Origin of the sequence: Chungangia koreensis (genome assembly GCF_042651785.1) — a bacterium.
In the GTDB taxonomy this organism is placed as follows: Bacteria; Bacillota; Bacilli; order Bacillales_A; family Planococcaceae; genus Chungangia; species Chungangia koreensis.
This window is the reverse complement of sequence record NZ_JBHSEC010000022.1, coordinates 115343-173013: the sequence shown is the minus strand read 5'-3', so window position 1 is coordinate 173013 and position 57671 is coordinate 115343. Positions and strand designations below refer to the sequence as shown.

62 protein-coding genes, 1 pseudogene, 1 riboswitch and 1 other annotated feature (2 of these 65 running past the window's edge) are annotated in these 57671 nt (G+C 43.0%); of the genes and pseudogenes, 10 read left to right on the top strand and 53 right to left on the bottom strand.

Annotated elements, in window-relative coordinates:
• The 15 genes from ACFOZY_RS15565 to ACFOZY_RS15495 form a co-directional block, all read right to left on the bottom strand.
• Window positions 1-535, bottom strand: partial view of an amidohydrolase family protein gene (locus ACFOZY_RS15565; protein ID WP_378157163.1) — the 5' end (the start) only. The gene continues 590 nt to the left of window position 1, outside the view; only the first 535 of its 1125 coding nucleotides appear in the window; its start codon is at window positions 533-535; its stop codon lies off the left edge, out of view.
• Window positions 536-646: 111 nt separating this feature from the next.
• The gene (locus ACFOZY_RS15560) at window positions 647-3727 is read right to left on the bottom strand and encodes an MMPL family transporter (protein ID WP_378157161.1); all 3081 of its coding nucleotides are present in this window, start codon (window positions 3725-3727) and stop codon (window positions 647-649) included.
• 66 nt (window positions 3728-3793) lie between these two features.
• Complete coding sequence (locus ACFOZY_RS15555) at window positions 3794-4363, bottom strand: TetR/AcrR family transcriptional regulator (RefSeq protein ID WP_378157159.1); 570 nt, start codon at window positions 4361-4363, stop codon at window positions 3794-3796.
• A 116-nt stretch (window positions 4364-4479) separates the two neighbouring features.
• Window positions 4480-5910 carry a proline--tRNA ligase gene (proS, locus tag ACFOZY_RS15550; RefSeq protein WP_378157157.1) on the bottom strand — a complete coding sequence of 477 codons (1431 nt, stop codon included), beginning with the start codon at window positions 5908-5910 and terminating at the stop codon, window positions 4480-4482.
• Between the two features lie 239 nt (window positions 5911-6149).
• Window positions 6150-6350: a binding site (T-box leader), on the bottom strand.
• An 89-nt stretch (window positions 6351-6439) separates the two neighbouring features.
• Window positions 6440-8131, bottom strand: coding sequence for a formate--tetrahydrofolate ligase (locus ACFOZY_RS15545; RefSeq protein ID WP_378157154.1), 1692 nt, complete (start codon window positions 8129-8131; stop codon window positions 6440-6442).
• Window positions 8132-8220: 89 nt separating this feature from the next.
• The gene (locus ACFOZY_RS15540) at window positions 8221-8985 is read right to left on the bottom strand and encodes a class I SAM-dependent methyltransferase (protein WP_378157152.1); all 765 of its coding nucleotides are present in this window, start codon (window positions 8983-8985) and stop codon (window positions 8221-8223) included.
• Window positions 8986-9218: 233 nt separating this feature from the next.
• Complete coding sequence (locus ACFOZY_RS15535) at window positions 9219-9728, bottom strand: P-loop NTPase family protein (protein WP_378157150.1); 510 nt, start codon at window positions 9726-9728, stop codon at window positions 9219-9221.
• A complete protein-coding gene (locus ACFOZY_RS15530) occupies window positions 9725-10156 on the bottom strand; it encodes a GNAT family N-acetyltransferase (protein WP_378157148.1) in 432 nt (143 codons plus the stop codon). Before ACFOZY_RS15530 ends, ACFOZY_RS15535 begins: the two co-directional genes overlap by 4 nt.
• A gap of 259 nt (window positions 10157-10415) precedes the next feature.
• Window positions 10416-10913, bottom strand: a complete 498-nt coding sequence (locus tag ACFOZY_RS15525) for a flavin reductase family protein (RefSeq protein WP_378157146.1) — start codon at window positions 10911-10913, stop codon at window positions 10416-10418.
• Between the two features lie 79 nt (window positions 10914-10992).
• The gene (locus tag ACFOZY_RS15520) at window positions 10993-11991 is read right to left on the bottom strand and encodes an NAD(P)/FAD-dependent oxidoreductase (protein ID WP_378157144.1); all 999 of its coding nucleotides are present in this window, start codon (window positions 11989-11991) and stop codon (window positions 10993-10995) included.
• 133 nt (window positions 11992-12124) lie between these two features.
• Entirely contained in the window at window positions 12125-12598 is a 474-nt protein-coding gene (locus tag ACFOZY_RS15515) for a DUF1189 family protein (RefSeq protein ID WP_378157142.1), read from the bottom strand.
• A gap of 98 nt (window positions 12599-12696) precedes the next feature.
• On the bottom strand, window positions 12697-13236 hold the full coding sequence (locus tag ACFOZY_RS15510; RefSeq protein WP_378157140.1) for an NADPH-dependent FMN reductase: 540 nt from the start codon (window positions 13234-13236) through the stop codon (window positions 12697-12699).
• A 1-nt stretch (window position 13237) separates the two neighbouring features.
• On the bottom strand, window positions 13238-13447 hold the full coding sequence (locus tag ACFOZY_RS15505) for a hypothetical protein (RefSeq protein ID WP_378157138.1): 210 nt from the start codon (window positions 13445-13447) through the stop codon (window positions 13238-13240).
• Window positions 13448-13546: 99 nt separating this feature from the next.
• The gene (locus ACFOZY_RS15500; RefSeq protein ID WP_378157136.1) at window positions 13547-14833 is read right to left on the bottom strand and encodes an ABC transporter permease; all 1287 of its coding nucleotides are present in this window, start codon (window positions 14831-14833) and stop codon (window positions 13547-13549) included.
• On the bottom strand, window positions 14823-15521 hold the full coding sequence (locus tag ACFOZY_RS15495; RefSeq protein WP_378157134.1) for an ABC transporter ATP-binding protein: 699 nt from the start codon (window positions 15519-15521) through the stop codon (window positions 14823-14825). The genes ACFOZY_RS15500 and ACFOZY_RS15495 overlap by 11 nt, the downstream gene beginning before the upstream one ends.
• Window positions 15522-15684: 163 nt before the next feature.
• Between ACFOZY_RS15495 and ACFOZY_RS15490 the strand changes: the two genes are divergently transcribed.
• From ACFOZY_RS15490 to ACFOZY_RS15480, 3 genes are all read left to right on the top strand, one after another.
• Window positions 15685-16737, top strand: a complete 1053-nt coding sequence (locus ACFOZY_RS15490) for an LLM class flavin-dependent oxidoreductase (protein WP_378157132.1) — start codon at window positions 15685-15687, stop codon at window positions 16735-16737.
• 82 nt (window positions 16738-16819) lie between these two features.
• The gene (locus ACFOZY_RS15485; protein WP_378157130.1) at window positions 16820-17191 is read left to right on the top strand and encodes a DoxX family protein; all 372 of its coding nucleotides are present in this window, start codon (window positions 16820-16822) and stop codon (window positions 17189-17191) included.
• Between the two features lie 113 nt (window positions 17192-17304).
• Entirely contained in the window at window positions 17305-17673 is a 369-nt protein-coding gene (locus ACFOZY_RS15480; RefSeq protein ID WP_378157128.1) for a hypothetical protein, read from the top strand.
• Window positions 17674-17713: 40 nt separating this feature from the next.
• Here the strand turns inward: ACFOZY_RS15480 and ACFOZY_RS15475 are convergent, their stop codons facing one another.
• Entirely contained in the window at window positions 17714-19153 is a 1440-nt protein-coding gene (locus ACFOZY_RS15475) for a DEAD/DEAH box helicase (protein ID WP_378157126.1), read from the bottom strand.
• A gap of 168 nt (window positions 19154-19321) precedes the next feature.
• Here ACFOZY_RS15475 and ACFOZY_RS15470 point away from each other — a divergent pair, with 168 nt between their 5' ends.
• Window positions 19322-20191 (top strand): YitT family protein, encoded by an 870-nt coding sequence (locus ACFOZY_RS15470; RefSeq protein WP_378157124.1) that lies wholly within the window; start codon window positions 19322-19324, stop codon window positions 20189-20191.
• A 42-nt stretch (window positions 20192-20233) separates the two neighbouring features.
• Here the strand turns inward: ACFOZY_RS15470 and ACFOZY_RS15465 are convergent, their stop codons facing one another.
• The 5 genes from ACFOZY_RS15465 to ACFOZY_RS15445 all read right to left on the bottom strand — a co-directional run bounded on the left by ACFOZY_RS15465 (window position 20234) and on the right by ACFOZY_RS15445 (window position 25351).
• A complete protein-coding gene (locus ACFOZY_RS15465; RefSeq protein ID WP_378157122.1) occupies window positions 20234-20356 on the bottom strand; it encodes a PIG-L deacetylase family protein in 123 nt (40 codons plus the stop codon).
• 156 nt (window positions 20357-20512) lie between these two features.
• Window positions 20513-20719 carry a hypothetical protein gene (locus ACFOZY_RS15460; protein ID WP_378157119.1) on the bottom strand — a complete coding sequence of 69 codons (207 nt, stop codon included), beginning with the start codon at window positions 20717-20719 and terminating at the stop codon, window positions 20513-20515.
• Between the two features lie 592 nt (window positions 20720-21311).
• A complete protein-coding gene (locus ACFOZY_RS15455; RefSeq protein WP_378157117.1) occupies window positions 21312-22649 on the bottom strand; it encodes a TldD/PmbA family protein in 1338 nt (445 codons plus the stop codon).
• Window positions 22650-22652: 3 nt separating this feature from the next.
• Window positions 22653-24041: a TldD/PmbA family protein gene (locus tag ACFOZY_RS15450; RefSeq protein WP_378157115.1), complete on the bottom strand. Its 1389-nt coding sequence runs from the start codon at window positions 24039-24041 to the stop codon at window positions 22653-22655.
• Window positions 24042-24136: 95 nt separating this feature from the next.
• A complete protein-coding gene (locus ACFOZY_RS15445) occupies window positions 24137-25351 on the bottom strand; it encodes a DUF819 family protein (RefSeq protein ID WP_378157113.1) in 1215 nt (404 codons plus the stop codon).
• Window positions 25352-25436: 85 nt separating this feature from the next.
• Here ACFOZY_RS15445 and ACFOZY_RS15440 point away from each other — a divergent pair, with 85 nt between their 5' ends.
• Window positions 25437-25967, top strand: coding sequence for a GNAT family N-acetyltransferase (locus tag ACFOZY_RS15440; protein WP_378157111.1), 531 nt, complete (start codon window positions 25437-25439; stop codon window positions 25965-25967).
• Window positions 25968-26002: 35 nt separating this feature from the next.
• Here the strand turns inward: ACFOZY_RS15440 and tatC are convergent, their stop codons facing one another.
• The 12 genes from tatC to ACFOZY_RS15380 form a co-directional block, all read right to left on the bottom strand.
• On the bottom strand, window positions 26003-26857 hold the full coding sequence (gene tatC / locus ACFOZY_RS15435; protein WP_378157109.1) for a twin-arginine translocase subunit TatC: 855 nt from the start codon (window positions 26855-26857) through the stop codon (window positions 26003-26005).
• 12 nt (window positions 26858-26869) lie between these two features.
• Entirely contained in the window at window positions 26870-27082 is a 213-nt protein-coding gene (gene tatA / locus ACFOZY_RS15430) for a twin-arginine translocase TatA/TatE family subunit (RefSeq protein ID WP_378157107.1), read from the bottom strand.
• A gap of 19 nt (window positions 27083-27101) precedes the next feature.
• Complete coding sequence (locus ACFOZY_RS15425) at window positions 27102-28814, bottom strand: GMC family oxidoreductase (protein WP_378157105.1); 1713 nt, start codon at window positions 28812-28814, stop codon at window positions 27102-27104.
• Between the two features lie 18 nt (window positions 28815-28832).
• On the bottom strand, window positions 28833-29588 hold the full coding sequence (locus tag ACFOZY_RS15420) for a gluconate 2-dehydrogenase subunit 3 family protein (RefSeq protein ID WP_378157103.1): 756 nt from the start codon (window positions 29586-29588) through the stop codon (window positions 28833-28835).
• 130 nt (window positions 29589-29718) lie between these two features.
• The gene (locus ACFOZY_RS15415; protein WP_378157101.1) at window positions 29719-30192 is read right to left on the bottom strand and encodes a nucleoside deaminase; all 474 of its coding nucleotides are present in this window, start codon (window positions 30190-30192) and stop codon (window positions 29719-29721) included.
• A 47-nt stretch (window positions 30193-30239) separates the two neighbouring features.
• A complete protein-coding gene (locus tag ACFOZY_RS15410; protein ID WP_378157099.1) occupies window positions 30240-30656 on the bottom strand; it encodes a pyridoxamine 5'-phosphate oxidase family protein in 417 nt (138 codons plus the stop codon).
• 40 nt (window positions 30657-30696) lie between these two features.
• On the bottom strand, window positions 30697-31146 hold the full coding sequence (locus ACFOZY_RS15405; RefSeq protein ID WP_378157097.1) for a GNAT family N-acetyltransferase: 450 nt from the start codon (window positions 31144-31146) through the stop codon (window positions 30697-30699).
• Between the two features lie 61 nt (window positions 31147-31207).
• A complete protein-coding gene (gene glsA, locus ACFOZY_RS15400; protein ID WP_378157095.1) occupies window positions 31208-32149 on the bottom strand; it encodes a glutaminase A in 942 nt (313 codons plus the stop codon).
• Between the two features lie 257 nt (window positions 32150-32406).
• A complete protein-coding gene (gene ribH, locus ACFOZY_RS15395; RefSeq protein WP_378157093.1) occupies window positions 32407-32871 on the bottom strand; it encodes a 6,7-dimethyl-8-ribityllumazine synthase in 465 nt (154 codons plus the stop codon).
• A gap of 2 nt (window positions 32872-32873) precedes the next feature.
• Window positions 32874-33959 carry a 3,4-dihydroxy-2-butanone-4-phosphate synthase gene (gene ribB / locus ACFOZY_RS15390; protein WP_378157091.1) on the bottom strand — a complete coding sequence of 362 codons (1086 nt, stop codon included), beginning with the start codon at window positions 33957-33959 and terminating at the stop codon, window positions 32874-32876.
• 17 nt (window positions 33960-33976) lie between these two features.
• Window positions 33977-34624 (bottom strand): riboflavin synthase, encoded by a 648-nt coding sequence (gene ribE, locus ACFOZY_RS15385; RefSeq protein WP_378157089.1) that lies wholly within the window; start codon window positions 34622-34624, stop codon window positions 33977-33979.
• A gap of 154 nt (window positions 34625-34778) precedes the next feature.
• Window positions 34779-34914, bottom strand: a riboswitch (FMN riboswitch).
• Window positions 34915-35073: 159 nt separating this feature from the next.
• Complete coding sequence (locus ACFOZY_RS15380; RefSeq protein ID WP_378157087.1) at window positions 35074-36114, bottom strand: LCP family protein; 1041 nt, start codon at window positions 36112-36114, stop codon at window positions 35074-35076.
• A gap of 118 nt (window positions 36115-36232) precedes the next feature.
• Between ACFOZY_RS15380 and ACFOZY_RS15375 the strand changes: the two genes are divergently transcribed.
• A complete protein-coding gene (locus tag ACFOZY_RS15375; RefSeq protein ID WP_378157085.1) occupies window positions 36233-36574 on the top strand; it encodes an MGMT family protein in 342 nt (113 codons plus the stop codon).
• Between the two features lie 170 nt (window positions 36575-36744).
• On the opposite strand, the gene ACFOZY_RS15370 is transcribed toward ACFOZY_RS15375, so the two are convergent.
• From ACFOZY_RS15370 to ACFOZY_RS15340, 7 genes are all read right to left on the bottom strand, one after another.
• Window positions 36745-37326, bottom strand: coding sequence for a M15 family metallopeptidase (locus ACFOZY_RS15370; RefSeq protein WP_378157083.1), 582 nt, complete (start codon window positions 37324-37326; stop codon window positions 36745-36747).
• Window positions 37327-37348: 22 nt separating this feature from the next.
• Complete coding sequence (locus ACFOZY_RS15365) at window positions 37349-38278, bottom strand: ABC transporter permease subunit (RefSeq protein ID WP_378157081.1); 930 nt, start codon at window positions 38276-38278, stop codon at window positions 37349-37351.
• Window positions 38256-39179: an ABC transporter ATP-binding protein gene (locus tag ACFOZY_RS15360; protein WP_378157079.1), complete on the bottom strand. Its 924-nt coding sequence runs from the start codon at window positions 39177-39179 to the stop codon at window positions 38256-38258. The genes ACFOZY_RS15365 and ACFOZY_RS15360 overlap by 23 nt, the downstream gene beginning before the upstream one ends.
• Window positions 39169-39876 (bottom strand): ABC transporter ATP-binding protein, encoded by a 708-nt coding sequence (locus tag ACFOZY_RS15355; protein ID WP_378157077.1) that lies wholly within the window; start codon window positions 39874-39876, stop codon window positions 39169-39171. Before ACFOZY_RS15355 ends, ACFOZY_RS15360 begins: the two co-directional genes overlap by 11 nt.
• Window positions 39873-40244, bottom strand: a complete 372-nt coding sequence (locus ACFOZY_RS15350) for a GntR family transcriptional regulator (RefSeq protein WP_378157074.1) — start codon at window positions 40242-40244, stop codon at window positions 39873-39875. Before ACFOZY_RS15350 ends, ACFOZY_RS15355 begins: the two co-directional genes overlap by 4 nt.
• 1 nt (window position 40245) lies before the next feature.
• Window positions 40246-41028 (bottom strand): hypothetical protein, encoded by a 783-nt coding sequence (locus ACFOZY_RS15345; protein ID WP_378157072.1) that lies wholly within the window; start codon window positions 41026-41028, stop codon window positions 40246-40248.
• A gap of 123 nt (window positions 41029-41151) precedes the next feature.
• Entirely contained in the window at window positions 41152-41886 is a 735-nt protein-coding gene (locus ACFOZY_RS15340) for a sulfite exporter TauE/SafE family protein (protein WP_378157070.1), read from the bottom strand.
• A gap of 108 nt (window positions 41887-41994) precedes the next feature.
• On the opposite strand from ACFOZY_RS15340, the gene ACFOZY_RS15335 reads away from it, so the two are divergent.
• The 3 genes from ACFOZY_RS15335 (at window position 41995) to ACFOZY_RS15325 (ending at window position 43551) form a co-directional block, all read left to right on the top strand.
• Window positions 41995-42525 carry a GNAT family N-acetyltransferase gene (locus ACFOZY_RS15335; RefSeq protein WP_378157068.1) on the top strand — a complete coding sequence of 177 codons (531 nt, stop codon included), beginning with the start codon at window positions 41995-41997 and terminating at the stop codon, window positions 42523-42525.
• Complete coding sequence (locus ACFOZY_RS15330) at window positions 42522-42908, top strand: VOC family protein (protein ID WP_378157066.1); 387 nt, start codon at window positions 42522-42524, stop codon at window positions 42906-42908. The genes ACFOZY_RS15335 and ACFOZY_RS15330 overlap by 4 nt, the downstream gene beginning before the upstream one ends.
• A 163-nt stretch (window positions 42909-43071) precedes the next feature.
• Window positions 43072-43551: a DinB family protein gene (locus ACFOZY_RS15325; RefSeq protein WP_378157064.1), complete on the top strand. Its 480-nt coding sequence runs from the start codon at window positions 43072-43074 to the stop codon at window positions 43549-43551.
• Window positions 43552-43713: 162 nt separating this feature from the next.
• Here the strand turns inward: ACFOZY_RS15325 and ACFOZY_RS15320 are convergent, their stop codons facing one another.
• Both ACFOZY_RS15320 and ACFOZY_RS15315 read right to left on the bottom strand, forming a co-directional pair.
• Entirely contained in the window at window positions 43714-44664 is a 951-nt protein-coding gene (locus ACFOZY_RS15320; RefSeq protein WP_378157062.1) for a hypothetical protein, read from the bottom strand.
• Between the two features lie 47 nt (window positions 44665-44711).
• Window positions 44712-45185, bottom strand: coding sequence for an acyl-CoA thioesterase (locus tag ACFOZY_RS15315; protein ID WP_378157060.1), 474 nt, complete (start codon window positions 45183-45185; stop codon window positions 44712-44714).
• 124 nt (window positions 45186-45309) lie between these two features.
• On the opposite strand from ACFOZY_RS15315, the gene ACFOZY_RS15310 reads away from it, so the two are divergent.
• A complete protein-coding gene (locus ACFOZY_RS15310) occupies window positions 45310-46131 on the top strand; it encodes an AAC(3) family N-acetyltransferase (protein ID WP_378157058.1) in 822 nt (273 codons plus the stop codon).
• Window positions 46132-46159: 28 nt separating this feature from the next.
• Here ACFOZY_RS15310 and ACFOZY_RS15305 read toward each other — a convergent pair whose 3' ends face one another.
• The 11 genes and pseudogenes from ACFOZY_RS15305 to ACFOZY_RS15255 all read right to left on the bottom strand — a co-directional run.
• The gene (locus tag ACFOZY_RS15305) at window positions 46160-46366 is read right to left on the bottom strand and encodes a hypothetical protein (protein WP_378157056.1); all 207 of its coding nucleotides are present in this window, start codon (window positions 46364-46366) and stop codon (window positions 46160-46162) included.
• Window positions 46367-46454: 88 nt separating this feature from the next.
• Window positions 46455-47423 carry an ABC transporter ATP-binding protein gene (locus tag ACFOZY_RS15300; protein WP_378157054.1) on the bottom strand — a complete coding sequence of 323 codons (969 nt, stop codon included), beginning with the start codon at window positions 47421-47423 and terminating at the stop codon, window positions 46455-46457.
• On the bottom strand, window positions 47420-48364 hold the full coding sequence (locus tag ACFOZY_RS15295) for a C40 family peptidase (RefSeq protein ID WP_378157052.1): 945 nt from the start codon (window positions 48362-48364) through the stop codon (window positions 47420-47422). Before ACFOZY_RS15295 ends, ACFOZY_RS15300 begins: the two co-directional genes overlap by 4 nt.
• Before the next feature lie 17 nt (window positions 48365-48381).
• Window positions 48382-49473 (bottom strand): mandelate racemase/muconate lactonizing enzyme family protein, encoded by a 1092-nt coding sequence (locus ACFOZY_RS15290; RefSeq protein ID WP_378157050.1) that lies wholly within the window; start codon window positions 49471-49473, stop codon window positions 48382-48384.
• A 16-nt stretch (window positions 49474-49489) separates the two neighbouring features.
• Window positions 49490-50412, bottom strand: a pseudogene (locus tag ACFOZY_RS15285) (S66 peptidase family protein).
• A gap of 130 nt (window positions 50413-50542) precedes the next feature.
• Window positions 50543-52189 carry a peptide ABC transporter substrate-binding protein gene (locus ACFOZY_RS15280; protein ID WP_378157049.1) on the bottom strand — a complete coding sequence of 549 codons (1647 nt, stop codon included), beginning with the start codon at window positions 52187-52189 and terminating at the stop codon, window positions 50543-50545.
• Between the two features lie 66 nt (window positions 52190-52255).
• Entirely contained in the window at window positions 52256-53377 is a 1122-nt protein-coding gene (locus ACFOZY_RS15275) for an ABC transporter ATP-binding protein (RefSeq protein ID WP_378157046.1), read from the bottom strand.
• A gap of 6 nt (window positions 53378-53383) precedes the next feature.
• Complete coding sequence (locus ACFOZY_RS15270) at window positions 53384-54337, bottom strand: ABC transporter permease (protein ID WP_378157044.1); 954 nt, start codon at window positions 54335-54337, stop codon at window positions 53384-53386.
• Window positions 54337-55272, bottom strand: a complete 936-nt coding sequence (locus tag ACFOZY_RS15265; RefSeq protein WP_378157042.1) for an ABC transporter permease — start codon at window positions 55270-55272, stop codon at window positions 54337-54339. The genes ACFOZY_RS15270 and ACFOZY_RS15265 overlap by 1 nt, the downstream gene beginning before the upstream one ends.
• Window positions 55273-55284: 12 nt before the next feature.
• Complete coding sequence (locus ACFOZY_RS15260; RefSeq protein WP_378157040.1) at window positions 55285-56109, bottom strand: M55 family metallopeptidase; 825 nt, start codon at window positions 56107-56109, stop codon at window positions 55285-55287.
• 316 nt (window positions 56110-56425) lie between these two features.
• Window positions 56426-57671, bottom strand: the 3' portion of a protein-coding gene (locus ACFOZY_RS15255) for an aldehyde dehydrogenase family protein (protein ID WP_378157038.1). It continues 182 nt past the right edge of the window; 1246 of the gene's 1428 nt are visible here — the last part of the coding sequence; its start codon lies beyond the right edge, outside the window; the stop codon is at window positions 56426-56428.

The following is a 57671-nucleotide window of genomic DNA, read 5'->3' as shown; positions in this document are numbered from 1 at the left end:
TCCATTTTACAGAAGAATACGGCGAGTACTGAGATGCAGCATATAACTCCCCCATTTGCATAATCCCTTTCTCTAACTTTTGTTTTACATCCTGTAAACTGTTAGAATTCTTGTCAATTTTGACCCCGGTAAAAGCCGGATAAATTCGATTCGGATATTTCTCATATAAACTCCAGCTATACCGATCGGACTTGACTGCAGCGGGGTCAGAAACCGCACCGAACAATACTGTACGATCTATCCCATATTCGGTCCATGTATCCAATAGCGAAGCATAATTATCATTGCTCCTCCGTTCCTGAAGTTCTAATGTATCTGCATCGTGATTATGGACATCGATCAATGGAAGATCCAGATATTTATCAATCACAGTTGTTTGCTTCTTTCGCATTTCTATAATTTCGCTTACTATACGACGGTCTGCTACATATGAGGTCTTAGGTAGTATGATTGTTATCTTTAATGAAGCGATTAGCAAAATAAGTGATAAGAAGAGAACGATTATAAAAAGTTTTTTGTTAAAGAATCTGTCCATTTCTTCACCCCTTTTTGGTAAGAGAGTTGTTATTTTTATTCAAGATTTGATGCTCTCAATCCTTTTTTCACAGCAAAAAACCCTCTGATCGATTTGACCAGAGGGTTCCCGTTATTTCGATTCTTTTTTATTTGACAGTGCGATTAGAGCGGGCAATAGAATCGGCATCATGACGAAACTTAACAACGCAAGTCCGACAATGACGACCAAAGCTACTTGGATCAATGTCATGATTCCGGATGGGATCAATGCTGCAAATGTCCCGCCCAATATGATCGCTGCTGATATGACTACGCCACCGAGATGGCGGGCAGCTTCAACGATAGCTGTCCGTGGATTTGCATCTGTCTCTTTAAATCGCATCATGAGGAATATACTGTAGTCCACACCAAGTGCAACGATCATGATGAATCCAAAGAACGGCGCGTTCCAACTAAGCTCATTGATTCCTAAGAACCAGCCACTTAAAAGCTCACTGATTCCAAGTGATGTGAAGTATGCCAGTACGAGCGCCCCGATGATGAAGAGCGGCTGCCAGAATGAACGCGTTATAATCATCAGAACAATGGCAATCCCAATCAGCATGATTGTCGCTGTACGGCTGAAGTCGCCATTAGACATTTCCTGCAAGTCTGCATTCATGGACGATTTACCGCCGAGTGCTAAATCTGCTTTGTCCAAGTTTGTCCCTTTCACTGCAGCCCTTACTTGGCTATCAATGTCTTGTACGATATCCATTGCTTCTGCAGAGAATGGGTTCACATCTAAAATGATGGTCATCTGAACTGTTTCTCTGTCTTCCGACATATAAAGGTCTAACGCTTCTTGGAACTCTTCCCCTTCAAGCACTTCTTGCGGAATATAGAACGTTTCATTCGATTCACTTAAACCGCCTAAATAGGATTGGGCATCTTGGAGACCTTCGCTTACTTGGCCTAATCCTTCAGTACTTGCCAAAAGACCAGATTGGAGTTCGCCCATTTTTTCTTGAAGTTCACTAAGTCCATCAAGCAGTTGTTGTTGCCCATCATTCACTTGAGATAATCCGGAAGATAAGTCTGATGTCCGTGCTGCGATCTGCCCAGAACCTTTTGCACCTTTTTGTAATCCGGACTCAAGCTCAGCTGCTCCTGATTGAAGTCGGTCAACCCCTTCTTGAAGTGCTGCCAATCCTCCTTCAATCGATTGAAGGGACTCATTCGCCTCTCGGAATGAATTAATTGCCCCCTCATATTGCGGGATCATTTGATCAAGCTGAGTCGATAATTCGTTTAACTGTTCCTGTCCGGCTTTAGCTATTCCAATTGTCTGTTGAACTTTTGGATCGTCCGCCATTTCCGGTTTTGCTTGAACCAATGTATTCATCGATGCTTCAATTTGGCCAAATGCGGATTTGGAGCCATCAACCGCCTGTTTGATTCCGTCAAAGTATTGGGTAAATGAGCCGAGTCCTGATTGAATTGAGGTGTACCCATCTTGCAACTGGGAAACTCCATTTTGTAGGGTAGCAATGTTTTGATTGACTGAAGCCAATCCGTTTTCAATTTCATCAGCGCCAGCTGCACCATCACTCAGTCCATTGGTAACTTGGCCTAAAGCATCTCTCAATACTGTTACACCATTCTTAAGTTGAGCTGTTCCATCAATCAGTTGTTGAACATTCGATAGATCACTATTATTGCCTCCGACTTGTTCTTCTGCAGTTGAGAGCCCATCGTGAATCTCGTCGATTCCTGATTTTGCATCGCCAAGCCCGGAGTTAAGCGTTTCAGACTGATCACTAATGTATAGTTCTTTGATTCTGCCACCAGTCGGGCGTGTTGGCGACATCACTTTGGAAACGCCATCCACCTTTTCGATTTTTTCAGCAATTTCATCCAACGTTTTCAGTACTTCTGGATCATCCATCCGTTGATCGGATTGAATGATGAAGGTTGCTGGAGAAGAGAAGCCCGGTTCAAAATGGTCTTCAATGACGTTGATGCCTTGTTTCGACTCATACTTATCCGCCACTTCGTATAAGTCGTTGTAGTTCAGTTTACCGGAATGAATCCAAATGAACGGTATACAAATGACTGCTACGAAAAGTAGTGCTACTAATGGCCGAAGAACAGAATGTCTCGATAGGAAATGCCATAGCTTGCTGTCGCCATGCCCTTCAAATCGTTTCACCGGCCAGAACATCCGTCGTCCAAGTACTGCCATAAAGAACGGATTGAGTGTAATGATTACGGCTAATAATACTGCCACACCTACCGCAACAGCTGCACTTGCCTGATACAGTTTAAAACTCGCAAGTCCTAACGATACAAAACCGATCAAGACAGCAATGCCACTATAAAGAATCGTTTTACCTGCCCCTTTATATGTAGCTGAAACTGCCTCCACGATATTGTCGGTTTTGCTTAACTCCTCTTTAAATCGTGTAAAGAGTAAAATATTGTAGTCAGTCCCGATTCCAAACAGAATCACAACGATAAACACTTGCGTGAAGTTTGAAAATGGGAAGTCCAGATGGTCGACCATCTGAGCAACGATGTTCAGTGAGATGATATAAGACACACCTACACTAAGCAAAGAAATTAACGGTACAACAGGAGAACGGAATATAAGAACTAATACTGTGACAATAAAGATGACTGCAATGATTTCTGTCTTCTTCACTCCGTCTTGAGTCGAGTTGGAAAAGTCATTCGTCACCAAGTCAGTACCTGTTAAATAGGTGTCAACTCCTTCTACCTTTATAACTCCGTCAAGCTTCTCTTGTATTTCCGTAATCATTCCACTATTCTGATCCACTTCAATTTGTGTAAGAATTGTTGTACCATCTTCCGAAACTAGTTGTTCTTCAGTTTCTTCGCTGTCCAAATGAGACAGGATACTAAGAATGCCCAATTCCTTGTCGCGGGACTTCAATTCAGAAATCACATCTGCAATTTCTGACTTTTGTTGTTCAGACAATGCTTTCTCTGACCCACTATTAAATACGACGATGATCTGATACCGTTCAACCCCGCCCTCATTCAGGTCCTTAGCCATCTCCACAGCCTTGACACTTTGGAACGTGTCGGGAATTTCAATTTGCCCCTTTTCCCGGACCAGTTCATCTAAGTTCGGCATGGTCACGACCGCCAAAACAAATAGGGCAATCCAAATAACTAAGGAGGTAATTCTCCATTTTTTCGATTTCATACTACAATCACCTTTCTTTTCTCGTGCGGAATGAATATTCATTCCGCTCGTTCCAAAGTATTCGGATTAATGCATCCGAATAGCATCCCAACAACTTTCTTCAACAGCTTTCATGAGCTCAGGTGTTGCTTCCAGCATGCCATTACATTTCACCTTAAACAGCTGGACAAATGCCCCATACACAATTGAAATCATCGCTTTGGAAGGCATATTCCGAATCTTGCCTTCTTTTTTCCCGATATCTAATTGATGTTCTATAAAGCTCATGAACTCTTGGAACATCTCATTGCTTTTTTCATCTAAATAATATGAACCTGCTGTTGCATCGATGAATAAAAGGGTTTCAGTATACTGTTCGGCGAACTCCCCCATTCTTCGGAATATATGGGCGAATTTTTGGCGCATATCGCCTTCTACCGGGAAATCCGATCGCAATGCATCGGAAAAAGTTCGAACACTGTTTTGAAACAATGAATTGACGAGCGTTTGCTTATTCTCAAAATACCGGTAAATCGTACCGGCACCAACATTCGCTTCATCCGCAATCATCGGAATCGTTGTACCATCATAGCCACGAAGTGCAAACATCTTGAGTGCTGCATTTAAAATGTCTTCTTGTTTATTATTTACAGCCATTCAATACCCTCCATCAAAAACGGAATGAACGTTCATTCCGTATTATACTCCGAATTTATTTCATTTCAAGTAGAAACTGCAAAAAACCCGAACCTTTAAAGGCTCGGGTCTGTTTCTTAGTAAGCTTTTGCCCAATAAACCATTTTCTCTGCAGGTTTTCCACAGCAAATACATGTATCTCCCACTTTTTCCTGTTCAAATGGAATACACCGGGAAGTGGCACTGAACTCTTCTTTAATCTTATCTTCACACGCTTGGTCCTCACACCACATCGCTTTAATGAAGCCTGGATTCGATTCTAACTTCTCACCGAATTCCTCTAAATTTCGTGCAACAGAAGTCTTTTCCTCACGGTGGTTAAGAGCTTTATTGAACAAGTTGGATTGGATTTCTTCAAGTAGTTCAGGGATCCGTGTTTCAAGCTCATCCACTGGAACCGTTACCTTTTCACCGGTATCTCGTCGGGCCAAGATGACTTGACCATTCTCGATATCCTTTGGACCTACTTCAAGACGAAGAGGAACCCCCTTCATTTCATACTCGTTAAATTTCCAGCCCGGTTTTTTGTCGCTTGCGTCGATTCCAACACGAGCAACGGATGATAAGCGTTCCTTCAGATCATACGCATAATCTAATACGCCTTCTTTATGCTGCGCGATCGGGACCATCATGACTTGAGTTGGTGCAATCCGTGGCGGAATCACCAAACCGCGGTCATCACCGTGAACCATGATGATGGCGCCGATAATCCGAGTTGTGAAGCCCCAAGATGTTTGGTGCACATATTGAAGTTCACCATTCTTGTCAGAGTATTGAATGCCGAATGCACGAGCAAATCCATCTCCGAAGTGATGAGATGTACCGGATTGAAGTGCTTTTCCGTCATGCATTAATGTCTCAATTGTAAATGTCGCCTTCGCACCTGAAAACTTTTCTTTTTCCGTCTTTTGGCCTTTTACGACTGGAATCGCAAGGAACTCCTCGCAAATGTAAGCATACACATTCAACATGCGAAGCGTTTCTTCCATTGCGTCCTCGTCCGTAGCATGGGCTGTATGGCCTTCCTGCCATAGGAATTCAGTTGTTCGCAAGAATGGACGAGTTGTTTTTTCCCACCGGACGACGTTTGCCCACTGGTTATACAGCTTCGGCAGGTCTCGGTATGAATGGATGATGTTCTTGTAATGCTCCGCAAATAAAACCTCAGAAGTCGGACGGACAACAAGGCGTTCTGCTAATTTCTCGTCGCCTCCTTGCGTAACCCATGCCACTTCAGGGGCAAAACCTTCTACATGATCCTTCTCTTTCTGGAGCAACGATTCTGGTATGAAGAGCGGCATATAGACATTCTCGTGTCCTGTTCTCTTGATTTCCCCATCTAATGCTTTTTGGATATTTTCCCAAAGTGCATATCCGTACGGGCGGATGATCATCGATCCACGTACGCTTGAGTAGTCGACAAGTTCAGCTTTCAATACAACGTCGGTATACCACTGTGCAAAATCTTCATCCATGGATGTTACGTCTTTAACAAATTCCTTTGCCATTTTAGCCACTCCTTTTTCTCTTATAAATTTTCCCGTTCGCTTCCAGGCGGACGCTTTCGGGCCAACACGAAGTTGGTCATGCGTCCGTTGCCACAGGACGTGGCGACCTTAGGACGCCTTCCTAAAACGCTCGTGCAGGGTCTCGGTTTGCTTGCTGTTCCCGCTGGAGTCGCCGCCTTCTGCTCACTAAATTCCATACAAAACAATCAGCCTTTTTAACACAAAAAGCCCTACTCCAAATAAGGGACCATGACATGGCGGTACCACCCTCATTTGAAGCAAAGCTTCACACTCGAACATGTTAACGGCTGTCGCCGCGAGTATGTTTCCATACCGAACTCAGAGGCAGGTTCAAAACATTGTGGACAGGAGCCTTTCACCAAGCAGCTCCCTCTCTGCGAACACAAACCATTTTTACTAGTCCTCTTCCTTGTTTCATTCATTATTGATTGGATTATAGCCTTTTAGGTTGAAAAGTGTCAATCCTAATCAAGCCTTTACTTTTCTAATTCACCAATGGCCTTTATATTTACATGAGTCCGACCGCATTGCCTTCATGATCTACATCCATATTCATAGCTGCAGGCACTTTCGGCAATCCTGGCATCGTCATGATGTCACCTGTCAAACAAACGATGAAACCAGCACCTAATTTAGGAATCAGTTCACGTACTGTAATCGTAAAGCCTTCCGGCCGACCCAGCAATTTTGGATCATCCGAGAAGGAATATTGGGTTTTGGCCATACAGACCGGCAGAACGTCCCAGCCATTTCTTTTAATATCAACCAGTTGTTTGAGTGCCTGATCCGTGAAATGAATATCCTGTCCTCCATAGACTTTTTGAACAATTTTTCGCACTTTGTCTTCAAATGCATCTTCAACGTCATAAAGGAATTGGAAGTCGACATGCTGGTCAAGTTGTTGCATTACAGCTTTACCAAGCTCAAGGCCGCCTGTACCGCCATGTTCCCATACTTCTGTGATTGCGGCTTTCACTCCGTTGTCATGGCACCATCCCATTACTGCATTTAATTCATTTTCAGTGTCAGCTGTGAAACGGTTCAATGCGATCACCGGTTCAATTCCAAATTCACGGATCGTCTCGATATGTTTTTTCATATTTGGAAGACCGGCTACTATTGCTTGTACGTTTTCAGCCTTCAACTTGTCCTTCGGAACACCTCCGTGCATTTTCAGTGCACGTACTGTCGCAACGATGACGACTGCATCCGGTTGGAATCCGCCTTGTCGCGATTTGATATTCATGAATTTCTCGGCTCCTAAATCCGAACCAAAACCAGCTTCGGTGACGACAATATCGGATAGCTTTTTGGCTGTCAGAGTCGCCATTAACGAATTACAACCGTGGGCAATGTTAGCGAAAGGTCCGCCATGAATCATTGCGGGCGTCCCTCCGATAGTCTGTACTATATTCGGTTTCAAGGCATCTTTTAGTAATAACGTAAGGGCTCCTTGAACGTCTAAATCCTTTACATAGACGGGTTCTTTGTCATATGTGTAGCCGATGACAATATTACTAAGCCGGGTCCGAAGGTCGTCGATGTCTTTCGCCAAACATAGAATCGCCATGATCTCGGAAGCTACTGTAATATCAAATCCATCTTCACGAGGTACACCGTTCGCTGGACCGCCAAGGCCGACTGTTATATGGCGAAGAGCACGGTCATTCATATCCAAAACACGTTTCCAGGTGATTCGTCTCGGATCGATATTTAAGCTATTTCCTCTATGGATGTGATTGTCGATCAAAGCGCTCAGGGCATTATTTGCAGTCGTAATGGCATGTAGATCGCCTGTGAAATGAAGATTAATCTCTTCCATCGGGACAACTTGTGAATAACCGCCTCCCGCCGCTCCGCCTTTCATTCCCATGACTGGACCGAGTGACGGTTCACGCAAAGCGACCATTGTCTGATTTCCTAATTGGGAAAGGGCATCCGCAAGACCGACAGTCACAGTGGATTTCCCTTCACCGGCAGGTGTCGGACTAATAGCGGTCACAAGAACTACCTTCCCGTTTTTAGTGGTTTTAGGTAATTTTTTTACATCGATTTTTGCTTTATATCTTCCGTACTGCTCAACTGCTTCTTCCGGAATTCCAGCTTTTTCGGCTATATCTACAATAGGACGCAGTTCTGCACGGTTCGCAATTTCCAAGTCTGTAAGTGGTTGTTTTATTGTTTTCAATGTTGTCTCCATTTCTTTTTGTCTTTAGTATAACGCTCTGTTTAAGAAAGATTCTTAACAGTTATGTGAATTATATGAACTCAATTTTGTTGAACGACTAACTAAACAATGGCCTTAACTAAATAACGAGAGTAGGTGATCGGCAATCCTTTGTCTGTAGCGTGCCTCTCAAAGATTTGGGTGATCTCTTTCAAAGACTTTAGACATTCTTCAAAAATCGCAGCCTTCTGGCCAAACGTCCTCATCAAGATTACATCTACTGGCGACTGCAAATATTCTGTCGAGCTGATTAGACGGATGTCAGCATGACGGTAAGAGCTTAATCGGTCCTGTAAGATTTGAAGAATTGGTGTGGCTGTCGGAATTGGGTCAAAAAAATCCGGATACCATTCAGACAATTCTTTGCTGATGTCATCACCCGGATGGAGTCCGATTACTTGCCCCCCTCCCCTGACGACCCTAAGAAGGTCGTGATAAGCGGAGGTCGGCCCCTTGCGATTATAAGCACAGTCAAATGAGTCCTCATCAAACGGCATGCCAACTTTCAAATTCCCGGATACAAATTTCACATTCGGCGGCACTCCCTCTTTTGGCAAGAAGTCCTCTGTGATATCAAAGCCGACAATTTGGTTGACGATAGAGCTCCAGCTTAGTGCAAAACCGCCATCTCCGCAGCCGACATCCAATACATTGAGTCCGGGAACCGTTTTTGACACTTCTTCTGTAAAAACGGTTTCACCGTTCGGTTCATCCACTGTTGATTTCCATGGATACCTGTAACGACCTACTTGTTTTCCCAACTGGGCGTACCATTCGATTGAATGTGGCGCAATCCAGCCTGTATAGGTGGAAGGATTAATGAGCATCGGCTTTCCTCATTTCATCAGTTTCTATTTGTATAGCAGGATTTCGTTCCTTCAATGATGAGCGGGCCAAATCATAGCCAGCTTAAGACATTTGACAAATGGGGATATTTTGAATGCTCCGCACTACGCCTTCCATTTACTATCAAAAACCATGATATTCAGTTATGTGATGAATTGAACGAAAACTAATGTTATGTATAGACCCGTAAAATTTTTCATCCTCAACATCCTTTTCAATCGTTTACTTTTCCACCTATATACGATTGAAGGTCCGCTTTATTCGTGATTCTAATTACTTTTTCCTTGTATGGCGTCAACATCCCCAGTAACATCGGCCTCATCGTTTCTTCAAAGTAGCGATTCCAAACAAACATCTTCTTAAGCATTGCAAAGCTTGGCCGGTAATTCGCCTGTTCTCGTCCAGTGATTTGGCGGAAATAGCGGAGTATGAACTGCCTCCTCCGAATATGTAGTGGCAGATCCAGAAATACAATAATATCTGCTTGTTTGAAACCTTCTTCATTCCAATCAATATGTACGCCTTCAATAATCCAGCTGGAGGAATGTATAGCTTGCAGGAAAAGGCTGTCCCGGACTTCAATAGAATTACGGATATCCCCTTCCGGATGGCGTGACCAGACAAAGTTATCTGTTTCATAATGCGGGATTCCTAATTTAGCAGACAGCTGACGGGCAAGCGTCGTTTTCCCACTTCCTACCGAACCCAAAACATAAATCTTCACAACTGCTTTTCAAGCACAATCCGGTGGATTCCATCCCCATCCACGAATGTTTCCATCACATCGAATCCATGCTTAATATTCAAAATGAGCATTTCCCGCCATTTATTTCTCGTCTTCGTTGAAACTATTTTGTAGCCAATGTCTTTCAAATATGTGTGTTGGCGCTTCATCAGCTCCGTCGCAATTCCTTTTCCTCGATCTTCAGGATTCACTGCACCATACCAGCTGTAAAAATGGTCGTCAGTTACTTCATAACCAATCTTATAACCTGCAACCCTTCCATCTTCTACCGCAACAAAAAACAAGATTTTCTCTTTGGATTCTGCCTTTTCGGGAAGTGTAGTATCTTCAAAAATTTCTTGATGGATTTTCAATATGCCATCCATGATTTTTGACTCCGGAATTTCTGTGTACAGTTTGTATTCCATATCTATCCACCCTTTTTGAATATCTAATGAAAATTGTACCAATAGATAAAGACCGTTGCCTCATTGAAATGGAATTTTTAATTCAAAAAACATAGAATCGTTGATATATCTGAATAATCGTTGATATCCTGTACAAAATCGTTGATATATCCTTAGAATCGTTGATATCCTACTAAGAATCGTTGATAAAACCGGATAATCGTTGATATCGGCTTTTCCATAAGAAAAAACCGCCCGAGCGAATCGGGCGGTCTTCATATCACTTATAAAATTCTTCCGGAATCGGACCGACATTACGTTTATGGTAAAGTAACGGCGGTTTTTGGTTACTATGAATCTCTAACACTTCCCCGATCATCGTAACATGATCTCCGGCTTTTACCCGCTGGTGGACTTTACATTGGAATGAGCCGGCTGTATTTGCCAAAACTGGAAGACCATGGTCGGACATTTCCCATTCGCAATGGTCAAAACGGTTAATCCCTTTCGTCGTAAACACCTTGACTAAATCAGCTTGATCCGCTGCAAGAATATTGACGTTAAATTTATCTGCATTCATGAACACTGGGAACGTGGAAGCACGGTCATCAATAGACCAGAGGACAAGCATCGGATCGATTGAAACGGAAGCGAAGGAATTGACAGTTAATCCGACCGGTGAACCGGCATCATCAACAGCCGTCACAATTGTGACACCCGTCGGATAATTCCCCATTAGTTCTTTGAATTTCATCGAATGATCAACTGGCTGGTTCAAATTTTGTACCTCCTCTTCTTTTTTACTGTTTCGGAAGTACTCTTTATACTTCGAAAATACTCAACAGTTTACTGATAGTTTATTTCCGGTTGAATAGATCTGTGCTGTGCGGTACGTGTTTTTTCGCTGTCGGGTCAATGTACAAGCGGGCTGCGCTAATGGCAACTGGTGCTTCACCGAAGCCTGTAGCAATGAGTTTCACTTTGCCGTCATACGTTGTCACGTCACCAACAGCATAGATTCCTTCAATATTAGTTTCCATTTTGGAGTTGACGATGATGGAGTTCTTTTCGATTTCCAAGCCCCATTCTTTGATTGGTCCTAATGAGGACTTGAAACCATAGTTGACGATGATGTCATCTACATCCAATGTTTCTTTTTCACCTTCCGCATTTCGGATGACCACTTGCTTAATACCATTGTCATCTCCGATCAGTTCATCTGGCATATACGGAGTTTTAACCTCGATACTGGAGTTGAACAAGTTCTCTACACTATGCTCATGCGCACGGAATTGTTCCCGGCGGTGAACGATCGTCACTTTCTTCGCTATCGGCTCTAACATGAGCGACCAGTCAACAGCGGAGTCTCCTCCACCGAATACGACAACATTCTTGTCAGCAAATTCATTCAAGTTTCCGATGAAGTAGTGAAGGTTCTTACCTTCGTATTGGTCTGCGCCTTCCACTTCCAATGGACGCGGTTGGAATGCCCCAAGTCCCGCTGTGATGATGATCGTTTTAGAATAGTGAACTTCTTTATTTGTCGTTAATTTAAATGATCCGTCTTCCAGCTTTTCGATGGATTCAACGCTTTGACCTGTAACGATTGCTTGGTCAAAAGCTGACATTTGCTCTTTCAGGTTGTTGACAAGCTCCTGTGCGCGTACTTTCGGAAAACCTGCCACATCATAGATGTACTTCTCAGGGTAGAGCGCTGCCAATTGTCCGCCTAACTGGGAGAGACTTTCGATTAGCTTCACTTCAAGCTGACGCATGCCTCCGTAAAAAGCTGTGAACATTCCAGCTGGACCACCGCCGATAATGGTAACATCATATACTTTCGTGTCTTCGTTCATTGTCAAAACTCCTATCTATAACGATTACTGTTTGATTTCATTTTCCAATACTTATAAATATATCATGAGGAAAATTTACTATCTATTTTTTTGTCTGTACTTGGAAAATGAAAAAACGGACAAAGGATTTCTCCTATGTCCGTTTCCTTGGATATCCTAAAATCATTTTCGTATAAATGAAAAAGAAATATCCGAACAGTAAAACTGTCACTACCCAATGTGATAGCCCAAGTAAATCGAGTAACGTAAAGACGGTTAGCGGAATTGTCATGGCAAAGACAGCCATCCGCCACAACAACATATAGCGTACGTGACGTTTAGCAATGTCGTTAATGAGCACCCCTAAGCCGGCAATTGCTGATATACCCGCAAGTCCCGCAAAGATCGACATGAAAGGATAGAGGAACAGCACGGCCATTACTGCCGCCCCCCGGCTATCCTCATTGATGAATTCCTGTAATAGCCTAATTCCGTTCGGTATGAGGAAGAGAAGCAACAGGAATAATATATATAGGAAAAAGTCTTTTTGCTTAGTCTTGTTCAACGCTAGTACAGACTTCCGTTTCGGCAATGAAAGGCTGTACTTATATGTTGTAAATATTCCCATTCTCTTCACTCCTCGTCTCTTACCATTATAGCCGATGGATTACCCTCATCTCACAAAAAAAGTCCGAGTGATCGATTAATCACTCGGACTTTGTGACATTATTTTGAAGTTTGCACGTGGGCGATGAATTTCTCCATAACTCCATCCAAGAATGTCAACGTTGCTTCATCTGTAAGGCGGCCATCAGAGAACTTTTGACCGGCAGAACCGATGAGGATTTCATTTCCCGCAGGGTGCATCATGTTAGCACGCATCCCAGTCAGTACTTGACGGAGCTGTAGCTGCGCACGAATTGTGCCCAAAGGACCTCCAGATACCCCAGCGATGTGGACGGCTTTTCCTCGTAGGACAAAGTCGACACGAGATAGCCAGTCAAGTGCATTCTTTAAGACGCCCGGGAATGACCAGTTGAATTCCGGGGTGAAGATCAGGACAGCATCAGCCTCACTAACCTTCTTCTTGAAGTCAACGACTACTTGCGGAGGATTGTTCTCTTCATCTTGGTTATAAAATGGCAAGGATGCAATATCTAAAATCTCGAGTTCAAATTGTTCTGTATAACGATCTTTAATAGTCAATGCTAACTGTTTGTTAAGGGATTCCTTTCGGATACTTCCGACGATTGCTGCAATTTTCATATTAGTTATCACCTTTCTTATGTGGATCTGGTTGTTCATCCGGTTCTTTGCGGAATAATACTAATGAAATGGAACCACTAAGGATTGCCGCTCCAATGGATAGATATAGTCTGTTATCCGCTGATACATCCGGCTGACTATTGGCTAAGTACATATTAGAAATGACGAATACGATAATAGCGATGGGAACCGCATATTTGAGTAAGTACATCGATTGGCCTCATCCTTTCCTCACTATATTAACATAAGGAATTTTCCAGCTATCCGCAAATAAAAAGAACGACCCCTAAACGGGATCGCTTTTTTTCTCTTAAAGTTCTTGCCTTAAGGCACGAATTACATCAATTTTTGTAGCTTTCCTTGCAGGGCGCCAGCCGGAAATCATCGCGACACCGATGCTGATAGCTGATGCGATGAGAACAAGCTGCCAAGGGATCAGTGAAATAGTCACGTTGATCTCTTCCATCCCTTCCTCTGCGAGTATTCCCATGACGATTTCCGGGATGAGCCAGTTGACGAGAAAACTTAATCCGTATGATATACCAATTGCCAAAACGGTTCCAAGGACACCGATCCAGGCACTTTCCATCAGGAACAGTTTTTGGATCAACTTCGGTTTTGCTCCAACCGCCTTCATAATGCCGATTTCCCTCGTACGCTCCGTCACCGCCATCGTCATCGTGTTAAAAATGCCAATAGAGGCGATGAGAACGGCAATTGTCCCGACGAATAAAAGCCCCGCTTTCAATACGGTAAAGAATAAGTTCATAGTTTCCATTTCTTCGGTAATTGAATAAACATAAAAACCTTCTGCTTTTAATTGATCCGAAATCGCCTTTACATTTTCGATGTCATTTGCATAAACGTTTACTGAAGAATAGCCTGTCGCCTCTTCTCCCTCAGGGGATAAAAAAGTACTGATTTCGGATTGCCAAGTATCACTGACGAGCATACGTGTATCTGTCATCCAATCCTTAGCAGGCTCTTTTATAATACCAGTTATAACAAACTCCCATGTTTTCGATGGGGCATCCTCTGGTTCAAATGGCCTGAGCTCGACCTCAATCTTCTTTCCAATAATGTCGTCCGAATATCCCTTGAACTCAACTTCTTCGCCGTTATCCCTTTTCGCCTGTTCCTCCTTGTTCAAGAGGTTCTTTGCAAAATGATAGCCTACAACTACTTCATTCGATTTTTCTGGCATTTTCCCTTCAGCCAATTCAAGTCCTGCTCTTGCTTCCTGTTCCGTATCAGTCAAAAGCATCTCACCGTATCCGGAGTAATCCTCTAAATGGAAAATAGGGTTTCCGTCGACATATTTCCGGGTAACGACCGCCTTGACATCCGCTTTCTTTTTTATTGCCTCTACATCTTCGGCTGTTATATTGCCATCTTCCTTCCCCCACATTTCAATTTGTGTAAGGATTTGACCAGATAACATTTCTTCTTTAATCGTTTTATGAAGACCAAAACCGACAGAAGCTAAAACAATAAGGAATGCACAGCCCATCGTAGCAGCAAGAATTGTCATAAATACACGTAATCTATTTTTCTTCATATGTTGTCTTATGTAATCCACTTGATCTTTAAACGGCATGTCCAACACCTCCTGTCACCAATTCACCGTCATGCAGCCGATATTTCCGATGGGCGATATTTGCTACTTCCTCGTCATGGGTAATGATGACGAACGTCAATCCAAGTGACTGATTAAGCGATTGGATTAACATTAAAATATCTTGTTCTGTTTCTGAATCAAGGCTTCCTGTCGGTTCATCAGCCAATATGACTGGAGGATCCGTCACCAGCGCACGCGCAATACTGACACGTTGCTGTTGGCCGCCGGATAATTCATTTGGATAGTGGTCAGAATAATCGATTAGCCCGACTTTTTTTAATAGCTCCGTTACCTTTAAATATCGTTGTGTAGATGGAACGCCTTTCAGTTTTAAAGGAAGCTCCACATTTTCGAATGCAGTAAGACCCGGCATCAATTGAAAGTTTTGAAAGATGAATCCGAAATGGTCCAGGCGGAATTCGGCATGCTCAGTTTCGTTTAACCCTGCCGTTTCCTTCCCTGCTACACGGACAGATCCCGAATCCGGGGACATGAATCCTGCCATAACATGTAGTAATGTCGATTTTCCCGAACCGCTTTTCCCGACAATCGCAACGATTTCCCCTTTTCCTACTTCGAGAGAAACACCTTTCAGCACAGGAATCGGCCGTTCCTTTCCTCTTTTACCGATTAAAAACGTATGATGTAAGTCTTGAATCTGAATCATGAACACATGCTCCTTTCTAATTATCTTCAGTCTATCCGACAAATCTTAAGGAATAGTAAGGATGATTCTGAAGAATTTCTTAAGATGAAAACAATTCCACTTGACTCACTAAAGTTATCAATATATATTTAGTTACGTTAAGTAACTATTGGAGGAATACAGCATGGACTCACATAATTTTGAAATTGGAATTTATACATTAGGGGATGTAGGTCCTGATCCAGTCACCGGCAAATCCATTTCACCACAGCAGCGGCTTAAGGAAGTCGTAGAGACCGCAAAGTTAGCAGAAGAGGTGGGGCTTGATGTATTCGGAGTAGGTGAACATCATCGACTCGATTATTCCGTCTCTTCCCCTGCTGTCGTGTTAGCGGGTGTTGCTGCGGCAACGAAAAATATCCGATTGGCTAGTACGACCTCTGTCCTCAGTACACTTGATCCTGTAAGGTTATTCGAAGACTTTTCCACATTGGATATCCTATCTGATGGCCGTGCAGAGATTATGGCTGGTCGTGGAGCATTTATCGAGTCATTCCCATTATTCGGTTACGACTTAGATGATTACGATGAACTGTTCGAAGAGAATTTAGGATTATTAATGGAGTTAAATAAAAATGAAATCGTCACATGGAATGGTAAGTTCAGAAGCCCTCTCCAGAATGCGATGATCGCTCCCCGCCCTATCCAGGAAGAGATACCGGTTTGGGTCGGTGTCGGTGGAACACCTTCAAGTGCAGCACGTGCAGGAAAGTTTGGTGCCGGTCTTGCTCTTGCCATTTTAGGAGGGCCACCAGAACGCTTTAAACCGTTAGTGGATCTTTATCGACAAACGTCAATAGAGTATGGCTTTACGGAAGAAAGCCAACGCGTATCAGTCAATGGTCACACATTCATTTCTGATACGTATGAACAAGCGAAAGATGAATTCTTCCCTTATTATTCGTCTTACTGGCATTATGTAAATGCCCAACGTGGCATGAAATCTCAAATGGCCCGTGAAGATTTTGAACTGATGGCAAGCCCGGAAACGGCCCTATTCGTAGGAAGCCCAGAACAAATTATCGAAAAGATTTTAAGACAACATGAGTTGTTTGGACATAATCGTTTCATGGCTCAAGTGGATATTGGCGGCATTCCATTCAACCGGGTCGCCAAAAGCATTGAATTGTTAGCGACCAAGGTGGCTCCAGTTATTCGACGTGAGCTAAATAAGTGACTTGTTCAAAATCTCTTCCCACTTCTAATTGAGCGTTCGTTCAAATATCTTCAACTAAGAAGTTTTTGAGGGGGAGAGGTTATTGAATATTGCGCTTTGGGCAATACAAATTATTTTGTGTCTAATATTCTATATGGCGGGACGGACAAAAGCTTTTCAATATGAAAAAGCGAAATTCAGTATGCCGTGGATTAAAGAATATCCGAAAGGCTTTGTGAAATTTATCGGATGGGCTGAGGTTTTTGGTGCAGCTGGCCTCATCCTTCCAGTAATATTAAGAATTCCACAGATTCTCATGCCGCTTTCAGCACTGGGCTTGGCAATCATTATGTTGCTGGCCGCCGGTTTCCATTTTCAGCGGAAGGAATACTCAAGCATTCCGATGACTATCATTCTCTTGCTATGTGCACTGTTTGTTGCAATAGGACGGTTCTATTTTGTACCTTATAACTGATTTGTAACTTGAGCACTGCTAATTGGCAGTGCTTTTCTTTGTTCATAGAGTCAAATTGTAGATGAAACCAAATGTGACCATTATCCGTAAATCTATAAAAGAAGAGGTGGAAGATGAAGAAAATAAATGCACTTTACGAGATTGCTACTCTATTAGTCATAACTATATTGCTGGCTTATGACTATTTCCCTGCTTTATATTCTATTTTTTATCTACCTAAGCCTTGGATGTTTTTCGCATTAGCGGCCATTTTAATCATTAGTTTCTTCGTAAATCGGAGGTATGAAGAAAGCGCGAAACAACTGCTTATTCGGCATGTCGTGGTGTTAGTCTATTCTTTGCTGCTTCTGAGTATTTTCACACTGATAGGTGGATCATCACAAGTTGGCATTAGCTTAGATAATCCAGCCTTATGGATTGTCGTTGTCATAGGCATTCTCCAAATAAACCGTCAACGAAAGAAGCTAAATGATCAGCGATAAAGTATGAACCCCTCCAATTACATGATTGGAGGGGTTTCCTTTATTTCTTTGCTATATAGACCTTCAGTTGTTTTCCTTTGATGGTCGTGTTTTTCATTGTTTTCAGAACGAGAGGCCCTTTGCCGTTTAGGATTTCTACGTACGATACATTTTCTTCAATCGTGATGATTCCAATATCATCCGCAGAGACTCCCTCTATTTTAGCGATCGTGCCAACGAAATCGACAGCTCTGATTTTTTTCTTCTTACCACCATTGAAGTATAACTTGGTGATGTCTTTATTCAATGATGCACCTTTATCTTTCTTCAGTTCAGGTTCTGCTATCATTTTCTCCATGAAAGCCGGTTCCTTCTTTTCTACGTCTTCTTTTGAAGGCCAAGCGATTTCCGGAATGGTAAAGCTGACGAATTCTTCAATTTCTTTTAAGAATTTATCTTCATACGGGGTTACAAATGTAATGGCCTTCCCTTTTTCCCCTGCTCTGCCCGTCCGGCCCGTCCGGTGCACATAGGCTTCTTTTTCAAGCGGGACGTCATAATTTATGACAAGTGAAATTTTCTCGATATCAATTCCCCGGGCTGCTACATCGGTCGCAATCAAATAACGGAAATCTCCTCTTCGGAAATCATCCATCACTTCGAAACGGTCATCTTGATACATGCCTCCATGGAGCTTATCGCATGACCAGCCTTCCGAATCGAGTTGATCCACAAGTGTATCCACCCGCTCCTTTGTCCGGCAGAAAATAATACAGCTATCCGGATTTTCTACAGTGGCAAAATCCTTCAATAATTTCAGTTTCTCTTCATCCTTCACTACGATGGCACCGTGCTCAATGTGCGGCTCATCCGTTTCTGGCGTTTCAATCTGAATATCAACCGGGTCTTTCATATAACGATGGCAAAGCTTTTCCACGTCTTTCGGCATCGTAGCAGAAAAGAGCATCGTCGTCCGCTCATTCGGCAAATGGGTAATAATAGCTTCCACCTGATCGATGAATCCCATATTCAGCATCTCATCAGCCTCGTCAATGACTAAAGTATGGAGTTTATCTAAATGAAGGGTGCCCTTTTCAATATGATCGAGTACACGACCAGGTGTACCGATGACGACATGCGTTTTCTGTTTCAGTTCAGTTGCTTGGTGCTTAAATGGTTGTTTCCCATATACTGCAGCCGCTTTTATACGTTTAAACCGTCCGATATTCGTAAAGTCTTCCTTTACTTGAGCAGCAAGCTCACGTGTGGGCGTAAGCACGAGCGCCTGAGGTCTGTTTTCTTCCCAGTCCACTACTTCACAGATTGGTATGGCATAGGCTCCTGTTTTCCCACTGCCAGTTCGGGCTTTGGCCGTAATGTCCCGCTTTTGGAGTGCGGGTGGTATTACCTCTCTTTGAACTTCTGTTGGTTGCTCATATCCTAAAGCGTCCAGTGCCCGCTGAATTTCCTCGCTTAAGTTGTAGGAAGTGAATGCTTTCATCTTGCTGCCCCTTTTCGTCTTCTTATGATTGCCTCATTATAGCAGGTGGCGCTTCCTTTTTCGATTAATGTCCTATTATTAAAATGAGTTTGAAGGGCATGAACTGACAGAGAGAAGAATATAAGTGTAAAATAAATATAAAAAACAAATAAAAAAAAGGAACAATATATGCCTAAAACACCACAGAAAACGCCATTATGGAAATGGTTTGCACGGGGTGCCTTGATCATGCTTGGTGCCGTGATCGCCGCTTACGGATTAGAAGCAATCCTGATTCCCAATCAAGTTTCAGATGGAGGCGTGACTGGCCTAAGTATCGTCGGATCACAATTATTCGGATTTCCATTAGGTCTTCTCATCGCAATTTTAAATATACCTTTTGTCTTTTTAGGTTATAAACAAATTGGTAAAAGCTTCGCCCTCTATTCAGTATTAGGGATTGCAACGCTTGCTGTCAGTACAAGCCTGATGCACCACGTACCAACGATTATCCATGGGGATACTCTACTAGTGACAGTAGTAGGTGGTATTATCCTTGGTTTCGGTATGGGTTTGGCACTACGTAACGGGGGTGCACTTGACGGAATTGACATGTTAGCTGTTCTGCTTTCACGAAAGATACCTTTTGGTACAAGTGACTTAATCTTATTCTTAAACGTCTTTGTATTTGCAATTGTATCAACCGTTTTTGGCCTTCAAGGAGCTTTCTTATCCGCAATCGCTTACTACATTGCCACTAAAGTCATTCACATTGTTGAAGAGGGTCTGAGCGGTTCCAAAGAGTATAGAATTATTACGAGCCAGCCTGAAGATATGGTCGAAACAATCCGTGACCGTTTAGGACGCGGTGCTACTTTCAATGTTGTTCAAGGCGCTTATTCCAATGAAGAATTTAGGGAAATTAAATGTATTATCAACCGTCTGGAAGATAGCAAAATGAAAGAAATCATTCTGGAAATCGATCCAAAAGCATTTGTAACTGTTTATGAAGTCTCAGAAGTCCGAGGCGGAAACTTCAGCAAACGAAATATCCATTAAATTGTGCACTACCACGTAAATGAAAAAAGTAAGGGATCTGTCCTAATCATCCGTGATGGTCAAATAATGAACCTCTGTACCAGAGTTTACGAGCTTGGCAACAGTTCCTCCTGCTGAAATATCATTATCATCAGGATGTGGTTGAATAAAAAGTGCACGTTTCATACATAGTAAATGGATTAGGAATTTTAAAAGATGGCATTGTCTCACCTCCGTTTTTGTTCAATAAGTAAAATATTTTTTCAATAATCATTATTACAATTTGGAGCGGTGACAGAAATTGTAGTGGCACTAAGAGAAACATGCTCTTACCTAACAGAGTCAATTCTCATCGTTCTTAAATTGCTCTTCTAATTCCTTTTCAATTTCTTCATCTGATACGGGAGTGACTTTTTTGTGCTCTCCGTACTTCATTCTTAATAACTGACCGACTTCAGATTTATCAATCCCATCCTTCACTGCGGAATAGATGACCAAGTACAAAATAAATAAACCGACAATGTAAAAAATAATTGAAATCAATATCATTTGATTTCTCCTCCCTTTAAATTTCTATTCCTTTCCTGATAGGCCATGCCGGTTAAACGATTTCTTCTTCGCTCTAAGATAGGTGCCCATGTAGTAACCTAAAGAAATCAGTAGTAGATTTATAAGCGGACCTACTATATACAAATTCAAGTCGCTTAATAAAGAACTCTAAACCATTAAATGGTCCGGCCAGAAACACAACGATGGGGACATAAAAAAATGAAATGTACGCGATAAGGCTGCTCACTTTTACGAATGAAAAATAGACAAATGAAAATATGTAAAACTTTTTATTTTGTTTGTATCCCATCAGGATACTGCAACACAGCCAAAGCATCATGTAAACAATTGCATTGATCCCCTCTTTAATTGTCGAGGGAGCTGACCAGAAATATTCAGTCATACTTATAAGGGTGAAGGGGATTGTTCCAAGTACCGTCACGAGTAGTAGCATAAAATATGAATTCCATTTAACCATTCCATGACCCCCTTTCACTGTGTTGGTGCACAAATAATACCTCTTAGCTGAATATCAAAGGCCATCAAATTTTTAATAAAAATCGATGGCCTTTTAACATCGCATACAATACTTCTATTCCATAGTTACGGAAAGTCCTTTCACCAGTAAAGAAGGTGAACCGACGCCACTCGGACCAAATTCCAAATCTGAACCTGCCTCTACGACATCATTCAATACTGTGAAGAAGTTGCCTGCAATCGTCATGAGTGTTGTTGGTGCTTCTATTTTCCCATCTTTCACGTAATAGCCACGCGCAGCAACAGAAAAGTCCCCACTGACAGGATTCGCACCAGAATGTAGTCCGGATAATTCAGTTATCAGGATTCCTTCCTGCAGTCCGGAGATTAACTGTTCATATTCTTTAACTCCCGGTTTTACATAGAAGTTTGATGGTGCAACAGACAGTGTGCCTTTGTACGATTTGTAGGCATGACCGGTCGTTTCAACACCGTCTTTTTTCGCGGTTTTACGATTATGGAGCAATGTTTTCAAAACGCCGTTTTCCACTACTGTCAGTTCTTGTGAAGCGACTCCTTCCGAGTCAAAGTTTCGATTCGAAAGACCTAATGGATGAAACGGATCATCGATGAAGGTCACTGTATCCGCTGCAATTTTCTCTCCTGATTTTCCTGCAAGCAATGACTGTCCGAATTGAGCCTCTTCCGCCGAAAAGATGGAGTTGAACGTCGCAATAAAAGCCGCAGCCGCATCACGGCGGAATAGAACCGGGTATTTTTTATTAGCAACTGACTTCTCGTTTAAACTCTTCAACACTTCTTCAGCGGCTTCTTTCGCGATTTCATCCGTATTCCACTTTGAAAAGTCCCGTGTAATCTTGAAAGTGTTAGCTGATTTCTTTTCACTGCCATCCTCGACTACGACCGTAAAGTATAAATAGATATAGTTTTGACGTTCATGAAGCGCTAATCCCTTACTATTCGCAATAGCCTTTTCCCCAGCCATATCTTTCAGTCTTCCATTGACGAGTTTGATCTTCGGGTTATATTCCGAGATTTTCTTTTCGATTTCAAGCATGAGGGAGATTTTCTCTGGAATCGTCACTTTGCTGAGCGATTCGGAAAACCAATCTTCGTTTTGATAGGCTGGACTGCCTTCAAAGATTTCGTCCATTTCATCTGACTCGAGGACACCTGCATTATTTTTGGCACGTTCGAGTAGGAATTGAATGGAATCCTCGTCAATCTTCTCGGTGTAGGCATAACCCATCTTTCCGTCAATCAGCCCGCGGAATGAAAGGCCGCCAGCTTCTGCCGTCTCGTAATGTTCTAACTCTCCGTTAAAGACTCCACATCCGAAGCTTGACGTTTTCTCGTAATACACTTCCATCGCTTCAAAACCATATTCTTTCCCTTGAGCCAATAACTTTTCTTGATAGTTTAGGATGCTCATCGCCTATTCCCCCTTCGTTCCGCCAACGGTAATTTCACTCACACGGATTGTCGGCTGGCCGACATTGACCGGAATGCTGCCACTGACCGAACCGCACATACCTGCTCCGTGGCCCAGATTGTCTCCAACCATGTCGACAAGCTGAAGTGTCTTCGCACCGTTCCCGATTAAAGTTGCTCCGCGGACCGGTCGATCGATCTTTCCGTTCTTCACTAAATAGGCTTCCATGACGGCAAAATTATAGTCACCTGTAGCAGGATTTACCTGACCCCCACCCATGTATCTCGCAAATATGCCATGTTCTGTTGAAGCGATGATTTCCTCACGAGTCGACTTTCCTGGCGCAATGTATGTGTTTGTCATCCGGGAAGTAGGATCGAATTTATACGACTGTCTTCTGCCGGAACCTGTTGATGGCATTCCCATCCGTCGTGCATTGAACTTATCGATTAAATAACCTTTTAATATTCCATTTTCGATTAAGACATTCTTACGGGTCTCTTCTCCCTCATCATCGATGTTCAATGAACCCCATTCATTCGGAATGGTCCCATCATCGATATACGTAACGATGTCCGGTGCCACCCGTTCTCCAATACGGTTTGCAAATACGGATGCATTCTTTGCAACTGATGTAGCTTCTAATCCATGGCCGCAGGCTTCGTGGAAAATAACCCCACCAAATTCGTTATCTATAATAACTGGGAATTTCCCGCTCGGGCATTCATCTGCATGGAGCATCGTCACGGCAATCCGAGCAGCTTCACTTGCATAATGCTCCAAGTTCATATTCTCCATGAATTCAAAGCCGCTATACGCACCAGGGCCGTAGAATCCTGTCTGCATCTGATTCCCTTCCCCTGCAATCGCTTGAATCATAAGTCGGCTTCTAACCCGTGTATCCTCCACAAATTTCCCCTCGGAATTTGCAATTAGAACATGCTGTTCCTCGTCGTAATACCGGACCCCAACTTCTTGAATGCTTTTGTGATAGTTTTGCGCAATTTCATGCGCTTTCTTCATCACGTCAACCTTTCTCATATTCTCAACAGTCTTCGGCGCTATGGCAATCTTATGTAGTGGGTTGACTGTTTGCTCTGCAAGAATTGCTGGCATGAAGCGTTCGCTTCCGTTGATGGCATGGGCTGCATTCTTCGCTGCCTTGATCAGGCCATCCTTCGTAAAGTCGGTCGTGTAGGCATATACACTTTGTAATCCCTTGAACACACGGATTCCGACTCCGAAATCCCTGCCTGAAATGCTGCTTTCCACTTTTCCACGTTGCATTCCGATCGTGTTGTTCACTTTGTCTTCTACAAATACTTCTGCAAAGTCACCGCCTGTCGATAAGGCAGCGGTGATGACTTCTTCTACTAAGGATTTACTTAACATATTTCATCCCCCCTTAGAAAAGTATACGTTTGAATTTTTCAAATAGTTTCATTTCAATAAAAAAACCGTATCCCATAAGAGACACGGTTTCCCTGTTACATAAGATTTGATAGATAATACCCGACTGCACTTCCAATGTAGTTTCCAATGATATAGCCCATCGTACCGACTAACATTGCCGGAACTATCAGTTCCTTCCAGCCTTTTGCAATAGCCATTGCGGCAGCTGTTGTCGGCCCTCCGACATTTGCGTTACTCGCTACAATCATTTCTTCCATCGTGAATTTAAATAGCTTACCCACGCCGAACGTAATAATCATGTTGACCAGAACAATGATGAATACGAACACTAGTAGAAGTGGAGCATTTTTAATTAACAACGGGATGGATGCCGGCGTACCGATAACAACAAAGAAGATGTAAATCAAATACGTGCCGATCTCCTGTGCCCCGTTTAACCGATCGAAGAATTTGGAGAATAAGGTGACCGCCAATACAGTAATCGTAGTTAGCATCAAGTATTTATCTCCCAATATCCCCCTAATTATTGACCAAAAAGCTCCGCCTTCTGGCAAATATGCACCAAACAGTTCAGCAACTTTAAATGCTACGCCCACGATGACGAATGCACTTCCGATAGACAGTGCTATGTCCTTCAACGATATTTCTTTCCGCTTCCAATATGAAGCAGCAAGCGTCTCATCATTTCTAACCGGTTCCTTTTCAATCCGTTCAACAATCGGTGCTTTAAACAATCTTCGCATGAGCGGAATACCTGGAATTGCGATAAGAACAAAGAAGTATAAGGCCATCATAAAATTATCTGCGACGATTGCTGAAGACACCATCGCTTCCGACGGTTCAAATTTTCCCGCCATCGCTGCGAAATTGACACTTCCTCCGATATAAGAACCCGTCATTAAGGCACTGATCTTGTCCAATTCCGGGACAAATTTATAAAGTGCAAAAAAGCTGATCATGACACCTATAACCGTCCCTACTGAACTAATCAGAAACAATATTAGTAGTCGTCCGCTCTCATTCCACACCTTCCTTAGGTTGGCTTGGAATAAAAGAAGTGGTATCGCAAGTGGAATCACGTACCCCCACACAACATCGTAAGCAGGAGCGGCCGTTGGGATGACGTTCAAATTTGCTAACACTAAAGCCCCTACTAATGCGATAATCGCACCGGATACCTTATTGGCCCAGTCGTATTTCTGCTCCAAGTAAATACTGACAGCGGCCCAACCTGCAAGAAAAGCCCATAAGAGCCACGTATCTTCAGGTTTAATCAATGTACCTTCCATAATGTCCCCCCCCTTTGAGTCACTATTATAAACGAAATGAGAGAATTGAAAAAACATATGTATATCTCTTCTATTTTTTTGTAAAATGGGGGGAATGAAAGAAGGTGCAGTTATGGAAATCAGGTTACTACATGAAAGTGATGCCGCTTCCTATTGGGATTTAAGATTAGAAGCACTTAAAAATCATCCTGAGGCTTTTGGCTCGAGTTATGAAGAAGCCATCCGTAGGGAAAAACCTGTAGAAGGTGTTAAACGAAATCTTGCCAACCCAGATAACTTCACATTTGGTGCCTTTGATGGGAAATCATTGATTGGCATGGTGACATTATTGAGGGAATCGGCCCAAAAGATGCAGCACCGCGGAAACATCTATGCGATGTATGTTCAACACCAGTATGGCGGTAAAGGAATCGGAACTTCTCTGATGGAAGCGGCAATACAACAGGCTCGCTCTCTTGAAGGCTTGGAACAACTCAATTTATCGGTAGTAACGTCAAATGATTCTGCTAATAACCTATATCGGAAATTAGGATTCAGCGTATTTGGTACAGAAAAGCACGCTCTCAAAATTGGCGATTTATATGTTGACGAGCACCATATGGTGTTATTCTTATAAAAACAAAAGAATCCGCTGCTACGCGGATTCTTTGTTTACTGATGTGCCAGCGCTTCCCTTCTGACTTCTGTCTTCCGGACAATAAATACACTGGCCTCATACAAAATGATCATCGGGAATAAGACTAACAACTGACTTATAAAATCAGGCGGTGTAATCACTGCTGAAACGACTGCCATTGAAATATACGACCACTTCCTTACTTTTTTCATCGTTTCGGCCGTAAGTAGACCGATTGACGATAAGAAGAGTGCCACAATCGGCAGTTCAAAAAGCAATCCAATTGGCACAGTCGTCATAATGAGGAAATGGACGTACTCTCCCGCAGATACCATCACATCAAAATTCATCTCACCGAGTCCGACAAGGAACTGATAACTCATTGGATTCACCACGAAATATCCAAAGGACAAACCTACCAAAAATAGAATTAGCATCACTGGTGAAAAGAGACCAATGAATTTCTGCTCCTTTTCGAGCAAGCCCGGCTTTGCAAATTGCCATAGAAAATGACAAATGAACGGTAAGGATAATCCAAGAGATAAGGTGACAGAGATCGATGTATAAAACTTAATCACTTCTAACGGTCCTAATATAATTAGTTCGTGACCTCTCGTTACATAAGGGAACCATACATTAATGGTTGAAAAAACGACAATGAGGAAGAACAGGAAAATGAAAGCACTTTTAATCAATTGTTTCCGAAGATCGGATAAATGATCTACCCACGTTTCCTGTACGTTGGATGCTTCGGCTTCAGTAGAAAGTCTATCCTCTACCTGTTCCACTACTTCCTCCGCCTCTTCCACAGCTTCTTCAACCTTATGGACGGCTTCCTCCATCTTTTTCTTATCTAAAGGACTCAAGTTGTTATTTCCGTATGGATCCATATGAATCACCTACTATGCGTCTTCGGTTTTCTTAATTTCCCTGACGGCAGGCTTTTTCTCATCCTCGTCATCGTTCATAATTTCGCGTGTCGACTTTTTGAATTCGGATAATGTTTTTCCGACGGCTCCTCCTATTTCGGGAAGCTTCTTAGGTCCGAAAACGATCAAGACTATGACCAAAATAATGATTAACCCCGGGACGCCGATAGAACCAAAACCACCCATTATCCATTCCTCCTTTCAGTCAAACCAAACTGCCACCATTCTTACTGTAGTTAATAATCCCTTCAGCTGCACGATACGCAAGTGCACCTACCGTCCCTGTCGGGTTATAACCCCCATTATGTGCAAAGTTTCCTGCACCAACTACAAACAAGTTTTCTGCATCCCAGTGTTGCAGCCAATTATTCACGACACTTGTTGAAGGGTCATTGCCCATGACTGTTCCGCCTGTGTTGTGCGTTGTTTGATACGGTACAATGTCATAGTCTGTTAAAGGGTTGGAAGGAACAACTGTTTTAGGACCCATTTCCTTCATGATTTCCGCGCATTTTTCTGTCAAATATTTCTGTAAATTTCGATCCTGATCAGTAAAGTTATAAGTTAACTGTAACAATGGCACACCATATGCATCCTTATACTTCGAATCCAGCGTCATATAGTTGTTCTTATGCGGCATCGATGCACCTTGTCCACCTATACTCAGTGTACGAGTGTAGTTTTCAATTGAGGCTTTTTTGAACTCAGCACCCCAAGCAGGTGTATCCGGCGGAACCGGATTGAACTGGATGGGACGGTTACCCGTTTGGGTAATCGAAAGGCTCGCACCATGAATGAAATCAAGGTCACTATGATCGAATGAATCACCATTAAAGTCATCAATCGTCATCCCTAAGGCACCAGCACCCATGAACGTATTGAATTGTTCATCGAAGAAACCAGTGGCACCCGGAAGAATCTGATAGCAATAGCTGCGCCCTAAAGTACCTCTACCTGTTGCAGGATCATATTGTTCGCCAATATTCGAGACCATCAAAAGCTTCGCATTGTTCATTACATATGAAGTCAGAACCACAACTTCAGCAGGTTGGATAAATTCTTCACCTGTTACTGTATCGATAAAACGTACGCCAGTTACTTTATTACCCTGTTTAAGTACTTCTACAACATTTGAATGGAATCGGATATCATAGTTTCCAGTTTTCTTTGCTGTCGGTACTACTGTAATTTCTGGTGATGTTTTCGCTCCGTATTCACAGCCAAATCGTTCACAGAAGCCGCAGTATTGGCATGCATTGATTTTCTCTCCATCCGGGTTTGTATAAGCTTCGGATAAATTGGCTGAAGGCAGCATAAACGGGTGATACCCAAGATTCTGAGTAGCCTTCTCGAACCGATTGAGCTCTGGAGATTTTTTCATAGGCGGTGTAGGGTACGGATTAGATCGCTTGCCCCAAAACGGGTTCTTATCCTCACCGGAGATTCCAGCTGTCTTCTCAAACTTATCGAAGTACGGCTCGAGCTCATCATATGTAATGCCCCAGTCTTGAATAAGGTAATCTTTGCCCAATTTATTTGGACCGTATTTCTCATCCGTCATAGTTTTGATTTGAAAATCATAAGGTAAAAATCTCCAAGTGTGTCCATTCCAGTGGGTACCTGCCCCACCAAGACCTTCTCCTAATAAGAAAGACCCCATCACACGCATAGGAAGAGCAGACATTTTAGCATTATTCCGGAATGTAATCGTTTCTCTTGATAAGTCTTGCATTAATTCATAACGGATTGCATATCGGAATTCATCGTGTACTGCATAATAATCTGAGGTTCCTCGTTCTTTTCCACGTTCCAGCCCGCGTACTTTCAGTCCTGCTTTTGCACATTCGGCGGCGATAATGCCACCTAACCAGCCAACACCTACTGTGACGACATCCACTTTATCTAAAGTTGTAGCCATTTTTTCATCCCTCGCTTATTAGTGGTTCATACTGCTGATCGAATTGGGTTCAATTTCTACAAAATCTTCTTTTTCAATCTGTTTGATATAAGCCATTTGGTGACCAGGGAAACCTTTCATTTTCCAGGCCTCCATATTCCAGTTTCCACCGTAGATCGGGTCGGCATATACCCCTTCTATTGTTGCCTGGCGGAGGAGTTTGAAGAAGAAGTCGGATGTAACAGCTAACATTTCTACTTCTCCCTTTTGGAACGCGGTCAAAATCTCATCCATTTGTTCCGGTTCAAGCTCGGCAAAACCAGTTTGGAAACGCTTATTTGCTTCTTCATCCAGTTTTGCTACTCCTTGGCTGAAAATCTCTGCACGTGTTAATCTGCTCTGATAACCTTGTGTTTTTTCACCGTCTTTAAAAGGTCCTTGCATATATTCCTTAGCGTTCATTCCATATCCACCAGCCAACTGATTGTCGATGAAGTATGGGGCACCCAATCCAATTGCACCTGGTCCTAAGTCGTCTTCTGGGAAAATCCGTTCCGTTGCCTGAGATAATACGTTAAATGCATTAGCATTCGTAAAGAACTTTAACCCGACATTCATCGGATGATCGTTCTCACCTTGTCCGTTCCCTTGGCTTGTTCCTTGAGTTCCCGTGTCCTGCTTGGCGTTATAACCGATTAATCCACCGATCAATCCGCCCCCGATTAATGTACCGGTCGCAATACCTGTCGTCTTCATAAAATCGCGACGGGAAACACCCTTTTTTTCCTCAGCCATGATGAAACCTCCTTATGTGTTAATAATTGGCTTATATAAGTATTCCGCAAATACAATCAACTTAAACGGAACGTACAAATTTTAGGAAAATGTTAAGGGATTTATATGTAAAATAGTAAAGCTCCCTTCATCAGGGAGCCTTAAGTACCATTTCCGCTATATTTGGAGCATATTTTTGCAAGTATTTCTCCGATTGTTTGCGGAGAATTCCGCCTTGGTAATGGATTAGCCTTTCTTTTATGTAGGGTGTTGACTCGATATAATCAGGAATCCTCATATACCGATCTTCTAATGCGAAATATACAGTAGTAATGTTTGCAGTAATGATCGTGGACAAACACATAATACACGGTTCCAATGTTGTATATATGACACACTCATTATTCTGTTCCTTCAGATAAGGGGCACAGCTATGAATGGCGTCAATTTCAGCATGCGCCACTAGGCTTTGTTTTGTGTGTTTCCGATTTGAGCCCTTCGAAATGACCTTACCGTTATGTACAATGACAGCACCAATAGGCAGGTCCCCTCTTTTCCCTGCCTTCTCGGCTTCCACTAAGGCGAGTGCCATGAATTTTTCATGGTCGTTTGCTGTTGTCCCCATGATCTCCCTCCTAATGAAAAAACCCGCTTGCTCAGCGGGTATTTTCATTACATTTCTACAACTTCCGGGCTATTTCCTTTTTTGTTCATAATTCTAATTGAAGATGGTGTGATTTTTAAAACAATGAGATCCGGATCTTCGGGCCCATCAAACCAAAACTCCATGTATTTATTCCAAACCTTTTCTCTCATGCTGTCATCTTGTGTCACTTCCACAGTTCCTTCAATCTCGAGATATTCGTTTCCGAACGCAACCCCTTCAAGTCCTAAGAGTATATGGGTATTCGGGTTCAGCTGCAGTTCTTCCACCTTATGGGTATCTTTGCTGGTAGCGCAGTATAAAGTGAAGTTATCATTGTAAAATGTCATATAACGGGAATGGGGTTTGTTATTACTGACGGTAGACAACGTCCCAATCAGTTTTTTATCCAAAATCTTAAGTGCCTTTTCTTTTGCTGAACTCATCCGAATCTTCCCTTCTTTTTGGTTTACTATTAGTATTCCTTTAAGGAAAGGGATTAAACATTTGCGTAATGAACACTCCAGGTGCAACTTCAACTTCAGAACAGATCCTGAATTTGTGTTTTTTATAGAGAGTAATCGCAGGAATGTTCTTTGAGCCTGTTGAAACAGTGACGGGTTTTTTTGCTTTGGATAAAATAAATGTTAAAAGTTTGGTCGCTGCTCCTTTTCTAAAATGAGCAGGGTCCACCACAAGTCTGCATATATTCAACGTATCATCCAGATTCTCTACTGCCACAAAACCCATCAAAGCATGATCCTCGAACAGTCCGTAAAACGTCTCACCACTTTGTTGAATCGTTTCGATGGTATCTTTTAGTTGAGGTATTCCGTCAAATTCAATTAGCTCGGCTTCCACTTGGTAGGCAGGGACTTGGATGCATAAGATTTGTTTTACGATATCTCGATCCTTTAAATTTAATTCCTTAATCATATGTTAAGCCTTCTTCCGTTCCTCTGTATTACTTTACTGGTTTAATTTAACGGGGTTTTCATTACACTTTCGAAAACATACTCAAATCGTATTTAGAGGATAACTTTTCAAGAAGTTTCCACCCTGCGACGGAATTCCCCTTGTCATCTAGTGCCGGTCCGAATACACCAATCCCACATTTGCCAGGGACTGCTGCCATAATACCGCCGGACACTCCACTCTTAGCAGGTACTCCCACACAGATTGCAAATTCACCGGATGCATTATACATGCCACATGTGACCATAAAGGTTTTGCAAATACTCGCCACCCTTTTAGGAATGACCTGTCTACCACTATCTGGATCTTGTCCATTCAGTGCAAAGACGAGACCAATCTTCGCCAACTCTGGAACGGTTACTTCAATCGAGCATTGTTTCGTATAGAGGTCCATCAAATCCTCGACATCTTCGTTAATCACATCATGCTCCTTCAAATAGTAGGCAAGCGATCGGTTCAAGTCCGCCGTCTCCATTTCCGATTGGGCGATCTCCTCATTATAAGTCAACTCAGGATTTCCCGTGATCAACCTTAAAAACTCTAACAGTTTTTCAATCCGTTCTTCTACATTCGCCCCCACCAGCATATGCGTAACGGCGAGCGCCCCGGCATTAATCATCGGGTTTAACGGTTTCGACGGACTGATTGTTTCCAACTTAATAATGGAATTGAACGGATCGCCTGTCGGTTCCTTTCCAACACGCTGAAATACAAAGCCTTCTCCCCGATCCATTAAAACGAGTGCCAAGGTCAGCACTTTTGAAATACTCTGTAGCGTTAGTTTCTTATCTTCGACCTCTCCGGCTGTGTGACAAGTTCCGTCTGGGTAAGATACAGCAATCGATAAATGATGCGGGTCCGCCTGTGCAAGGCCGGGTATGTAATCTGCAACCTTTCCATCTGCAGTGTAGATCAAGGACTCATTTAATAATTGATGCAATTCATCACTTAAATGATTCTTCATAGTTGCCTCCTCCTAAGCTTTACAATGGATGCTTGAAACATTGAATCGTCTATAATGCCATGTTACAATGTTGGAGAGATTAAGACTATTAATAATAGCTCTGCAAGGGGTGAAACCATTGTATATTTTCGTAATTCTCTTCACACTTATGGCTTTTGTTTTATTAGGCTCCCTATTCGGCGCATTTACATCAGTGGACACAAAATAGTAATGTTAAAAACACCCTCCTGAAGTGATTTTCAGGAGGGTGTTCACAATTACTCTAAATTCTTCAACAAATTGGCCATTTCAATTGCACTGACTGCAGCTTCATAGCCTTTGTTCCCAGCTTTTGTTCCAGCACGTTCGATCGCCTGCTCAATCGAGTCCACTGTTAAGACACCGAAAATAACTGGCATTTCCTGCTGTAAACCGACTGCCGCTACGCCTTTCGCAACTTCACTGGAGACAAAATCGAAGTGTGGCGTAGACCCACGGATCACTGCACCCAAAGTGATTACTGCATCATATTTGCCAGATGCAGCCATTCTCTTTGCAGCAATCGGTATTTCAAATGCACCCGGTACCCAAGCGATGGAAATATCCGACTCTTCAACACCATGCCGTCTAAGTGCATCTTCCGCTCCACTCACTAATTTTCCTGTAATGAACTCATTGAATCGTCCAGCGACAATCCCTATTTTAAGACCCGTTCCAATAACATTACCTTCAAATAGATTCATCTTCAGTTTCCTCCCTCTTCAATCGGTACAGTTTCAATAATTTCCAATCCGAAACCGGCGATTGCTGCAACTCGTTTTGGATGGTTCGACAATAGCCTGATTTTATTCATGCCTAAGTCTCGCAAAATCTGAGCACCAATGCCATAGTCCCGCAATTGCCGCTCAGGAGGCATTCCTTCTGACAATGCCTTTAGTTTGTCTGACAAACCTTCCTCTTGCCTTACGTAAAGGAGGACTCCGGCTCCTGCTTGCTCAATTTGCCGCATAGCACATTGGATCATTTTGTTGCCATCCAATCCGGAAGCGCCAAATATATCGCCGAAGATGTTGCCCGCTTGAACTCTTACAAGAGCGTTTACAGACGTTACATCCCCTTTAACAAGTGCTATATGCTCTTGTCCAGTCAGTACTTCCTTATAAATGACGGCCTGGAATTCACCATACATTGTTGAAAATGGCAGTTCAATTTCTTTTGTTACAAGTTTTTCATTTTCTCTGCGATACGCTATTAGTTCTTGAATAGTCAAGATGCCGAGTTCCAGGCGCTCTGCGATATTCTGAAGCTCTGCAATCCGTGCCATCGTTCCGTCTTCATTCATAATCTCAACAATGACACCAGCCGGTTTTACCCCTGCTAACATAGCCAGATCTACAGCTGCTTCTGTATGACCTGCTCTTTTTAAGACGCCACCCTTTTTCGCTATTAAAGGAAAAATATGTCCTGGTCGGCGGAAATCTTCTGGCGTCGCTGTATCCTCTATCATTTTTAGAATGGTTTCAGAACGCTCAAATGCACTAATTCCGGTATGACTCTCTGCATGATCGATACTTACAGTAAAGGCAGTTCCATGTACATCACTGTTATGGGCAGTCATTAATCCGAGGTCAAGCTGCTTCGCCTTCTCCTCGGTAATGGGAACGCAAATAAGCCCTCTTCCCTCTTTTGCCATGAAATTAATCATTTCAGGCGTAGCATATTCCGCAAGGACAACAAAATCCCCTTCATTTTCACGGTCTTCGTCATCGACTACAATTATCGCTTTTCCTTCTTTTAAATCTTCAATCGCTTTTTCTACCTTTATAAACACTGTTGCCCCTCCTCTCATCAGCTGTCCAAGAATCCATTAGAAGCAAGGGTTTCCATCGTTAAACCTTGCTTCGGTGTTTTATGCTCCATGAGACGTTCCATATACTTTGCTAACATATCGCATTCAATATTCACCGTTTCTCCTCGACCTTTCATGCCGATGACTGAATCGTTCACCGTCGTCGGAATCAATGAAATGGTAAAGGTTCGATCCGTGATCTCGAATATGGTCAGTGATGTGCCATCTACCGTGATTGAGCCTTTATACATCATGTATTTCAAAAGAGACGGATCCACTTCAATCACCTTATATATGGCATTAGATAACCTCTTTTCGCCGACGATGGTACCAGTGCCATCCACATGGCCACTTACAAAATGACCGCCAAATCGACCATTGGCAGCCATCGCGCGTTCCAAATTGACAGACGAACCTTTATCTAAATAACGCAGACCTGTCGAATGGAATGTTTCCGGAATAACATCGGCAGAAAAATCCGCAGACGTATAGGCATTAACTGTTAGACACACTCCGTTTACGGCTATACTGTCTCCAATATTCACATCACTCAGCACTTTTTTGCATGAAATTGTCAAACGCAAAGAAGAGGCGTGATTCCGAATTTCCCGGACGGTGCCGAGTTCTTCGATAATGCCTGTAAACAAACGCAGCCTTCCTTTCTGTATGTAATTGAGTTGTAAAATGTATTGTGATTTCCACCAAGGGGCAAACGGGTGGTAAGGAAAGGTTAGGTAAAGAAGAATGGGTAGCACAAATAACCCTATCACATAGGGAATGCAGGTTATGATAAACTTAAACTAAACGCTTCTCCCATCCAGACTTTCACTGTCGGTGCTGGATTTTCACCAGCTCCACCGGCCGAGCCGGGTCACGGACTTACGGGCATTGCCCGATCACCGCCGGTAAGGATTTTCACCTTGCCCCGAAGCGATTCACTAATATACAAATAACTTTAACATAGAAAACCAATTTTATAATAATTATGTGTTTGAAAGGAGAACCTTACCATGGGGTTAACAACTATTCTGATTGGAGCTGTCGTTGTTGTCATTTTCTTAGGAATTATCGCCACGGCATATTTCATGAAAGGAAATTAATGAGATTCGAGCCTTTCCCCCAGAAGGAGAGGTTCCTTGAAAACCGTTTCCATCCCTTGTGGTGGGACGTCACGGTATAAGTAATCTTGGATTACTCTCTTCTGGGCCTCTAAATCCACTTCCATTACCCAGGAACCGTGATGCCTGCCGTCCCGCCAAGTTCCATCAAGGGGAAATCTTGCCTGTTCCCACTCCATTTTTTCATTTGAATAATAATCTCTACCAAGAGTTAGTATTTCATCTGAGGATAACGAAGTCTCAACATAAGGTGCAATGGTCATCCATAACTTCGCCATCCCATAGGGCCCAGCCTCTTTCGCTTTTACAACCATCGCCTGGAGGACACGTCGTTGTCGTTCAGTCCGCTCAAAATCACCATCTCCCACGTAGCGGATTCTTGAATAAGCGACCGCGGTCTCTCCATCCATATGAACTTCTCCCTCCTTTTTTATCAATGGCTTCTTTTCACTTCTTAACTGCTTATTTAATTCCACCCGTTCTTCTTCATTTATAGGAACTGTGACTCCTCCGATTGCGTTTATAATATCCTCTAACATGAAAAAATCCACAGTGGCATAGTTTCGGATGTTGGTACCGAAATTCTGATTAATCGTTTTTATAGCGAGCGGCGCTCCACCATAGGCGTAAGCATGATTTAGCTTGTCCAGCCCATACCCCTCGATATCAACGAGCTGATCCCGCATGAGCGATGTCAGTTTCACCTTGTCATGTTTGAAGTCGAGGGTAGCGATAATCATCGCATCAGAACGGCTATGCTGGTCATTTGAATTCCGCCGATCCAAGCCGAAGAGTGCCATGTGAAAAATCTCATCACTTTTCGTGTTAACTGCAGAAGGATGATCTTCTGTAATTCCGAGTTCCTCGTCTGACAGGGTCAAGTCTACTGATTCATAAGCTGTCACTTTTTCAACAATATAAGCAACTAATCCAACAATTATCGCAAGCAATAGAAGAGGAATCCATTGGCGTTTCTTCAAATACACATTGTTTTTATTCATCCTTCGACCAGTTGTCATGCAGTTCCTCCCCTTTCGTATCCATCCCTTAGAATATGAAAAGATTACCTTTTCTAAACGTCATGCTATTTTGACAGGGAATGACGGATTTGTTTGAATAAAGACAAGGAGGGGCATTATGCAGCCGTTTACGTTGAAAGTGATTGAAATCATACAAGCCATTCCGGCCGGTAAGGTCATGACATATGGTCAGGTAGCGCAGAGTGCGGGAAGCCCGCGCAGTGCCAGACAAGTCGTACGTATTCTCCATTCCATGAGCGGGAAATACAAACTCCCTTGGCACCGGGTCATTAATGCAAAAGGGGAAATTGCATTGAAAGACGGAGAAGGAGGCCATGAACAGCGAGTGTTGCTGGAATCAGAAGGTATAGTCGTATCATCTGAACATAAGGTGGATTTGACGGTGTATCAGTTAAGGGGTAGAGAGCTTGAGGATGATCGTGACTGGGATACGATTTGAGAGATTATACATAGTGAAATACAGCTTCCCTTTATTTTGGGATATTTTTTAGTAGATTCTGTGATCTTTTGCAGGTGAACATTTCTTTATTCGGGCTCCAACCTTTTTAGCGACTATCAGATGGTTAATTGTGAAACTGTTGAAATAAAAAAGACCGAAACCCTGTCGTTTCAGTCGCTAAAGTTAAAGATTTCTCTTTTCTCCATGGTATCTTCCGGTCTCCAGCCTTCTTGGAGTTCTCCCAAGGATAAGCCGAACGTCATTTGTAAATGAGGGTAGTCCTTGAAACTCCGCCAATCTCCTCCCCACTCAAAGCCAAGTTCTTTTCCGATGGCGGCCACCTCGTGCCAATCGGATTTTCCGTTACCGTTGCCATCGTAAGACATATCCCAGCTAACGGAACCGTCCGGAAAGGAGAGTGCGAAGTCAATGGCAAGACCAAAGTTATGATAGGACTGTCCTCCCTTTGCATAGGTGACGACATTCCCTTCATTGCTCCGGCCTTGTCTATAAATTTGGTTTTGTTCTTCAATTGAGCGAAAACCATCTGTTATCGTTATTTCGATTCCTTGTTCCTTACTCAACCGGACCAGTTCCCCGCTTTTTTCCGCTACGATTGGATGCAAACCTTTTGGTAACGGACGGGATTTTAACTCTTCCCGGAATTCCCACTCGTTTTGAATATAGATGAATATAAAACCCCCTAAAACAATCAAAAAGAGGATATTCAGCCATGTGAGGAACTTCTTCAAAACGATCGCCTCCGGGTACAAACTAAGCTGTTACATCACGTTTTGTAAAAGTAAGGTAACTGATTGCCATGAATACAATAAAGTAAGCTGTCATGACAGTTACCGCTAAACTGGTGGAAATTCCGGGAATGAAAGCTTCCCCTGTTCCAACCTGCGTAAACGTATGCGTAAACAAGATGTATTTTACGATATCATATTTCGCCAGGAAGAAGGAGATATTGCTTCCTGTGAACATAAGGAAGATGGAAATCCCGATTGCCAATGAACTGGACCTAAAGACTGTCCCGATAGCAAAAGCGAAGCTCGCAAGGATCAATACATCCAAATATCCAAGCAAGTTCAACCAAATAGTTTTTCCCCATAGGGATACTTCTGTCACTTGGCCATCCTTTAGTGCGAGTAATGCTCCGCCTGATGCATCATAAAACAACACAGCCGCTATGGATCCTGCAACAAAAGCAATAAAGGTCAGCATAAATCCAAATGCTCCAACCGCTAAAAATTTGGACGTTAAGATTTTCCAGCGTTTCACGGGACGGCTCAATAGCATCTTAATAGTCCCCTGTGAAAACTCTGACGCCACGATCCCTGCGGCTACAATAACTGTCATTAAGGTGACAAAACTCGTAAAGCCATACGTATCATAAATGAACTCTTCGGTTCCTGAAAGAGGTGCAACCTTTTCATCTAATCGATATTGAAAAATCTGTTTCTGTTCTTCTAAATCCTTCTTTTCATCTGCACTCAAACCCGGAACTGCCAGCTGTTGCTCTGTCATTTTCAACTGCTCTGACACTGTCTTTTCCCATGCAGGCGGCTGCTCCCCCCTATTGCTGACGAAGCTATCTATCGCTGCAATTGCAAAGATAATAGCAACTGATATCGCTACCATAATCCAAGTCGATTTTTTATTGATGAGCTTCATCCACTCATTTCGAAATAGATTCAACAATTTGCCCGCCTCCTGTCATTTCTAAGAATTGATCTTCCAATGTCTTGCGGTGATGCTGAACAGCGTAAATAAGAATATTGCGTTCCACCAGCTCCTGAATGACAGATGGAATCACTTCTTCTTGTGCATTGATCAGGAGACCGTTCTCGTGATTCTCTACCTGGAATCCTTTTGCAGAAAGGATTGTGCGCGCTTGTTCAACAGGTTCCACTTTCAAGAAGAAATGCGACTCCTCTGTAGAGTTCACCTCACGAAGCGCGACTAATTTTCCATTTTGTATGACGGCAATCCGATCACACATCAGCTCGATTTCGGACAGCAAATGACTCGAAACGAAGACTGCTACATTCTCTTCCGCAGCAATTTTACGGAGATAATGACGGAATTCTCGGATTCCCGCCGGATCTAAGCCATTGGTCGGTTCATCCAAGATTAAGAATTTTGGTTTATTCAAAAGAGCTTGTGCCAGCCCTAATCGCTGTCGCATCCCAAGTGAATACGTCGATACCTTTTCATGGATCCGGTTTTCCATGCCAACTTGACGGATGACTTCATCAATCCGTTCTTTCGTCACGTCCTTATGCATCCGTGCGAAATGGACAAGGTTTTTGTATCCGGACATAAATTTATACATTTCCGGGTTTTCTACTATCGCCCCGACTTTACTGATACTTTCCTCGAAATTCGTTAAAAGTGATTGACCGTCAATGATGACCTCACCCGATGTCGGTTTCATGAGACCTACCATCATCCGAATTGTTGTTGTTTTACCTGCCCCGTTCGGACCTAAAAATCCGGTAATCTGTCCTGGATAAAGGGACAAATTCAAATCATCGATAATTTTCTTCTTTTTAATAGTTTTAGATAATCTTTTCAACTCAACTACTGGCTCAGTTCGCAATGGATTCACCCTCTCTGATTTTCTTTGTCATCCAAGTGACTGCGTCCATCCCGTATTCATCTCGGATTGCTTCCAGTTCTTCATGTGCCATAATCTTTCCACTATTCAACAACACAATTTCATCCATTAAAGGCTCCGCTTCTCGAATTTCATGTGTAGACAAGAAGATTGTTTGTGAAGAGTCCGTAAACTGGATCATCCCTTTGATAATGTCCGTCCTTACCATTGGGTCGAATCCGGAAAAGGGCTCATCCAGCAAATAATAATCCGCTTCCCGCCCAAACGTGGCGGCCATTTTAGCACGACCTCGATTCCCTTTTGACAGCTTTTTCAATTGAGCATTCCGGTCCACATTTAAGAACTGCGCCACGATATTCGCTTTGTCGTAATTGAAATCATCATACTGTGATTCATAGAATCGGAATAACTCATCTACTGTGAAATATGGATAAAACAAATCTGTGTCAGGCATGTATGCAATTTTGCTTGCGATTTTTCTCGTAACCTTTATGCTGTCCACTTCTGCTGAACCGCTTGACGGGGTCACCAGGCCGGCTATAATTTTGATCAATGTCGTCTTTCCACTTCCGTTCTCTCCGACCAATCCGATGATTTTTCCTTTTTCCAGTGTTAAATCCACGCCTGCCAGTGCCTTTTTTCTTCCATAAGTCTTCTCAATACCTTCTAATCGAATCATCCCTTTTCCCCCCATTCCCCATTTTGAATGTGTTCGATGATCTCCTTTTTTGAAAAACCAAGAGATTCAATATTTGTCAGAAAGGATTGCACTAAGTCTTTTTTCACTTCATCCCGTAGCTGTTCCAGACGGATGCTATCCTCCGTTACAAACGTTCCTTGCCCACGCTTCGTCTCGGTGATTCCCATCGTTTCCAACTCCTTATATACACGCTGCATCGTATTTGCGTTAACTCCGACTTCCACTGCATACTCCCGGACTGAAGGGAGCTTATCACCCGGCTTTACATGGCCTTTAATGATTTCTCCTGTAATACGGTCAATCAGCTGTTGGTAAATCGGCTTATCCGCTGAAAAATCGATTGACATATTACAACCTCACTTTCTTCTCAAACCACTTCGTCGATCCGACATATACCAATGCAATGAGTACAATAATCAGCAGGATATCACTTGCATAGATATCTCCGCTTTCAAAATAGAAGGATGCTTCTCCACCACTCTCCATTGCCCACGCCAAATTATTGGGCATCGGGAAAGGGAGTTCTCCAAACCTCGGGAGCTGGTTGACGAACTTTTGCAATAAGCCCAAGAAGGCCGGCAACAGCAGGAATAATAGGAACGAAACGGCCGATGCGAAAGTCTTCAAATAAGGTTTTAACAATTGATAAATAGTCCAGAAGAAAAACGCAATCACCATATAAGGAATTGTCGATAGCGCGCTCAATCCAGCGAAATATATGCCAATCTGAATTAGCTCACCAAGACTGACCCCTAACTGATGAGAACCCACAGACACTGAAATGATTAAAAGCAATCCATTCCAAGTGATTGAGATGACTGTAATCAGAAAAGATAATGTGTATTTTGCTCCTGTCAACTTAAAGATGGAAGCTGTCGAATGTAACCAGAGTTCCGGTTGTTTCATATCCTTCTCAAGACTGGTCAGTAAAAGAATTGCAGCTAATATTGTTTGGAACATCAGCCAGACAAATCCAATGACTATTGAAACTTCAATCCTCGGTATTCCTGCCCATTCATCAAGTAAAAATGGAATCAGAAAAACAGCCGTCACATTTAGGATAAGCACTAAATACAAGCTAACTTTCATCGTCTTCCATTCCTTCTTCATAAGGCCTTTCCATTGTTTCATCAGGTCATTCTCCTTTTAGTATTAGTGTATTAGTTACATAGTACACTATGACTTTTTACGTTGTAAAGGATTTTTCTAACAAATGTCGAATACATTACTCTGGGAAAATAAAAAACGCCCTGGTTAAAGGACGTTTTCAACAACAATTTGGATGATTAAAGCTATTGTCACTAAACGGAGAATTGGTTTTACGAGTTCAGGTTTCAACTTCTGGGCGATCCGGACACCAATCTGTGCTCCGGTGATGGAACCGGCCATCAAACATAATGTAATTGGCCAGATGATACTACCTGAGGCGATATACGTGACTGCTGCTCCGAAGCAACTGGCGAAAGTCGCCAACCGGACAAGTGCAACCGCTCGGATGTAGGCAACATTCAAGTGATTGAATAAATAGAGCATTAATGTTCCTTGCCCCGGTCCGAACAATCCATCGTAGATCCCAATTCCATATAGGCCTGGTACACTGATTTTATTCATCTTAAGCGGTTCCTGTCCCGTGAAGTTCCCTTTCCCTAAAAACGAGGTGAAGAAAGCAAAAACCAACAGAATGATTGCAACAATATACATTTTGTCCGAAGTCAACTGGGAAGCGATGAATCCGCCACTCGCCCCTCCGAGCAGGCTAACCGGGATGATCCAGAATGATTCTTTTAATGAGATTTGTTTTTTCTTAAGTAAGATATAAAAACTTGAAAAAGAACTGACTGTATTGGAGACTTTATTCGCTCCGATCGCTGAATGAATCGGCACTCCTAAAACCAGCATCGCTGGAAGACTGATGAGCCCTCCACCGCCGGCTAATGTCCCGATGGTTGTGGCGATGATTCCAATGAAGAAGAGCAAAATGTAATCCATGCTCCACACCCCCCTTATTGTTACTATCATTATAAGGCGGATAATGTGATAAGGATAATAGATAGTTATGAAGGAAATCCATAAGAAAAAGTAATGAGGAGAAATGATATGTTTACAGGTACATCTATTCGATTGACAGCCATGAGAAAAGAAGATTTGGAACACTATAGAACGTGGAATAGTGATCCAGCTTTCGGAAGGAACTATAATTCCTTCCCAATTCGAGAATTATCAGAGAAGAAAACGGAAGAATGGTTCAATGAGCACTCCGATAACAACTTCCGCTTTGCAATCCGGTCACTTAAATCAGAGGAGTTCATCGGTGTCTGCGCAATTGAAGATATTGTCTGGCCACATCGGGTGGGCTGGCTATCGATTGCACTTGGACCGGACTTTCACGGGAGAGGATACGGACGTGAAGCAATGGAATTGCTCATTCATTACGGTTTCAATGAGTTGAATTTGCACCGTCTTCAACTTACTGTGTTCAGTTATAACGATCCGGCCATTAAGCTGTACGAAAAATTAGGTTTCAAGCATGAAGGGACATTCCGGGATTTCCTACAACGTGATGGCCAAAGATACGATATGCATTTGTATGGGCTCTTAGCGCATGAATGGGAGGTAGGTCGTAAATGAGTTTCCTTAAAGGAATAGACCATATACAAGTTGCCGCTCCAAAAGGTTCGGAGAATGAGGCAAGAAGGTTTTACAGCGAAGTGCTGGGCATGGAAGAATTGGAGAAGCCTGATCTCCTAAAGGGCAGAGGCGGTTGTTGGTTTATATGCGGTCAGCAAGAAGTTCATGTAGGCATTGAAGAACCATTCAATCCTTCCAAAAAGGCTCATCCTGGATTTATAGCCGACAATTTAGAAGAACTACGTAACAAACTTCACTCAGCGGGTTATTTAGTAAAGGAAGATGCTCCGATTGCAGGAAGGAACCGGTTTTTCACGGAAGATCCATTTGGCAACCGAATTGAATTTTTGGAGTTTGGAAAAGATGATGGAAGAACAAAGTAAGAATACTGTACAAAGAAAGAAGAAGGATGAACGAGTTTGGTCTTGGAGAGATATTAGAGATGAAATTGCGAGTTCCATTATTTTTGAATTAACAATAAATCTATTATTATTTATACCAAGAGCGATTCTTCGCATATATAGAAACTGGTAGGAGTGATTGGAGATGTATCGTAAAGTAAATGACTTTTTGACAGATTGGTCGAATGCTTCGGAAGGTACTATCAATGTATTGGACGCCTTAACAGATGAGAAATTGAACCAAGCAATCGTCGAAGGACATAATACACTCGGCTGGCTTGGCTGGCATTTATCAGGTGCAATTGTCTATTTCGCGGGGCAGGTCGGACTTGAAGTGAACTTAGATGGTGATCTTAAAACAGTGCCGACATCCGCAGAAGAAATTAGCAACGCGTATAAAAAGATTTCGGCTGATCTGAAAAACGCAGTGGAAAAGCTAACGGATGAACAGATGGTTGAAGAAGTTGACAGCCATGGACAGTCCGTACCACGTGGCGCATTGCTCCGAATGATGATCGATCACCAAACGCATCACCGCGGCCAAATGACGGTTCTTCTGCGGCAAGCCGGTTTGAAAGTTCCAGGTGTAATGGGACCGACAAAAGAAGATGCTGTACCATATTAAAGTAAAGCTGGACCTTCATCGGAAGGTCCTTTTTGCTTATTTTACCGACTTCTACCACTTAAAAAATTTTGTTGAAATGCTTGATAGGAGTTTTCCTTTGTATATGGTACATTCAACCAAGGAGTCCCTCAATCTGTTTAGCTGGAATTCGGTCTATACAGCTTAATTCAATACGATTTGATGAATCCTGCGTTTAATACCATCCAACTCAGTCTTCGTCTCTTCCTGTTTCTTCTGAAGGTTGTGCAAGGCTCGCTCAACTTGTCGAATAGCCGAGTCCAGGCGGTCTTGGGATTCTGTAATTTGTGAATGGATCATCCAGTCTGTAAAGATGTTATCAAAGAAATAATCCGTAAAGGTTGTAAATGTGGATTGGTCGACGTTTATGACCTCATCAGCAACATGCTCTACGTCCTTCAATTCCGTCTGGAATCTACGCAATGCCATTTGAGCTCTATGAATATAATCCTGCGAATTATTAAGACTGCTATGCTTCATCGCGGTGACGAATATGCCACCGCCAAGGAACGTGTCCCATGTGGACATGCTCTTAGCTGAGCTCAATTCTTCCTCGGCCCGCTTAAGCGAAGCTATAGCACTTCTACCTGCCGCGATCGCCTCCTCAATCTCTTTATGAAGAGATTCAAGATTCGCTTCACGTTCATATAACTCAGCCAATTGTTGACGCTCGTTCACCGTATTTTCCATGAGCCAACTCTCTTTTTCCTTTAAGAACTCCTGCCACTTATCATCCAATTGAGCAAACACATCTTGATCCAACTCGGAGTCCAACTTGTCTATTTCAGCTTGCACGTCAATCAGTGTCTTTTCCTCTTCATTCAGCTTTAGCTCCACTGCTGCTGCTTCCTCGACTTCCTTCCGGCGGATTTCATTCATCGTGCCTTTCCACTTGTTTACTAAATTGGACATGGAAAACTGATCGAGCTTACGGACATCCTGTTGCTCTTTTGTCAGTTGTTTTTGCAATTGTTGTATTTTCATATCCGTTTCTAACCATTGTTCTTTGTATGACGCCAATTTACGCTTTAGTTTATTTCGTTCATTCACCAAAGTTAAGAACTCATTTTGTCTTTCTAAAAATTGTTCACGCATAAAATCACCCCTGTCTACTTTTACGTGTAGACAGGGGTGAAGTTTCATCATTTTAATGTTTTTCGCTGTTTTCTATATTCACGACGGGCTTGACCCGTATCGAAAAGCCGTTTCTCTTCTTCCGTTTCAGGCACTACGCTCGGGACCGGAATAGGCTTGCCATCTTCATCAACAGCAACCATGGTCACAAAGGATTCTGTAGTCATTTTAGACTTACCTGTCAGTACATTAATGGAACGCACACGTACATAGACTTCCATCGAAGTTCGGCCCGTGGAACTGACTACAGCTTCTAACTCGAGAATATCTCCTACCCTTGCAGCAGAAATGAAGTCAACAGAGTCTATGGATGCAGTCACTACGGATTTGTTTGAATGCTTCATGGAAGAGATGGCTGCAATTTCATCAATATACGCCATTACACGTCCTCCGAAAATCGTTTCGTGATTATTTGTATCCGGCGGCAAAACTAGCCGTGTAGAGATCGTCCTCGATTGTTTCATCGGAATCGTCATGTTCATTTCTGGTCTCTCCTTTTACAAACTTCCTCTCCTATTAGGATACACTGTTTTGTTTAAAAATTGACGTTTATTCACTTTTCGAAACCTTTTGTTACAATTAAATAAGATAAGAGGGGGAAATAATATGGCAGAGTTTGACCTGATTTTAGAGACAAAGAATTTTCAATCGAAAGAAACCATTAAAAATGATTTAACAGAACTTAATATTCGTCCAGGCGATTCCTTGATAGTGCATTCATCAATGAAATCTATCGGATGGTTGGCTGGTGGTGCACAGGCAGTGATAGAAGCATTGATGGAAACTATCACAAAAGAAGGAACGATTGTCATGCCTGCACAGTCTGCCGAGAATTCAGACCCGATGTATTGGATGCTTCCTCCTGTACCAGAAGATTGGCACCAGCCAATCCGTGACACTTGGCCTGCATACGATCCTCATCTGACACCACTCCGTGGAATGGGTAAAATCGCGGAATGCTTTCATCGTCACCCTGAAACTATCCGCAGCCCTCATCCAGCTCACTCTTTTATGGCGTGGGGTAAACATGCTGAGGAATGGATGAAGGAACATCCGCTGGAAGAATCGTTCAGTGAAAAATCTCCCCTTGGAAAAATGATTGAAGAAGATGTAAAACTGCTTCTGATCGGTGTAGGCTACGACTCATGTACAGCACTTCATCTATCCGAGTATCGACAGGAGAAAATCACATTTTCCCCACAAGGCGCAGCAATGATGATCAACGGTAAACGAGAATGGAAGACGTATGAGATGGCAGATGTGGACTCCGACCGCTTCCCTGAGATTGGCGAAGCCTTCGAAACAGCACATCCAGAAGCTTTCCATACAGGAAAAATAGGTCAAGCTGATGTGAAACTCATTCAGATGAAACCACTTGTGGAATATGGGACGACTTGGTTAAATGAACATCCGGTCGTAGAAGAATAAAAAGAGTTGGTCCTGGACCAACTCTTTTTTATTCTTCTTTTTTGATCATTAGCCTTCTTAACATGTTATAGACCACCATATAGATGGCAACGAATATACCGAAGTCCGCCAAAAGTAATAATAAATCGAACTCGCTTTCAAACCATCTATAGTCCAGACCGATCCACGAATAAACGCCTTCAGAAATATAGCGTGTGATGAGTAGAGTAAGAAAAAGAACAAAGAAATATCTCAATAAGTTCACTCCTTTGTAAATGCAATTGCTCGCTAGCCAAACTAAAAAAGCATTGCCATTTTCAGCAATGCTCGCTATTGATGATCAATTAAGACCCAGGATATAAATGGCACGCGACGTAATGTCCTGGTTCTTGCTCTGCAAAAACAGGTTTCTTTTCAGCGCATACGTCCATCGCAAAAGGACAACGTGTCCGGAATACACAACCTGATGGCGGATTGATCGGGCTTGGCAATTCACCTTGTAGGATGACCCGTTCTCGTTCTTCTTCGATATCCGGATCAGGAATCGGAATGGCTGAAAGCAATGCTTGTGTATACGGATGTAGCGGGTTTTCATACAATTTGTCACTCGTTGTCTGTTCAACCATATGACCTAAGTACATGACACCGATACGATCGGAAATATATTTAACCATTGCAAGGTCATGGGCGATGAAGAGATACGTCAACCCTTTCTCACGTTGGAGTTTCTGTAGAAGCATGACGACCTGCGCTTGAACTGACACATCCAAAGCAGAGATCGGTTCGTCCGCAATGATGAAATCAGGATCCAACGCCAAAGCACGGGCAATTCCGATCCGTTGTCGCTGACCGCCTGAGAATTCATGTGGATAACGGTTTGCATGATCACGGTTGAGACCTACATCCTCTAACAACTCATAAACTCGTTTTCTCATATCTTCTTTATTTTTATAAAGTCCATGAACTTCCATCGGTTCAGCGATGATTTCAAATACTGTCGATCTTGGATTCAACGAAGCATACGGATCTTGGAAAATCATTTGCATTTTCTTTAAGAAATTCTTTCGATCCTTTTCATTCATGCCGTGAACATCTTCACCTTCAAAGGTGACTTCACCCTCTGTCCGGTTATACAAGCCTAAAATTGTCCTGCCGGCCGTGGACTTCCCGCAGCCTGACTCCCCTACGAGACCGAACACTTCTCCTTTAAAGATATCGAAGCTGATACCGTCAACCGCCTTTAACGTTTGGCTATTCCCGATTTCAAAGTGGCGTTTTAAGTCTTTTACTGATAATAGAACATCTTGCGTCATATCATCGCCCCCTCATTGTTCACGTACCGTCGGACAGCGCAAAGCTCTTTCTCGTATACTGTCCCTTTTAAGTTGATGATTTCTACTGACTTTCCGGTATGTGGAGAATGGATCATTTGGCCATTTCCATAATAGATTCCGACATGGTGAAGCTTCCCTTTTCCTTCTTCGTAAGCGAAGAATAAAAGATCACCAAATTGCCAAGCAGTTGAATCTTCAACAGAAATTTCTTTTCCATTCTTTGCTTGGTCACCTGCATCTCTCGGAATGAAATGACCATGTGCCTTTAGCATGTTGTAACTAAAGCCGGAGCAATCATAACCATACGTGGACATTCCCCCCCAAAAGTATGGCAGATCCAAAAACTTTGAAGCGGAAGCAATGACGTCAAGCCCATCCCCTTTTCGGAAAGCTTCTATAGACGGTGCCTTTTCTATATCGTCATTATAAAGAAGGGCTTCTCCATCAGGTGTTTGAACAACTGTAAACGGATCGTCTTCACTTAAGATTGGCAAAATCGTATTCAATGGAAGCACCATGAGTGGTGTACGGTCCTGAGAAAATAACTGGGCACGTGATGAAACTACTTTTGCATAGCCGAAGTTCGATGGTCGAACTACCTCTTTCAGCTGAGCTATTGGCACCCATCCTGGATAGCCTCTTTCATCTTTTTTAGATGGCTGCCATAGGGCAATGATTTTAGCCCACTCACCGTTGATTTCCTCTACATGTACTTGCTCACCATATAGTAATTGAGTTTGAACACGGTTCCCGTCACAAAGATCCAGGCGCGGTTCAAACGGAAGCTGCTCCAACCATTTATTTAGTTTCACTGGGTTCTCAAGACCCGGTGCATCGATTTCCCTCGGCGAATCTGGTGAAGTCCACACCGTTGCGACCGACACTGCGCAAACCCAGGCCGTTGATGATTGATATACCATGATGTACGTTCCCCCTTCTAAAACAATCCATCTAATTTAGCGCTTTCTAAACCAAGACCAGGAGCTGTATTCAAAGAAACATGACGACCGGTATAAACAACCCCGCCAGCTACGACGTCCTCGGATAACATGAGAGGCGCATCAAAGTCATAACGTGTAATATTCGGTTGGCTGGCAGCAAAATGAGCTGCAGCTGTAATGCCAAGTTTAGTTTCAATCATACTTCCTGTCATACACTGGATCCCATTCGCTTCTGCCAGTGTATTAATTTTCAAGGCATTGTAAATGCCCCCCGCTTTCATTAGCTTAATATTAATCAAATCAGCCGCCCTAATTTGTAAGAGCCGACATGCATCTGACGGCGAGAAGACACTTTCGTCTGCCATAATCGGCGTCATGGAATGATCCGTCACATATTTGAGTCCTTCAATATCATGGGCTTTTACCGGTTGTTCAATCAGCTCGATGTCGAGTCCTGCGTCTTCCATTTTTCCAATGGCACGAACTGCTGCTTTAGGCTCCCATCCTTGATTGGCATCCAAACGCAACTTAATGTCGTACCCAATCCTGTCCCGGATTCCCGAAATCCGATTGATATCATTTTCGATATCATCTATTCCAACTTTGATCTTTAAAACGTTGAAACCATCTGATATGTATCGTTCAGCATCGTCTGCCATTTCTAAAGGACTGTTGACACTAACGGTAAAGTTCGTTTCAATATCTGTACGATAGCCTCCTAAGAACTCTGCAAGTGGCATGCCGGCAGCCTGTGATACGAGATCAAAAATCGCCATATCGACTGCCGCTTTCACACTGCTGTTTCCGATCATCGCTGCATTTAACTTCTTAAACACTGATTCCCTGTTACGTAAATCCATTCCAATGAGTTGTGGTGCAATCACTTTTTCAATCGCATAACGAATGCTGCCAATTGAATCCCCTGTAATGACATGTGTAGGCGGGGCTTCCCCAAAACCAACAAGGCCGTTATCACAAATTACTCTCACAAATACGGATTCTGCTGTGTGAACAGTCCGGAGAGCCGTTTTAAACGGCTTCGTCAACGGGACGGCTACAGTTGTTGTTTCGATGTGTTGGATGATCATGTAAGCTTCCCCCCTGTTACTCCACGCCCGGCAAGAGTGTTAATGTTTTGTTGTCCGCATCGAGTCTTGCTTCCACGCCTAACGGAATAGCGAAGTGCGGTTGGCAATGACCGATCTTAAATCCACTTAAAACCGGCTTCCCTAAATTCCCTACGTAATGCATGAACACTTCTTGTAATGTGAGCGAATCCTTCCGCTTCTTCGGCTCTGCATGAGCAAAGTCTCCAATTACAAATCCTGCTGATCGTTCAACTTTCCAGCAAGTCTCAGCTGATTTAACATGCTGTCTACTTGATATGGCTCTTCATCGATGTCTTCTATGAACAGCAGCTTTCCTCTTGTATCAATTTCGTATTTGGATCCAATGCCACTTGAAAGCAAGGAAAGGTTACCACCGACAATGGTTCCTTCCTCCTTACCGCCATGGAGCGTATCTAACGGTGAAATGTCTTCCGTATATTGAAGCTCCATCGGCTGGAACAATTGAAGGAACATCTTGCCCGATAGTTCCTGGAACGTTTTCTTTCCTACGTCTGACGCAAGCATGGGTCCGTGGAATGTGACAAGTTCAGAAAACTGGCCAATTGTAGTATGCAAGAATGTTATGTCACTGTAGCCCCAAAGGATTTTAGGGTGTTCGTTCATCAGCTGAAAGTCGATGCGGTCTGTATAGCGGGCTGCGCCATACCCACCGCAGGCACAGATGATGCCGGCTATATTTGGATCAGCGAACATCTCATGTAAGTCATCCATCCGTTCATCATCTTTACCGGCAAGATAGCCATATTGGTCTTTGACGTGTTTGCCAAGCTTATATTTCAATCCTAAATCATCTAAAAACTTGAATGATTTCTCTAAGCTATCTAAATTTGGCGGACTCGACGGTGCAATGATTCCAATCGTGTCCCCTTTACTTAAACGTTTAGGCCGTATTCGCATTTGAAATGCTCCTCTCTTCTATACATACATCAGGGAATAGTAAATCCATTCCTTCATGTTCATATAGAAAAAGGGGAGCGGCGCCATGGTTAGCGCCGCATCCGACTGAGTATAGCTATTCAGTCTATCCTTAGTTCTTATCTGCCCACTTCAAGTCAAGGTATCCAACCGGATGGCGGACAATTCCGGAAACATTCGGCTTTTCCAATGTTACTTGGTTATAGTAGTGGACTGGGAAGATCGGTGCTTCTTCCATTAGGAGTTTCTCCGCATCCAATAGCATCTGCCAACGTTTTTCTGCATCTGTTTCATTTTTAATATCAGCAATCAGCTTGTCATATTCAGCATTTGACCAGCCCGTACGGTTCATGGACGAACCTGTGATGAAGCTTTCAAGTGCGTTGACCGGGTCAGCGTAGTCATGAAGGAAGGAAGAGCGGGATAGTTGGTGCTTAAGCTCTTTCTGTTCAGACGAGAATACACTTGCTTCTACGTTTTGAAGCTTCACATCAATGCCAAGTGCCTCTTTGAATTTACTTTGAAGCGCTTCGGCAATTCTCTTATGAGTATCTGAAGTGGAATATGACAATGTGACTTCCGGCAATGTATCCCAGCCTTCTTCAGCCATACCTTCTTCTAAAAGCTTTTTCGCTTCTTCAGCGTTGAATTCAACAAGGTTGCCGTTTGTATCACGGAACTCATTGCCGTCCGGACCAGTGAATCCGTAAGAAACGAAACCATGGGCAGGTTTTTCACCGTTCTTCGTTACGAATTCAACAATTTCTTGTTGATCCACCGCTTTAGCAAATGCTTGACGGACCTTTTGATTTGTAAATGGCTCTTTCGTTGTGTTGAATCGGTAGAAGTAAATACCTGCTTGGTCCATGATGCTAACTTCATCGCTATCCATTAAAGAATCAGCAAGTTCGGATGGAATATCGGAAACATCAAGTTCGTTCGCTTGGTACATTTGATACTCTGTATTAGTGTCATTGACCATTGCCCACTCAACTTTATCCAATTTAACTGTGTCTGCATCCCAATAATGTTCGTTCTTTTCGAATACGAATTTCACGTCATGATCCCACTGAACCAATTTAAATGGACCATTCCCTACGAATGAATCTGCTTCTGTAAACCACTCTGGGTTATCAGTTGCCACTTTTTCGTTAATCGGGAAGAAGCTTGGGTTCGTGATAATGTTCAAGAACGCTTCTGTTGGTGCAGTCAATTTGACTTCAAATGTTTTGTCGTCTACCGCTTTAATCGCTACATCTTCTGCAGCGCCCTCTCCGTTATTATACGCTTCTGCCCCTTCGATGAAGTATGCAAGGAAAGCCGCAGGTGAAGCTGTGTTCGGATCAAGCATATGAAGCCAGCCGAATACGAAATCATTTGCCGTTACAGCATCTCCATTTGACCATTTCGCTCCTTCGCGGATTGTGAACGTGTACGTAAGGCCATCTTCAGACACATCAATCTTCTCCGCAGTTGCTTCAACTGGCTGATGGTCTTCGTTCAAACGTGTCAAACCTTCCATCAAGTTGTTCAACGCGTTCCAAGACACCGAGTCAAATCCGATTGATGGATCGAAGGACGTCGGCTCATTTCCGTTGTTCAGTAACAAGACCTTTTCAGTTGCTTCAGGCGTATCAGTCGTTTGACCGTTATCCTTTTCGTCATCAGGCTTTTCCTGTCCTGCATCTTCATTTGCCGTACAAGCTGCCATGAAAATAGCCAACATGGCGATGACAATGAATGATAACCACTTCTTCATGTTATTGCCCCCTTTGTTTTTAACTGAATACTTCTATGTGAAAGCACTGATGTGCGTCCATCCCACTTATGCGAATGCTGCTTTCGCGCGCTCATCCTGGAGCCAGCAGTCTACTGCATGGTTCTCCGAAAGATTGGTCGTGCCCGGATATACTCTCTCGCAAACGTCCATTGCGAATGGGCAACGAGCAGTAAATGGACAAGCAACCGGTGGTGCGAATAGGTCCGGTGGAGTGCCTTCAATCGGCAAGAGTTCCTCTTCCTTCAAGTCAAGCCTTGGTACTGAGTTCAACAATCCACGCGTGTAAGGATGCTGTGGTGAATAGAAGATTTCACGTTTCGTACCGATTTCAATAAGCTTTCCTGCATACATAACGGCAATCCGGTCGGCAATCTTTGCGACAACACCTAAGTCATGAGTGATTAAGATGATAGAAACCCCAGTTTTTTCTTGGATTTCATCAAACAGTTCCAGTATTTGTGCTTGGATTGTTACATCGAGTGCAGTAGTAGGTTCATCCGCAATGAGCAGTTCAGGCTCACAAATCAATGCAATCGCGATGACAATCCGCTGGCGCATCCCGCCTGAAAACTGGTGAGGGTATTGCTTTAGCCGCTCTTCCGGATTAGGAATCCCAACGAGATTCAGCATCTCAATCGCTTTTTCCTTTGCCCCTGATTTACTGATTTTTTTATGTGTCCTAAGTCCTTCCATCAGCTGCTCCCCGATTGTTAGGGTCGGGTTTAGCGCAGTCATCGGATCTTGGAAAATCATCGAAATATCAACGCCTTGGATTTTGCGCAGCTCTTTTTTATTGAGCTTTGTTAAATTCTTACCCTTGAACTCCACCCGACCATTAGAAATTCGGCCAGGTGGTTGAGGAATCAGACCCATGATGGCATTCACGGTTACACTTTTTCCACAACCTGACTCACCTACGATGGCAAGAGTCTCCCCTTCGTACAAATCAAAGGTAACTCCTCGCACTGCTTGCACTTCTCCCCCATAGGTCGAAAAGGCAACGTGCAAATCATTTACTTGAAGCATTTTGTTCGTAGTAATACGCTTCTTCTTTCTCGTTTTAGGTGAAGTGGAAACAGCTTGCTTTTCTTCAGTTGATGCAACTTCTGCATCCTCCAGTTTCTGATTGGCCAGCTCTCGGGCGTGGTCTAACTGTTGTTCATTCATGATTGCTCACCCCCTCAATTTCGGATCCAGCGCATCCTGCAATCCATCTCCGAGTACGTTAAACGCAAACATCGTAAGTGAAATGAAGAATGCCGGGAAGAATAGTCGCCACCAATGGCCGGATAAGATGACCGGAAGTGCATCGTTTGCCATAACGCCCCAGCTCGCGAATGGCGCTTGGATTCCAAGACCTAAGAAACTCAAAAACGCTTCCGCAAAAATCGCGCTCGGTACTGTTAATGTCATTTGTACGATAATAGGACCCATTGTATTCGGTAATAGATTCCGTCTTATGATCCGCATCGATTTGGCACCAAATGACTTGGATGCCGTTACGAATTCGTAGTTTTTAATCTGTAAAACTTGTCCTCGGACAATCCGTGCCATGCCGACCCAACCAGTTACGGTAAGTGCGACGATGATCGTCGTCAAGCTTGGCCCCATAACGACCATTAATAGGATGACTACAAGCAAATGCGGCAGTCCGTAAAGTACTTCAATGACCCGCATCATGGCTGCGTCAGTCCGTCCGCCTTTATAACCGCTGAAACCGCCGTAAAGGATACCGATGAAGAAATCAATCAGTGCAGCCATGACACCTACAAATAAGGAAACCCGTGCACCGTACCAGGTCCGGGTAAATACATCCCGCCCTGCGTCATCTGTTCCAAACCAATGTTCAGCTGATGGTGCCAAGTTCTGATTTTTATAATCGGTCACATTTACTTCATAAGGAGATAAGATCGGACCAAATATGGCAAAGAGCGCCAATAAGATTAAAAAGCCCAATCCGGTCATGGCGAGTTTGTTTTTCTTTAACCTCCGCCAAGCATCCTTCCAATAGGAAAGTGATGGACGTACGACCGATTCCGCTTCCTCAAGATCCTTTCCTTTCGGTCGGAACCACTCATCCGGTACATTCTGCGGGGTTAAGTTCGTCTCGTTGCGTACCGTTGTCATTACTCATCACCTTCTTTTCTATGCAACTTGATCCGGGGATCCAATAAGCCGTAAACAATATCAACTACAAATAACATGAATACTAAAAATGCACTATAGAAAACGGTGGAACCCATAATGACCGGGTAATCACGATTATTAATACTTTCAACGAAGTATTTCCCCATGCCTGGAATAGCAAAGATCCGCTCAATAACAAAAGTTCCAGTCAAAATACCGGCTAACATCGTACCCATGATGGTAACAACCGGCATCAACGCATTTCGTAAAGCATGTCTTGCAATGATCCGGAAAGGGGTTAACCCTTTTGCTCTGGCCATTTTAATATAATCCTGTGTCAACACTTCCAACATGCTGGAACGAGTTAACCGGGCAATGATCGCCATTGGCCCGGTAGCAAGTGCCAGGGTCGGCAAAATCATATGCAGCGGACTGCTCCAAGTAGCAGGCGGAAGCAGGTTCCAGTCAACCGCTAACTTCTGGATTAGAAGTGTTGCCAAGACGAAGTTCGGGACAGATATTCCCACGACGGCAAAGGTCATGGCGGCATAATCGATGATCCCGTTATGCTTCAATGCGGCCAATGTCCCCAATGTAATGCCTGACAATACTGCCACAAGGATTGTTACCATACCAAGTTCAAATGAAATCGGGAAACCGCGTCCCAGCAATTCATTTACAGACTCATTCGGTTTTTTAATGGATGGTCCGAAGTCGAACGTCACAATGGATTTTAAGTAGTTCAAATATTGTACTGGCAGTGGCTGATCGAGTTTGTAATATGACTCCAGGTTTTTCTGGATGGTTTCGTTTGTGGTCCGCTCCTCGTTGAACGGTGATCCCGGTACAGAATGCATCAGAACAAATGTCAATGACGCGATAATCAGTATCGTTATGATCATCATGAGGAATCGCTTAACGATATAACTAAACATGTTGTTTCCCCCTTAACAGAACTTCGTCTGCATCGCCAACTCAACCATGACCAGCATTGCACGGTAAGCTTCCAATATATCTTTTGCCTCAAATTTCACAATCGTAGTTCCAGGTTCGATTTCTGTTCCCGGCATGAGTGCTGCCCATTCCGCTTGCCCGTAGTTCGTGAACTCAATTCGTAACACTGGGTTCTTTGGTGGAACTAACGGCGCGACTTGGTGACGGTTATCAAGGGCTTCTGCCACTTTTTGTTTCAATAAAGCATGAGCTTTCGCCGGAGTAAGCGTTTTCACAGCAGAACGAGAAATAGATTCTTTTACTACCGCGGTCGTGATGTTCGGAATAAGCTCTTTTGCATCACGTGCTGCTCCATCATCCCCCGCTACCAAAATAACTGGAACCCCATAATAGCCAGCAACATAGGCATTCAATCCAAGCTCACCAATTTCAACATCATTGATATACATTGTACGTACGCCGAAAATCATGGAGTGGCTCATTACTCCAGGCATTCCTGCTCTTGCATGATATCCTGAAAAAATTGCTCCATCATATGTATGATCCAAGGACTGTACCATCGAATATGGTTTGACATCTCCAGTAATCAGTGACGCTTCCGGATGAAGTTCTTCTACTAAAATATTATTCATCTTGGAGTGGCTGTCGTTAATGAGGATTTCTGTGGCTCCTTTTGCCAATGCTCCTTCGATGATTGCATTGGTCTCTTGCGTCATAATGCGTCTCGACCGTTCGTAATTATGCTTTGAAGAATCTACGAAAGTGTAATCCGGTAACCCTGTAATTCCTTCCATGTCTACGGATACAAAAATTTTCATGCTGTTCCCCCCTACCTCTCTGTATGTTCCGTTTTGTTAAAATATTCTATCTTTTAATTAGAATCTACTTTAACAAAATTTTAAGAAAATTACAATATAGTGATATATATTTTCAGGGAAGAAATAATAGTCTAATATAGGACAAATTTCTTAGAGAGTGAGGGAGAAAGCTGTCGAAAAAGATAGACAATCGTAATAATACAGCGTTTGTTGTAGAGGGAAAGTAGATAGTGGATGGCAATCGGAGGAAAAGTTGCTATAGATAAAAAAACGATAAGATTTTATGCAAGCTGCCTAAAATCTTATCGTCTCTTTTTTAAAGTTTCGTTTTCATTGTAATAAGCTTTAAATCGGTCATTTCCTGAACTGCATATTTAATGCCTTCCCGTCCATATCCGCTATTTTTAACACCACCATACGGCATATTGTCCACGCGGAATGTAGGAATATCATTAATATTTACAGTTCCCGTTTCAATCTCATCTGCCGCTTTCATGGCATTCTCAATATTCATCGTGAAAATTCCGGCATTCAAACCGAAATCAGAATCATTTACATATCCGATCGCTTCATCCAAGGTTTTATAAGGAACAATGGAGACAATCGGCGCAAAAACTTCCTTGCAAACGATATTCATATCCGGTTTTACATTTGTCATAACAGTTGGCTCTAAATGATACTCAGAGAAATTACCTCCGGTTGCAACATGTGCACCTGCGTTTTTCGCTTCCTCGATCCATTCCCGGATCCGGATTACTTCTTTCGGATGAATCATGGCACTTAGATCCGTAGATTCATCTGAAGGGTCACCAACTTTCAATTTCTTCGTTTCCTCAATAAATTTCTCAGTAAACTCATCAACTATGGACTCATTGACATAAAGGCGCTGTAGGGAAATGCATACCTGGCCAGAGAAGCTGAAGGCTCCTTCCACAGCTCGCTTAATCATATGTTCGAGAGGGACATCCGGCTCAACAATGAGCGCAGAATTCGATCCAAGTTCCAGAGTTATCTTACGGAGTCCTGCTTTCTTTTTAATCTCAAGACCAACCGGAACACTCCCTGTGAATGTCACTTTTTTCACGAGATGGTGTGTGACAAGAGCATCACTCAGTTCGCTTCCGCTCCCTGTTACAATCTGCAGTGCCCCTTCTGGTAAACCTGCTTCTTTAAATATATCCGCCATCACAATGGAACTTAATGGTGTTTGGTTAGCAGGCTTTAATACAACTGTATTTCCAACGGCAAACGCCGGTCCTAATTTATGCGCTACTAAGTTAAAAGGAAAGTTGAAAGGCGTGATTGCAGATACGACACCCAATGGAACTCTTTTTGTCCAACCAATTCGATTTGTGACCCCAGGAGCTGCATCTAAAGGAACTGTTTCCCCTCTTACTTGCTTTGCTTCTTCCGCGGCAAATTGGTAAGTGGCGATTGTTCGATCGATTTCGCCCCTTGCAGCTTTGATCGGTTTCCCAGCTTCCATTACTAAAATTTGTGCAAGCTCTTCTTTCTTTTTACGCATGATTTCAACTACTCGATACAATAACTCAGCCCGTTCA

Bases quoted from the DNA above. Each gene is read 5' to 3' on its own strand.
- ACFOZY_RS15560 (WP_378157161.1), bottom strand. From the start codon at position 3,727: ATGAAATCGAAAAAATGGAGAATTACCTCCTTAGTTATTTGGATTGCC.
- ACFOZY_RS15555 (WP_378157159.1), bottom strand. From the start codon at position 4,363: ATGGCTGTAAATAATAAACAAGAAGACATTTTAAATGCAGCACTCAAG.
- proS (WP_378157157.1), bottom strand. From the start codon at position 5,910: ATGGCAAAGGAATTTGTTAAAGACGTAACATCCATGGATGAAGATTTT.
- ACFOZY_RS15545 (WP_378157154.1), bottom strand. From the start codon at position 8,131: ATGGAGACAACATTGAAAACAATAAAACAACCACTTACAGACTTGGAA.
- ACFOZY_RS15540 (WP_378157152.1), bottom strand. From the start codon at position 8,985: ATGCTCATTAATCCTTCCACCTATACAGGCTGGATTGCGCCACATTCA.
- ACFOZY_RS15530 (WP_378157148.1), bottom strand. From the start codon at position 10,156: ATGGAATACAAACTGTACACAGAAATTCCGGAGTCAAAAATCATGGAT.
- ACFOZY_RS15520 (WP_378157144.1), bottom strand. From the start codon at position 11,991: ATGAACGAAGACACGAAAGTATATGATGTTACCATTATCGGCGGTGGT.
- ACFOZY_RS15515 (WP_378157142.1), bottom strand. From the start codon at position 12,598: ATGGGAATATTTACAACATATAAGTACAGCCTTTCATTGCCGAAACGG.
- ACFOZY_RS15510 (WP_378157140.1), bottom strand. From the start codon at position 13,236: ATGAAAATTGCAGCAATCGTCGGAAGTATCCGAAAGGAATCCCTTAAC.
- ACFOZY_RS15505 (WP_378157138.1), bottom strand. From the start codon at position 13,447: ATGTACTTACTCAAATATGCGGTTCCCATCGCTATTATCGTATTCGTC.
- ACFOZY_RS15500 (WP_378157136.1), bottom strand. From the start codon at position 14,833: ATGCCGTTTAAAGATCAAGTGGATTACATAAGACAACATATGAAGAAA.
- ACFOZY_RS15495 (WP_378157134.1), bottom strand. From the start codon at position 15,521: ATGATTCAGATTCAAGACTTACATCATACGTTTTTAATCGGTAAAAGA.
- ACFOZY_RS15490 (WP_378157132.1), top strand. From the start codon at position 15,685: ATGGACTCACATAATTTTGAAATTGGAATTTATACATTAGGGGATGTA.
- ACFOZY_RS15480 (WP_378157128.1), top strand. From the start codon at position 17,305: ATGAAGAAAATAAATGCACTTTACGAGATTGCTACTCTATTAGTCATA.
- ACFOZY_RS15475 (WP_378157126.1), bottom strand. From the start codon at position 19,153: ATGAAAGCATTCACTTCCTACAACTTAAGCGAGGAAATTCAGCGGGCA.
- ACFOZY_RS15470 (WP_378157124.1), top strand. From the start codon at position 19,322: ATGCCTAAAACACCACAGAAAACGCCATTATGGAAATGGTTTGCACGG.
- ACFOZY_RS15465 (WP_378157122.1), bottom strand. From the start codon at position 20,356: ATGAAACGTGCACTTTTTATTCAACCACATCCTGATGATAATGATATT.
- ACFOZY_RS15460 (WP_378157119.1), bottom strand. From the start codon at position 20,719: ATGATATTGATTTCAATTATTTTTTACATTGTCGGTTTATTTATTTTG.
- ACFOZY_RS15455 (WP_378157117.1), bottom strand. From the start codon at position 22,649: ATGAGCATCCTAAACTATCAAGAAAAGTTATTGGCTCAAGGGAAAGAA.
- ACFOZY_RS15450 (WP_378157115.1), bottom strand. From the start codon at position 24,041: ATGTTAAGTAAATCCTTAGTAGAAGAAGTCATCACCGCTGCCTTATCG.
- ACFOZY_RS15445 (WP_378157113.1), bottom strand. From the start codon at position 25,351: ATGGAAGGTACATTGATTAAACCTGAAGATACGTGGCTCTTATGGGCT.
- ACFOZY_RS15440 (WP_378157111.1), top strand. From the start codon at position 25,437: ATGGGGGGAATGAAAGAAGGTGCAGTTATGGAAATCAGGTTACTACAT.
- tatC (WP_378157109.1), bottom strand. From the start codon at position 26,857: ATGGATCCATACGGAAATAACAACTTGAGTCCTTTAGATAAGAAAAAG.
- tatA (WP_378157107.1), bottom strand. From the start codon at position 27,082: ATGGGTGGTTTTGGTTCTATCGGCGTCCCGGGGTTAATCATTATTTTG.
- ACFOZY_RS15425 (WP_378157105.1), bottom strand. From the start codon at position 28,814: ATGGCTACAACTTTAGATAAAGTGGATGTCGTCACAGTAGGTGTTGGC.
- ACFOZY_RS15420 (WP_378157103.1), bottom strand. From the start codon at position 29,588: ATGGCTGAGGAAAAAAAGGGTGTTTCCCGTCGCGATTTTATGAAGACG.
- ACFOZY_RS15415 (WP_378157101.1), bottom strand. From the start codon at position 30,192: ATGGGGACAACAGCAAACGACCATGAAAAATTCATGGCACTCGCCTTA.
- ACFOZY_RS15410 (WP_378157099.1), bottom strand. From the start codon at position 30,656: ATGAGTTCAGCAAAAGAAAAGGCACTTAAGATTTTGGATAAAAAACTG.
- ACFOZY_RS15405 (WP_378157097.1), bottom strand. From the start codon at position 31,146: ATGATTAAGGAATTAAATTTAAAGGATCGAGATATCGTAAAACAAATC.
- glsA (WP_378157095.1), bottom strand. From the start codon at position 32,149: ATGAAGAATCATTTAAGTGATGAATTGCATCAATTATTAAATGAGTCC.
- ribH (WP_378157093.1), bottom strand. From the start codon at position 32,871: ATGAATCTATTTGAAGGTAATGTTATTGGAACGGGTCTTAAAATAGGG.
- ACFOZY_RS15380 (WP_378157087.1), bottom strand. From the start codon at position 36,114: ATGACAACTGGTCGAAGGATGAATAAAAACAATGTGTATTTGAAGAAA.
- ACFOZY_RS15375 (WP_378157085.1), top strand. From the start codon at position 36,233: ATGCAGCCGTTTACGTTGAAAGTGATTGAAATCATACAAGCCATTCCG.
- ACFOZY_RS15355 (WP_378157077.1), bottom strand. From the start codon at position 39,876: ATGATTCGATTAGAAGGTATTGAGAAGACTTATGGAAGAAAAAAGGCA.
- ACFOZY_RS15350 (WP_378157074.1), bottom strand. From the start codon at position 40,244: ATGTCAATCGATTTTTCAGCGGATAAGCCGATTTACCAACAGCTGATT.
- ACFOZY_RS15345 (WP_378157072.1), bottom strand. From the start codon at position 41,028: ATGAAACAATGGAAAGGCCTTATGAAGAAGGAATGGAAGACGATGAAA.
- ACFOZY_RS15340 (WP_378157070.1), bottom strand. From the start codon at position 41,886: ATGGATTACATTTTGCTCTTCTTCATTGGAATCATCGCCACAACCATC.
- ACFOZY_RS15335 (WP_378157068.1), top strand. From the start codon at position 41,995: ATGTTTACAGGTACATCTATTCGATTGACAGCCATGAGAAAAGAAGAT.
- ACFOZY_RS15330 (WP_378157066.1), top strand. From the start codon at position 42,522: ATGAGTTTCCTTAAAGGAATAGACCATATACAAGTTGCCGCTCCAAAA.
- ACFOZY_RS15325 (WP_378157064.1), top strand. From the start codon at position 43,072: ATGTATCGTAAAGTAAATGACTTTTTGACAGATTGGTCGAATGCTTCG.
- ACFOZY_RS15320 (WP_378157062.1), bottom strand. From the start codon at position 44,664: ATGCGTGAACAATTTTTAGAAAGACAAAATGAGTTCTTAACTTTGGTG.
- ACFOZY_RS15315 (WP_378157060.1), bottom strand. From the start codon at position 45,185: ATGAACATGACGATTCCGATGAAACAATCGAGGACGATCTCTACACGG.
- ACFOZY_RS15310 (WP_378157058.1), top strand. From the start codon at position 45,310: ATGGCAGAGTTTGACCTGATTTTAGAGACAAAGAATTTTCAATCGAAA.
- ACFOZY_RS15300 (WP_378157054.1), bottom strand. From the start codon at position 47,423: ATGACGCAAGATGTTCTATTATCAGTAAAAGACTTAAAACGCCACTTT.
- ACFOZY_RS15295 (WP_378157052.1), bottom strand. From the start codon at position 48,364: ATGGTATATCAATCATCAACGGCCTGGGTTTGCGCAGTGTCGGTCGCA.
- ACFOZY_RS15290 (WP_378157050.1), bottom strand. From the start codon at position 49,473: ATGATCATCCAACACATCGAAACAACAACTGTAGCCGTCCCGTTGACG.
- ACFOZY_RS15280 (WP_378157049.1), bottom strand. From the start codon at position 52,189: ATGAAGAAGTGGTTATCATTCATTGTCATCGCCATGTTGGCTATTTTC.
- ACFOZY_RS15275 (WP_378157046.1), bottom strand. From the start codon at position 53,377: ATGAATGAACAACAGTTAGACCACGCCCGAGAGCTGGCCAATCAGAAA.
- ACFOZY_RS15270 (WP_378157044.1), bottom strand. From the start codon at position 54,337: ATGACAACGGTACGCAACGAGACGAACTTAACCCCGCAGAATGTACCG.
- ACFOZY_RS15265 (WP_378157042.1), bottom strand. From the start codon at position 55,272: ATGTTTAGTTATATCGTTAAGCGATTCCTCATGATGATCATAACGATA.
- ACFOZY_RS15260 (WP_378157040.1), bottom strand. From the start codon at position 56,109: ATGAAAATTTTTGTATCCGTAGACATGGAAGGAATTACAGGGTTACCG.